Origin of the sequence: Motilimonas sp. 1_MG-2023 (assembly GCF_030547455.1) — a bacterium.
In the GTDB taxonomy this organism is placed as follows: Bacteria; Pseudomonadota; Gammaproteobacteria; order Enterobacterales; family CBDFNC01; genus Motilimonas.
Map to the genome: position 1 here is coordinate 1 of NZ_JAUOPX010000026.1, position 57,543 is coordinate 57,543.

The 57,543-nt window shown below is 43.6% G+C and carries 52 protein-coding genes and 2 pseudogenes (1 of these 54 only partly in view); 35 read left to right on the forward strand and 19 right to left on the reverse strand.

Annotated features, from left to right (window positions below):
- The first annotated feature begins 142 nt into the window (after window positions 1-142).
- From Q4519_RS13785 to Q4519_RS13795, 3 genes are all read left to right on the forward strand, one after another.
- Window positions 143-448 carry a hypothetical protein gene (locus tag Q4519_RS13785; protein WP_303513150.1) on the forward strand — a complete coding sequence of 102 codons (306 nt, stop codon included), beginning with the start codon at window positions 143-145 and terminating at the stop codon, window positions 446-448.
- Window positions 449-704: 256 nt separating this feature from the next.
- The gene (locus tag Q4519_RS13790) at window positions 705-920 is read left to right on the forward strand and encodes a hypothetical protein (RefSeq protein WP_303513152.1); all 216 of its coding nucleotides are present in this window, start codon (window positions 705-707) and stop codon (window positions 918-920) included.
- 94 nt (window positions 921-1,014) lie between these two features.
- Window positions 1,015-1,386: a hypothetical protein gene (locus Q4519_RS13795; RefSeq protein WP_303513153.1), complete on the forward strand. Its 372-nt coding sequence runs from the start codon at window positions 1,015-1,017 to the stop codon at window positions 1,384-1,386.
- Window positions 1,387-1,498: 112 nt separating this feature from the next.
- On the opposite strand, the gene Q4519_RS13800 is transcribed toward Q4519_RS13795, so the two are convergent.
- The gene (locus Q4519_RS13800) at window positions 1,499-1,801 is read right to left on the reverse strand and encodes an antitoxin of toxin-antitoxin stability system (protein ID WP_303513154.1); all 303 of its coding nucleotides are present in this window, start codon (window positions 1,799-1,801) and stop codon (window positions 1,499-1,501) included.
- Between the two features lie 356 nt (window positions 1,802-2,157).
- Between Q4519_RS13800 and Q4519_RS13805 the strand changes: the two genes are divergently transcribed.
- From Q4519_RS13805 to Q4519_RS13830, 7 genes and pseudogenes are all read left to right on the forward strand, one after another.
- Complete coding sequence (locus Q4519_RS13805) at window positions 2,158-2,577, forward strand: hypothetical protein (protein ID WP_303513156.1); 420 nt, start codon at window positions 2,158-2,160, stop codon at window positions 2,575-2,577.
- Between the two features lie 505 nt (window positions 2,578-3,082).
- Window positions 3,083-4,245, forward strand: a pseudogene (locus Q4519_RS13810) (tyrosine-type recombinase/integrase); the annotation flags it as partial.
- A gap of 104 nt (window positions 4,246-4,349) precedes the next feature.
- A pseudogene (locus tag Q4519_RS22430) lies at window positions 4,350-4,772 on the forward strand (GrpB family protein).
- 124 nt (window positions 4,773-4,896) lie between these two features.
- Window positions 4,897-5,214: a GNAT family N-acetyltransferase gene (locus Q4519_RS13815; protein ID WP_303513158.1), complete on the forward strand. Its 318-nt coding sequence runs from the start codon at window positions 4,897-4,899 to the stop codon at window positions 5,212-5,214.
- A 158-nt stretch (window positions 5,215-5,372) separates the two neighbouring features.
- Window positions 5,373-5,594 (forward strand): hypothetical protein, encoded by a 222-nt coding sequence (locus Q4519_RS13820; protein WP_303513161.1) that lies wholly within the window; start codon window positions 5,373-5,375, stop codon window positions 5,592-5,594.
- 176 nt (window positions 5,595-5,770) lie between these two features.
- Window positions 5,771-6,445 carry an SDR family NAD(P)-dependent oxidoreductase gene (locus Q4519_RS13825; protein WP_303513163.1) on the forward strand — a complete coding sequence of 225 codons (675 nt, stop codon included), beginning with the start codon at window positions 5,771-5,773 and terminating at the stop codon, window positions 6,443-6,445.
- A 276-nt stretch (window positions 6,446-6,721) separates the two neighbouring features.
- Window positions 6,722-9,070, forward strand: coding sequence for a DNA polymerase II (locus Q4519_RS13830; protein ID WP_303513165.1), 2,349 nt, complete (start codon window positions 6,722-6,724; stop codon window positions 9,068-9,070).
- 8 nt (window positions 9,071-9,078) lie between these two features.
- Here the strand turns inward: Q4519_RS13830 and Q4519_RS13835 are convergent, their stop codons facing one another.
- Complete coding sequence (locus Q4519_RS13835) at window positions 9,079-9,636, reverse strand: TMEM165/GDT1 family protein (RefSeq protein ID WP_233051089.1); 558 nt, start codon at window positions 9,634-9,636, stop codon at window positions 9,079-9,081.
- A gap of 75 nt (window positions 9,637-9,711) precedes the next feature.
- Window positions 9,712-10,035, reverse strand: coding sequence for a stress response translation initiation inhibitor YciH (gene yciH / locus Q4519_RS13840; RefSeq protein ID WP_303513168.1), 324 nt, complete (start codon window positions 10,033-10,035; stop codon window positions 9,712-9,714).
- A gap of 486 nt (window positions 10,036-10,521) precedes the next feature.
- On the opposite strand from yciH, the gene Q4519_RS13845 reads away from it, so the two are divergent.
- From Q4519_RS13845 to yfcE, 4 genes are read left to right on the forward strand one after another with little or no spacing between them, the layout of a single operon-like run.
- Window positions 10,522-10,749 (forward strand): ferrous iron transport protein A, encoded by a 228-nt coding sequence (locus tag Q4519_RS13845; RefSeq protein ID WP_303513171.1) that lies wholly within the window; start codon window positions 10,522-10,524, stop codon window positions 10,747-10,749.
- Window positions 10,749-13,052 (forward strand): Fe(2+) transporter permease subunit FeoB, encoded by a 2,304-nt coding sequence (gene feoB / locus Q4519_RS13850; protein ID WP_303513174.1) that lies wholly within the window; start codon window positions 10,749-10,751, stop codon window positions 13,050-13,052. Before Q4519_RS13845 ends, feoB begins: the two co-directional genes overlap by 1 nt.
- Window positions 13,033-13,278 (forward strand): FeoC-like transcriptional regulator, encoded by a 246-nt coding sequence (locus Q4519_RS13855; protein ID WP_303513177.1) that lies wholly within the window; start codon window positions 13,033-13,035, stop codon window positions 13,276-13,278. Before feoB ends, Q4519_RS13855 begins: the two co-directional genes overlap by 20 nt.
- A gap of 53 nt (window positions 13,279-13,331) precedes the next feature.
- Window positions 13,332-13,880, forward strand: coding sequence for a phosphodiesterase (gene yfcE / locus Q4519_RS13860; protein WP_232801010.1), 549 nt, complete (start codon window positions 13,332-13,334; stop codon window positions 13,878-13,880).
- Between the two features lie 81 nt (window positions 13,881-13,961).
- Here the strand turns inward: yfcE and Q4519_RS13865 are convergent, their stop codons facing one another.
- Window positions 13,962-14,678 (reverse strand): type 1 glutamine amidotransferase, encoded by a 717-nt coding sequence (locus Q4519_RS13865; RefSeq protein ID WP_303513181.1) that lies wholly within the window; start codon window positions 14,676-14,678, stop codon window positions 13,962-13,964.
- 99 nt (window positions 14,679-14,777) lie between these two features.
- Between Q4519_RS13865 and Q4519_RS13870 the strand changes: the two genes are divergently transcribed.
- Window positions 14,778-15,581 carry a helix-turn-helix transcriptional regulator gene (locus Q4519_RS13870; RefSeq protein ID WP_303513184.1) on the forward strand — a complete coding sequence of 268 codons (804 nt, stop codon included), beginning with the start codon at window positions 14,778-14,780 and terminating at the stop codon, window positions 15,579-15,581.
- Between the two features lie 362 nt (window positions 15,582-15,943).
- On the forward strand, window positions 15,944-19,078 hold the full coding sequence (ileS, locus tag Q4519_RS13875; protein WP_303513187.1) for an isoleucine--tRNA ligase: 3,135 nt from the start codon (window positions 15,944-15,946) through the stop codon (window positions 19,076-19,078).
- A 281-nt stretch (window positions 19,079-19,359) separates the two neighbouring features.
- On the opposite strand, the gene Q4519_RS13880 is transcribed toward ileS, so the two are convergent.
- From Q4519_RS13880 to nagB, 3 genes are read right to left on the reverse strand one after another with little or no spacing between them, the layout of a single operon-like run.
- Entirely contained in the window at window positions 19,360-20,583 is a 1,224-nt protein-coding gene (locus Q4519_RS13880; RefSeq protein WP_303513188.1) for an ROK family protein, read from the reverse strand.
- Window positions 20,584-20,586: 3 nt separating this feature from the next.
- A complete protein-coding gene (gene nagA / locus Q4519_RS13885; RefSeq protein ID WP_303513189.1) occupies window positions 20,587-21,723 on the reverse strand; it encodes an N-acetylglucosamine-6-phosphate deacetylase in 1,137 nt (378 codons plus the stop codon).
- Window positions 21,724-21,740: 17 nt separating this feature from the next.
- A complete protein-coding gene (gene nagB / locus Q4519_RS13890; RefSeq protein ID WP_232801022.1) occupies window positions 21,741-22,541 on the reverse strand; it encodes a glucosamine-6-phosphate deaminase in 801 nt (266 codons plus the stop codon).
- Window positions 22,542-23,176: 635 nt separating this feature from the next.
- On the opposite strand from nagB, the gene nagE reads away from it, so the two are divergent.
- Both nagE and glnS read left to right on the forward strand, forming a co-directional pair.
- A complete protein-coding gene (gene nagE, locus Q4519_RS13895) occupies window positions 23,177-24,673 on the forward strand; it encodes an N-acetylglucosamine-specific PTS transporter subunit IIBC (protein WP_303513191.1) in 1,497 nt (498 codons plus the stop codon).
- 161 nt (window positions 24,674-24,834) lie between these two features.
- Window positions 24,835-26,508, forward strand: coding sequence for a glutamine--tRNA ligase (gene glnS / locus Q4519_RS13900; protein ID WP_303513194.1), 1,674 nt, complete (start codon window positions 24,835-24,837; stop codon window positions 26,506-26,508).
- 103 nt (window positions 26,509-26,611) lie between these two features.
- On the opposite strand, the gene fur is transcribed toward glnS, so the two are convergent.
- The 5 genes from fur to Q4519_RS13925 form a co-directional block, all read right to left on the reverse strand.
- Window positions 26,612-27,034 (reverse strand): ferric iron uptake transcriptional regulator, encoded by a 423-nt coding sequence (fur, locus tag Q4519_RS13905; protein WP_232801026.1) that lies wholly within the window; start codon window positions 27,032-27,034, stop codon window positions 26,612-26,614.
- Window positions 27,035-27,207: 173 nt separating this feature from the next.
- Window positions 27,208-27,735, reverse strand: coding sequence for a flavodoxin FldA (fldA, locus tag Q4519_RS13910; protein WP_232801028.1), 528 nt, complete (start codon window positions 27,733-27,735; stop codon window positions 27,208-27,210).
- Window positions 27,736-27,762: 27 nt separating this feature from the next.
- Window positions 27,763-28,038, reverse strand: a complete 276-nt coding sequence (gene ybfE / locus Q4519_RS13915; RefSeq protein ID WP_232801030.1) for a LexA regulated protein — start codon at window positions 28,036-28,038, stop codon at window positions 27,763-27,765.
- 12 nt (window positions 28,039-28,050) lie between these two features.
- Window positions 28,051-28,272 (reverse strand): DUF2788 domain-containing protein, encoded by a 222-nt coding sequence (locus Q4519_RS13920; protein WP_232801032.1) that lies wholly within the window; start codon window positions 28,270-28,272, stop codon window positions 28,051-28,053.
- Window positions 28,273-28,393: 121 nt separating this feature from the next.
- Complete coding sequence (locus Q4519_RS13925) at window positions 28,394-29,161, reverse strand: alpha/beta fold hydrolase (protein WP_303513199.1); 768 nt, start codon at window positions 29,159-29,161, stop codon at window positions 28,394-28,396.
- 274 nt (window positions 29,162-29,435) lie between these two features.
- Between Q4519_RS13925 and seqA the strand changes: the two genes are divergently transcribed.
- The 4 genes from seqA (at window position 29,436) to Q4519_RS13945 (ending at window position 35,433) form a co-directional block, all read left to right on the forward strand.
- Window positions 29,436-30,008, forward strand: coding sequence for a replication initiation negative regulator SeqA (gene seqA, locus Q4519_RS13930; protein WP_232801036.1), 573 nt, complete (start codon window positions 29,436-29,438; stop codon window positions 30,006-30,008).
- A 21-nt stretch (window positions 30,009-30,029) separates the two neighbouring features.
- Window positions 30,030-31,676 (forward strand): phosphoglucomutase (alpha-D-glucose-1,6-bisphosphate-dependent), encoded by a 1,647-nt coding sequence (pgm, locus tag Q4519_RS13935; RefSeq protein WP_303513202.1) that lies wholly within the window; start codon window positions 30,030-30,032, stop codon window positions 31,674-31,676.
- Between the two features lie 215 nt (window positions 31,677-31,891).
- Entirely contained in the window at window positions 31,892-34,366 is a 2,475-nt protein-coding gene (locus Q4519_RS13940) for a glycogen/starch/alpha-glucan phosphorylase (protein WP_232801040.1), read from the forward strand.
- An 89-nt stretch (window positions 34,367-34,455) separates the two neighbouring features.
- The gene (locus Q4519_RS13945; RefSeq protein ID WP_303513205.1) at window positions 34,456-35,433 is read left to right on the forward strand and encodes a succinylglutamate desuccinylase; all 978 of its coding nucleotides are present in this window, start codon (window positions 34,456-34,458) and stop codon (window positions 35,431-35,433) included.
- A gap of 43 nt (window positions 35,434-35,476) precedes the next feature.
- On the opposite strand, the gene Q4519_RS13950 is transcribed toward Q4519_RS13945, so the two are convergent.
- Window positions 35,477-36,529: a 3-deoxy-7-phosphoheptulonate synthase gene (locus tag Q4519_RS13950; protein WP_303513207.1), complete on the reverse strand. Its 1,053-nt coding sequence runs from the start codon at window positions 36,527-36,529 to the stop codon at window positions 35,477-35,479.
- Window positions 36,530-36,753: 224 nt separating this feature from the next.
- Here Q4519_RS13950 and Q4519_RS13955 point away from each other — a divergent pair, with 224 nt between their 5' ends.
- Together Q4519_RS13955 and Q4519_RS13960 are read left to right on the forward strand one after the other, a co-directional pair.
- Window positions 36,754-37,293, forward strand: a complete 540-nt coding sequence (locus Q4519_RS13955; protein ID WP_303513209.1) for an elongation factor P hydroxylase — start codon at window positions 36,754-36,756, stop codon at window positions 37,291-37,293.
- A 5-nt stretch (window positions 37,294-37,298) separates the two neighbouring features.
- Complete coding sequence (locus tag Q4519_RS13960; protein ID WP_232801046.1) at window positions 37,299-37,562, forward strand: YfcL family protein; 264 nt, start codon at window positions 37,299-37,301, stop codon at window positions 37,560-37,562.
- A 16-nt stretch (window positions 37,563-37,578) separates the two neighbouring features.
- Here Q4519_RS13960 and Q4519_RS13965 read toward each other — a convergent pair whose 3' ends face one another.
- Both Q4519_RS13965 and Q4519_RS13970 read right to left on the reverse strand, forming a co-directional pair.
- Window positions 37,579-38,568, reverse strand: coding sequence for a diguanylate cyclase (locus tag Q4519_RS13965; protein ID WP_232801048.1), 990 nt, complete (start codon window positions 38,566-38,568; stop codon window positions 37,579-37,581).
- A 3-nt stretch (window positions 38,569-38,571) separates the two neighbouring features.
- Window positions 38,572-39,642 carry a response regulator gene (locus Q4519_RS13970; protein WP_232801050.1) on the reverse strand — a complete coding sequence of 357 codons (1,071 nt, stop codon included), beginning with the start codon at window positions 39,640-39,642 and terminating at the stop codon, window positions 38,572-38,574.
- 355 nt (window positions 39,643-39,997) lie between these two features.
- Here Q4519_RS13970 and Q4519_RS13975 point away from each other — a divergent pair, with 355 nt between their 5' ends.
- On the forward strand, window positions 39,998-40,597 hold the full coding sequence (locus Q4519_RS13975; RefSeq protein WP_232801052.1) for a DUF922 domain-containing protein: 600 nt from the start codon (window positions 39,998-40,000) through the stop codon (window positions 40,595-40,597).
- Window positions 40,598-40,634: 37 nt separating this feature from the next.
- Here the strand turns inward: Q4519_RS13975 and mnmC are convergent, their stop codons facing one another.
- The gene (gene mnmC, locus Q4519_RS13980; RefSeq protein WP_303513213.1) at window positions 40,635-42,614 is read right to left on the reverse strand and encodes a bifunctional tRNA (5-methylaminomethyl-2-thiouridine)(34)-methyltransferase MnmD/FAD-dependent 5-carboxymethylaminomethyl-2-thiouridine(34) oxidoreductase MnmC; all 1,980 of its coding nucleotides are present in this window, start codon (window positions 42,612-42,614) and stop codon (window positions 40,635-40,637) included.
- A 122-nt stretch (window positions 42,615-42,736) separates the two neighbouring features.
- Here mnmC and fabB point away from each other — a divergent pair, with 122 nt between their 5' ends.
- The 9 genes from fabB to purF all read left to right on the forward strand — a co-directional run bounded on the left by fabB (window position 42,737) and on the right by purF (window position 53,884).
- Window positions 42,737-43,948, forward strand: coding sequence for a beta-ketoacyl-ACP synthase I (gene fabB / locus Q4519_RS13985; RefSeq protein WP_232801056.1), 1,212 nt, complete (start codon window positions 42,737-42,739; stop codon window positions 43,946-43,948).
- Window positions 43,949-44,039: 91 nt separating this feature from the next.
- Window positions 44,040-45,164: a 4-phosphoerythronate dehydrogenase gene (locus Q4519_RS13990; protein ID WP_303513215.1), complete on the forward strand. Its 1,125-nt coding sequence runs from the start codon at window positions 44,040-44,042 to the stop codon at window positions 45,162-45,164.
- 52 nt (window positions 45,165-45,216) lie between these two features.
- Entirely contained in the window at window positions 45,217-46,233 is a 1,017-nt protein-coding gene (locus tag Q4519_RS13995) for an aspartate-semialdehyde dehydrogenase (protein ID WP_303513217.1), read from the forward strand.
- A 223-nt stretch (window positions 46,234-46,456) separates the two neighbouring features.
- Window positions 46,457-48,814: a FimV/HubP family polar landmark protein gene (locus Q4519_RS14000; protein WP_303513219.1), complete on the forward strand. Its 2,358-nt coding sequence runs from the start codon at window positions 46,457-46,459 to the stop codon at window positions 48,812-48,814.
- Window positions 48,815-48,931: 117 nt separating this feature from the next.
- A complete protein-coding gene (gene truA / locus Q4519_RS14005) occupies window positions 48,932-49,720 on the forward strand; it encodes a tRNA pseudouridine(38-40) synthase TruA (RefSeq protein ID WP_232801063.1) in 789 nt (262 codons plus the stop codon).
- A 9-nt stretch (window positions 49,721-49,729) separates the two neighbouring features.
- A complete protein-coding gene (folC, locus tag Q4519_RS14010) occupies window positions 49,730-50,965 on the forward strand; it encodes a bifunctional tetrahydrofolate synthase/dihydrofolate synthase (protein WP_303513223.1) in 1,236 nt (411 codons plus the stop codon).
- 3 nt (window positions 50,966-50,968) lie between these two features.
- The gene (gene dedD / locus Q4519_RS14015) at window positions 50,969-51,751 is read left to right on the forward strand and encodes a cell division protein DedD (protein WP_303513224.1); all 783 of its coding nucleotides are present in this window, start codon (window positions 50,969-50,971) and stop codon (window positions 51,749-51,751) included.
- Between the two features lie 108 nt (window positions 51,752-51,859).
- A complete protein-coding gene (locus Q4519_RS14020; RefSeq protein ID WP_232801068.1) occupies window positions 51,860-52,348 on the forward strand; it encodes a CvpA family protein in 489 nt (162 codons plus the stop codon).
- 18 nt (window positions 52,349-52,366) lie between these two features.
- Window positions 52,367-53,884, forward strand: a complete 1,518-nt coding sequence (gene purF, locus Q4519_RS14025) for an amidophosphoribosyltransferase (RefSeq protein ID WP_232801070.1) — start codon at window positions 52,367-52,369, stop codon at window positions 53,882-53,884.
- Between the two features lie 66 nt (window positions 53,885-53,950).
- On the opposite strand, the gene Q4519_RS14030 is transcribed toward purF, so the two are convergent.
- The 3 genes from Q4519_RS14030 to Q4519_RS14040 all read right to left on the reverse strand — a co-directional run bounded on the left by Q4519_RS14030 (window position 53,951) and on the right by Q4519_RS14040 (window position 55,943).
- Window positions 53,951-54,547 (reverse strand): Yip1 family protein, encoded by a 597-nt coding sequence (locus tag Q4519_RS14030; protein WP_232801072.1) that lies wholly within the window; start codon window positions 54,545-54,547, stop codon window positions 53,951-53,953.
- 144 nt (window positions 54,548-54,691) lie between these two features.
- Entirely contained in the window at window positions 54,692-55,438 is a 747-nt protein-coding gene (lpxH, locus tag Q4519_RS14035) for a UDP-2,3-diacylglucosamine diphosphatase (protein ID WP_336623449.1), read from the reverse strand.
- Window positions 55,439-55,448: 10 nt separating this feature from the next.
- A complete protein-coding gene (locus Q4519_RS14040) occupies window positions 55,449-55,943 on the reverse strand; it encodes a peptidylprolyl isomerase (protein ID WP_232801075.1) in 495 nt (164 codons plus the stop codon).
- A gap of 274 nt (window positions 55,944-56,217) precedes the next feature.
- Between Q4519_RS14040 and cysS the strand changes: the two genes are divergently transcribed.
- Window positions 56,218-57,543 carry the 5' portion of a cysteine--tRNA ligase gene (gene cysS / locus Q4519_RS14045; protein ID WP_303513231.1) on the forward strand. The gene runs 51 nt beyond the window's last position, so only the first 1,326 of its 1,377 coding nucleotides appear in the window; it begins with the start codon at window positions 56,218-56,220; the stop codon falls past the right edge of the window.

Here is a 57,543-nt window from a genome sequence, read left to right on the forward strand (position 1 = left end):
ATTGGGTGATCGACTTGGGTGTTATCAGGTGATCGGCATCAATGTTATTGGGTGATCGGCATTCATGGGAATATGCATTATATGCCGTTCTGGGGGATTTATTCAACCATTATGGGAGCTGAGAAACTGTTGAAAGTAAATTATGTTTGAGCATCGATTAGCAAAAAAATGGAAAGTGATAGAGGTTCAGCTTACTCAAGCCGCAGAATTTCTGCATGAACCTGAAAGGTTTGGGTTAGAGGAAAAAGATCTAGCCGAATACCGCGAATATTTACGCGTGAATGAGCTCGGCTTAGCTATGGAGGTTCTTGAGGACATTGCGTACGAGCATGGGGCTAAGTCGGGTTTCTGGCGTCGTTTAAAAAAGGTAGCAGAAACAATGGAATTACAAGATAAAGTAGAAGAATACGAAAAGGCATTCCATAATGCACTTGCAAAAAACGTATAACAAGGCCAGTCAATCTAACCTCCTTAAACTGTCTTCTTTTTTGCAAAAAGATGCAAAAAAGCAGCCAGTTCACTCCGGCAGTTGCTGGCGGCGTTATTTTTCTAATAGTTGGTGTTCGTAAGTGAGTTATATATACGTCATTTACTAATTAAAGTATGTCTGGTCTGGTCAAGATTGGCTTAACCGTGTCTAGCCTGAGTACTATTCTCAAGTTGAGCAAGATGGATGCAAGAGTCGATTTGCCAAAGAGGGAACAATGAAAAAGTATCTAGTAAGCTTTATTGCAGGAAGCGTTTTCTCGTCGGCGATCCTTATCCCAGTGCTTTTAGTAGAGCAGAAAAATAAGTATGAACTAGGAAAAAATCAAGGGCTCACTAATGGGTTATGGATGAGTGCTGAGAAGCTAAATAGTGAGTTTGGTGAGCTGCCTAATTACAGTAAACCTTGTACTCTGTTAAAACTACTGACGTAGTCAGCACTGAAGTTGATGGTGTTAAAACAGTTAGAGCTATCAACTGAACAGGCGCAGTTGGTTAATGTTAAGTTCCTAAAAGGATATCTCAGCCATGGGAAAACGGTATCGCAGGAGACGCAGCAATAGCATTGCTTCTGTCATTCCAGATATTGTGCATGTTGCGTCGCGATTGTCGTGGTGGGGGGCTCTTTTAACAGGAATTATTGCTTACTTCCTGATTGCCATCCTTCTTGGTGGTTACATCGAAGGGCATATTGCTAGTCAAGCCGAATCAAAATTCTACGTTATTATCGAGGCTCGCTTTGGCCGTTTGGTACACGTATGCAATTGGGTTGGTATAGCAGGTTTTCTAGTAGGGGTATTTTTCGCAATCCGTAACTACTTTGTACTCAGTCGCGCAACCAGCAATGAAAAAGGTATCGTTGCTTTTCTTTCTAAACTAGTCAGCAGAAGCGTTGATTAGCAACAAGTTCACTTGTGTATGTTGTTCGCCTTGAGTTGAGTCTCTTTGTTCATTTTTTAATGCTGTTCATTATTATTGAACACCGCTGTTTATTGAACAGTTGCCATAGTAGCTATTTCTGACGCTCCTTAAACTCTCCCAAAACACTCGCATCAAGCTCTGTTAATGCTTGAGCATTCAGGTGAGCAATGGCTTCTAAGCGAGCGCTCATCGGCCTAAATGATGAAACAGAGTCAGCATTATTGCTTTCTAAAGCTTTCATAAGGCCTTCAAAAAAAGCCGCGCTCATCATATAACCTGCTGGCTCATTGTTCGATAAAACCACGACAGGCTCCCCTGATAAGCAATCCTTAAAATGCTTTCTAGCTTCGCTTGATGACACGGCTTTTTCTGCATAGATTGTACTTGTTTTCATAACACACCTGAGTTTTGGCTGAATATCCAACATGCGGTAGAAATTTGGGATGTAAGGCACAGAGCTTATGAGCAAGAAGCTTAGAGCTTGCACGGAAAGGCCACACTTAAATGAATCCATCGTATGGCAGCGTTAGATCATCGTTAAACTCATTTTTGCACAAAACGTGCTAGCTCTTGTTGCGTAACATTATTGATCGCCGTTTTGTCGGATTTTCACTTCGGTTCGTGAGCTAGCACTGTAAGTGACTGTTTACCCGAAATAAAAATGATGTGAATATCGAGGGTTTGTTTTATTCACCCATTATGGGATCGAATGAGCTGTTATGCATCGGAGAAATCGCGTTAGGAATAATGATGGATAGAGAAGAATTTAGAAAGCGATTTTATGATTATCTTGGAGATTCAGTTAGATACAGGAAGTTTGTAGCTCAACTTAATAAATCAACCAAGAATCGTCTAGCCTACTGGCAACAGAAAAATGTGGTCACATTTTCAAATGAACATGGCCTTGAAGTACCCGAATTCTTTGAGCTCAGAGACATATTTAACGTTTGTGAGGTACATGGAGACGAATTGTTAGAAGGCTTGGTTAAGGTTTTTCGCGGTCACGTTGACTATAGCAGAGAGTATGAACAGGCCACTATAGCCTATTTTCCAAACAGCTATATGAATGAAATCAATGGGCCGACTGAGCTACATGGGAAGAGTATTGCAATTAAATATTGCCCAGCGTGTAGGGTAGCATGTGAAGAGTGGCAAAGAGAAAATGCATAAAAAGGCTATGCTCCCGACCTCCGGCAACTGTCACATTTTGTGCGGAGTACAAAAAGCGGCCTTATCCTCTGGCGGGTGATAGCGGCGTTTTAAGTGCAATCAGGATTTAGCATCATGCAAGAAGAATTAACAACAAATTGGGCTTCAATATATTCAAACCATGGACTCATATCTTTCAGTACTTCCTCTAGTTTTAGAAGTTCAAGGTATGATCTAGCGGGTGAGCACTTAAGCTAACGCCGCATAACGGTAAAATGTGTGATTAGCTTAAAAGTATCACCAAATTTTCTAAGCATGGTACAAATAATGGTTTTAGATTTCAGGTGTTATTTAAGTGGCTGAAACAAAAGGATTTAAGGTGCTAGTTGATAATAGAGTGGGAATAATCCTCCGTTTAGCAAGTACTGGCACTAACAAGCAATAAACTTAAGTCCTCGTAACTGCGGACTTTTTTTGTTTTTAACCGAGGCAAATCTAGCACGGTTTGACAGAGGAATGACCAAGCAACCTCAAATCACATGACGAACTCTATAAGGTAAATGATAGAGATGCCCTGTATGTTACCGTTATCAAAGCAGGCACCGCCTCATTTCGTTACAACTATTCCATCAGCGGCAGACAAGAAACCATCACCTTTGGTCGCTATCCTATAATAACGCTAGCAGAAGCCAGAGAGCGATTAATCGAGGCCAAGAAAATGATTGCATTAGGCAAGTCACCAGCCAAAGAAAAAGCCCGCAGTAAATCGCGGATAAAGGATACCGAGACGTTTGCAGCCTGGGCTGACAAATGGCTTAGGGGTTATCAAATGGCCGACTCAACGCGCGATATGCGCCGCTCTGTGTATGATCGAGAGCTAAAACCTAAGTTTGGTAATCAAAAGCTGACTGAAATCACCCATGAAGACCTACGGGCACTCACCGATACCATAGTAGAGCGCGGCGCACCGGCCACCGCCGTTCATGCCCGCGAAATTGTGTTACAGGTGTTTCGCTGGGCCATCGAGCGTGGCCAAAAGTTGAAAATCCCGCTGTTCGGGTGCGCCCTGCTAGTATCGCTAAATTTGATCCAAGGGATCGCCCCCTAACCCTGCAAGAAATCGGTTTAATGTATCGTTACCTTGAACGGGTAGGGACAACGCCGACTATCCGAGTAGCGGTAAAACTGTTATTGCTCACCATGGTTCGAAAGAGTGAGTTAACCAATGCCACTTGGGACGAGATTAATTTCAGTGAAGCCCTTTGGACTATTCCAAAAGAGCGGATGAAACGGCGCAACCTGCACTTGGTGTTTCTGTCTCGCCAAGTTATCGATTTTTTAATCGCCCTAAAAACCTTTTCCGGTGGCTCAGATTACATACTGCCATCACGCTATGACTCAGATGCCCCGATGAGCAGTGCAACCCTCAACAAAGTGCTGACGCTGACTTATAAAGCGGCGCAAAAAGATGGCCAAGACCTCGCTAAATTTGGCCCCCATGACTTACGCCGCACCGCCAGCACCTTATTGCACGAGGCTGGTTACAACACTGACTGGATTGAAAAATGCCTAGCCCATGAACAAAAGGGCGTCAGGGCGGCGTATAACAAGGCAGAATACCGCGAGCAACGCCCCGCCATGCTGCAAGACTGGGCAGATATGATTGATGAGTGGGTATCTAAAAGGTAGTCATGGCCTTACTAACTATCCTTTAGCTATTTTTATATGATTTTATAACTTACTTTTGGACAGAAATGAGTTACGGGAAATTGAATATTAGCAAGTTATGAATAATTTCAGGGAAGGTAAGCTATTTAAGAGCAACTTATGGAGGCGCATCAGTTGCCGGGCTCTATTCGAAAGATGTTCTGGATATTCTAGGGCTAGTGAAGAACTTTGAAACTGCAAAAACACTTATTGGCTGTTATGTTGCCCTGGGTTACGAGTATCGGGGTGAGTATGGGATCGAAAGGCGCTATTATTTTGTAAGGTAAACTCCCTATGTCAGTCACCTGCATATTCATGAGTATGGCGATATTAATGCATTAAACCATTTAAATTTTAAAGAGCAACTAAGTTCTAAACCTGAACTGCTCAGAGAGTTAAATGAACTAAAAATTGGCTTGCATGAAAAGTATCCCGACAACAAAGCAGAGTATCAAAAGGAAAAGAAAGTTTTCTATGATCGAGTTCATTCTAAGAGGTCTGAACTCTAACAATAACAGGCAATGGACGCGGAAAAGACCGTGCCCTTGCTGCGAGCGTTAGGTGCTTGATGGAAAAGGTAAGTATGGAAATTACTTATCGTGAACGAGTCTTTGACCGGTTAACCACATCAGGATGGTTCTATATCCATTATTTGTGGATGGTCAGTTTGCAGGGCAGTTAGAGTTTCGTAGCTTTTCACCCGAGCCGGAGACTGGCTATGTGCATCTCATTTACTTAAAGCCGAATTTTCGTGGATCAGGACTCGCCCCAAAAGTGCAGGATTATATTGTAAGTATTTTGAGTAAAGCGGGTTGTTTGCGTGCTGTACTTTCGGTAAGCCGAACTAACCATCGAGCTCTCACATTCTACAAGCGCCATGGTTGGGAGTTCGTGCGTAAGAATCCCAAGCACGATGAAACGGACTTTTACCAACTTTGGCTACGCACCTAATCGGGTAGCCGGAGGTCTCTAACCTCCAGCCCCCAAACCACCCACCATGCTCTCTCGATTGAGAAGATGTGAAATGGGCGGCTCATCTTCCGTAATGAATAGTAATTCAAATGTCCTTTAGTTATGCCAGACCTAGAGCAGCAAGGAAATCATTGCTAATGCCAATATTGATTCCTTTGGTTTTCGAGCTTCTAGCAAGGCCTTTTGCTGGTGATACCACAGGCAACGGCGAGACGTTCACTGACACCCTGCTTGATTGTTTGGCTGATGCCTATAAAGGGCTATTTCTGGTCACCCCAAACTCATTTTGGGGCAAAAGTGTGTTACACATTCACGTCAGCACATCTCTGGACAATAATGAGTTAACACCTGCCGCATAATAATATTAGTCGTCGTTTTCTCGGAATATCACATCGATACCACAATCACATCGGTAAGCTGCTGTTTACCTTAGATAAAAATAGTGTAAATATAGAGAATATGTTTTAGGCGCCGTTTTGGGGAGTTTGATCACCCCTTTACGGGGTCCAATAAGCTGTTAGCTGTATGAGGTTTTATGCGAGTTGTACTAGTTACCGGAACATCTAAAGGCTTAGGCTTTGAAGTAGCTAAACAGTATGTCAAATTGGGGTTTCTAGTAATCGGAATCTCACGAAATAAGCCTTTAATAATTGATGAAAATTATCACCATCTTGTTGGCGATGTAACAAACACAAATATCGGCCCTTTGTTAACAACTTTCATTGAGTCATTGGCTATCGAGAAAATTGACATTGTTGTTAATAATGCAGGAGCTGGTAGCTATGGTTGTCACCTTTCAGACTTAGAACCTGAAGAGGTACTAAGTCAGCTTAATTTACATTGTGTAGGGGCATTGAGGGTTATCAAAGCTGTAAGTAGCTATATCAAAGGTTCAAAAATTGTAAATGTAACCTCTAGGCTTGCTTCAATATCTCAAGCTGTTCGAGGAGACTTTGTGAACAGAGATTTTTCATATGGCTATAGAATTGCAAAATGTGCACAGAATATGCTTTCATTATCCTTAGCAAATGATACTGAGCTATCTAACAACGTTATTGTTTCAATTAACCCTGGCCTGTTACAAACCGATTCAGGGTCAAGTGATGCAAAGTTTTCAGCTAAAGATGGTGCACTTGCTTTTATAGAGACAATTGATAATGCAAAATTAAGCGGAATCTATCACGCATTTGGCGAAGAAGCCCTGTATTAAATACAGCCAATCGGGTAGCCGGAGGTCTCTAACCTCCAGTCCCTACAACACCCTGCATGCGGGTCCGCGCAGGGCGTTTCACTATAGTGAGTCGTTCACTGACACCCAGCTTGATTATTTGGCTGATGTCTATACAGGGCTATTTCTGCTCACCCCAAACTCATTTTGGGGCAAAAGTGTGTTAGGAGCTTGGAATACACTGCTTGGCATCTCTGTTGCTCAGGGTATGATTATTTGGCGATTGAGGTAAACTGATGGGCCAGCATAGGAGAAACAATGCAGGCTATCGAGTCAGGCTTTTTACTAACGCGCCACAGCCACAATACTCCACAAGGAGTTAAACATGAATTTTGGCTTAAGGGGCAAACGGGTGTATATCGCCTTTTTAGCTCACCTGAGCCCGTGGTGTTTTTTGTTGCCTCTGAGTACCGTACTGCCATTGCAACATTACTCGCAGATTTTCAGTACCAAACAAAGTCACTCGACTTATGCACTTTTAGCCATCAAGCCACGTTAGGTTTGTACTTCAGCTCTAGTTATCAGGCCACTCAGGCATCACGTTTATTACAAGCCGCGCAGATAGAAACCTTTGAAGCCGATATTAAGCCTTATGATCGATATTTGATGGAGCGATTTGTTCACGCTGAAATTTGTTTCACCGGTAAGTTTGTGCAAAAAATGGGCTACATTGAGGTGCATAACGCCAAGATTAAACCTGCCGCAGTAGCATGCTCCCTTAACACCGTTTCATTGGACATAGAGTGCTCTGAACAAGGCCACTTGTATTCTATTGGTCTCTATGCCGATTGGGGGCAGTGGGTTTATATGATCGGCGAGGAGCAGGCCGATGATTTAGATTATATCATTTGGTGTCGTAATGAGGCGGAGTTAATACAGCACTTTATGCAGTGGCTAACGCGTTATGATCCCGACATTATTATTGGCTGGGCGGTGATCGGTTTTGATATGCGACTGCTAGTGCAACGCGCGCAGGCCCTAGGCATTGAACCCAGATATGGTAGGGCAAAAACCTTGGCTAAGTGGCGCGATGGCCAGCAGGGCGGGGGGTTTTTAGATTTATATGGCCGTGTGGTGATTGATGGTATTGAAGCCCTAAAGGCGGCCACTTATCAGTTTGATAGCTTCTCTCTTGAGTTTGTCGCGCAAAATTTACTCGGCGAAGGTAAGAGTATTAACCAGAGCGCTGATAAAATGGCCGAGATAAATTATCAGTTTAATTATGACAAGTTGGCCCTAGCAAAATACAACTTGCAAGACTGTCGTCTCGTGTGGCAAATATTCCAACACACCCAGCTACTGTCTTTTTTACAGCAACGTAGCCGCTTAACCGGTCTTGAGCTTGGTCGCAGTGGTGGCTCGGTCGCGGCGTTTACTCATTTATATTTACCTCGGGTCCACCGCGCTGGCTATGTGGCGCCAAACCTTCCGCCTGATGGCGGCCTTGCTAGCCCAGGTGGTTATGTGATGGAAAGCCAGCCGGGGCTGTATAAACACGTTTTGGTGCTGGATTATAAAAGCCTTTATCCGTCGATTATCCGCACCTTTAAGATCGATCCTGTCGGGATGATCGAAGGGTTAAAACAGCCAGAGCAAGCCATTGAGGGGTTTTTAGGCGCTTATTTTTCTCGTCATACCCATTTTCTACCGGATATTATTAACGAGCTTTGGCAAGCGCGAGATGAAGCGAAACAGCAAAAAAATGCGGCTGCTTCACAAGCCATTAAGATCATTATGAATTCTTTTTATGGTGTGTTGGGCTCAGGGGGGTGTCGTTTTTATGATACGCGCTTAGCAAGCTCTATCACCTTGCGTGGCCATCAAATCATGAAGCAAACGCGAATCTGGATTGAAGCCAAAGGGTATCAAGTGATTTATGGCGATACCGACTCAACGTTTGTATTATTGAACGAGCCTCTTGAAAGTAGCCAAGATCCTGATGCCATTGGGCGTGACTTAGCCGAGCATATTAATCAGTGTTGGCAAGAAAAGTTACAGCAAGAAATGAATTTGTCTTGTCACTTAGAAATGGAATTTGAGACCCACTATCAGCAATTTTTTATGCCCACTATTCGAGGAACAGAAAAAGGCAGCAAAAAGCGTTACGCGGGATTAACAGGCACCGGCGCCGAGCAAAAATTGGTATTTAAAGGGCTCGAAACCGTGCGCTCCGATTGGACCGAGCTGGCGCGCATTTTTCAGACGCGGTTATACCAAATGATTTTTTCAGAGCAAGATCCCAGCGCATTTATTCGTGATTTTGTGGTGCAAACTCGCAGCGGCCAAAAGGATGATTTATTGGTATATAAAAAACGCTTAGGCCAGCCATTAAACAGCTACGTTAAAAACATACCGCCCCATGCTCGGGCGGCGATGTTAGCGGATGCTGAAAACCAGCGACGAAGTTTGCCTTTACGCTATCAAAATAAAGGCGTTATCCGTTACCTGAATACTTTAGCGGGGCCACAGCCCCTTGAATACATTAGCAGTGCGATTGACTATGACCACTATGTTGAAAAACAACTGCAGCCGATTGCCGACGCCATTTTACCGGCCATAGGGCTCAATTTTTCAGCCATTGCAGAGGATCAGCTCGGCCTGTTTTAACGCCAATTTTAAGCCCAAATCAGAGTTGAAATACCCATGATGGCAAACAGCGCACAGGTAATGCCACGGATCCAATTCAGTGGTAATTTATCCGCGCTGAATTGGCCGGCAAATACCACGGGTACGTTTGCAATTAACATACCCAGCGTGGTGCCTATGATGACCATAAACAGTTGATCATATTTAGCCGCGAGTAGCACCGTTGCCACCTGCGTTTTATCGCCTATCTCGGCAATAAAAAACAGCACTAAGCTCGCCACAAAAGGGCCATATTGATAAAGCTTGTTATCTTCATCATCGGCTTTGTCGGGCACTAATATCCAGATAGCCACGGCAATAAATGACAAGCCGACCACCCAAGTAAGCACTTGTGGTGAGATTAAACTGGCAACCCAATCGCCCATCCAAGCCGCTGCCGCATGATTGGCGATGGTGGCGATAAAAATGCCCAAAATAATAGGCAACGGTTTTTTAAATCGGGTGGCTAATAGAAAAGCTAATAATTGGGTTTTGTCGCCGATTTCAGCGATGGCTACCGCGAGAGTTGAAGTGAGTAAAGCTTCCACAAAAAATACCTATACAGCTAATCGGCTCACCTTAATATGGGGGCAAACCGAATTAGGAAATGAATAATATTGTAATTAGCCGCCGGCCAATTTTACGGTAAACCCTTTTTGTTCTAAAAATGCCTTGGCCAACTCACGTTGGTCGCCTTGCATTTCTATCACATGGTCTTTTACGGTACCGCCGCTGCCACTGCGTTTTTTTAAGGCTTTAGCTAGCTCTTTGAGCTCTTTTTCTGCTAACCCTAAGCCGCTAATGCAAGTTGCGCCTTTGCCTTTGCGGCCTTTGGTTTCTCGGCGAATTCTCACTATACCATCGGTTTCAGGAATGGTTTCGGCTTTTTTAGTTTCATCAATTCGGCCTGTTTCGGTTGAATAGACCAAACGGCTATTATCACTCATATTGCTTCCCATTATTTTTTTCGCGCTATTTTACCTGATTTTGAGCGCAAAGGTGAATGCCTACTTATACCCAATCAACCTGGAGATGCTTGATTTCAGCAAGATTTTACAAGCGTTTAGGCAAGGCATTGATTGCAGGTAATGGCTTTCCCCTTATCAAAATCAATAACGCAGCATAAACGCTTGTAAAACTTGCCCTTTGGGAGCGCCACCGGGTTTCCACTACGTTGTTACGCTAATTTAGAAGGTGCCTACATTCCTGCATTAGCGTGCCTAGTATTGGAAACACGGTGGGGCTCTGAAACATGCATCTTCAAGTTGATTGGGTATAACTGTTGTCTGCGCTTATTTTTATTGGCTTAGGCCTTTGCTGAACAAGCAACTTGTCGTGGTCTCGATAAAAATTGATCTACCGCAAACATTTTTATTCCAGTATTTCTAAAATACACCCAAATAAAAACAATTCGCATTACTAAAGGTGTTTAGATGAAGTTATCAGAATTAGTAGTTGGCCAACAAGCTAAAATTATTGGCTATGAGGGTATCAGCGTCGGGCACCGTAAAAAACTATTAGCGATGGGATTATTACCGCAAACGAGGATCCATTTTGTACGTCTGGCGCCTTTTGGCGATCCTCTGCAAATTAAAACCTCAAATATCAGCTTGGCACTGCGCAAAACCTTAGCAGAAAAAATCACGGTAGAGGTCATTTAATGAATGCAGTCAAACACCTTATCACCGTAGGCAATCCTAACTGCGGTAAAACGACCCTGTTTAATGGTCTAACGGGCGCACGCCAACAAGTGGGTAACTGGAGCGGCGTAACCGTTGATAAGAAAACAGGGCAGTTTGAAGTAGGCCAGCAGTCTTTTAGCGTGACTGATTTACCCGGCATTTATAGTTTTGATAACGCGGGAGATAGTTACTCACTTGATGAACAAATTGCATTTGATTTTATTCTTAGTCAGCAACCCGATTTGATCATTAATGTACTGGATGCTACCGCGATAGAGCGCAGTTTGTATTTAACACTGCAGCTCAAAGAGCTTGGTTTTCCGATGCTGGTGCTACTCAATAAAATGGACAGTGCTGAGCAAAAAAATCTGCGTTTTGATTTAGACTTATTTGCGCAAGTTCTAGGTTGCCCTGTGCTAGCGTTGTCTTCAAATCAAGTTGATCAAGTCAGTGCATTAAAGCAGCAGTTACCGAATTTATTTGAACAAGTTAACAATCAGCCATTAGCCTTGAGTTATGGCGATGATTTTGAAGCCACGTTAGCTCGTCTATTGCCCATCGCGGATACCTTAGGGCTTAATTGTCATAGCCGTGGCTTGGCGATGAAACTCATTGAATCGGATCCACAGTTACAAGGGCAATTATCCACTCAGGATCAACTCGACGTTACGCAATCGAGGCGCACTTTAGAACAAAGTCATGATTTGGATTTACACATTGCTGATGCGCGCTATTCGTTTATCTATCAGCTAGTGCAGCAAGGCATTAGCACGGCAGGTAAATTGTCCATTAGCGTATCAGAGAAAATCGATGCGGTGGTGTTACATCGTTGGTTTGGTGTGCCTATTTTCTTATTAGTGATGTATCTGCTCTTTATGTTCAGCATTAATATAGGTAGCAGTTTTATCGACTTCTTTGATATTAGTTTTGGCGCTGTTTTTGTTGAGGGAGCGGGGTTATTGCTCACTCAGTGGGGGGCTCCGCTTTGGTTAAATGCGATCTTGGCGGATGGTATAGGCTCAGGCATACAAACCGTGGCGACGTTTATTCCGGTGATTGCTTGCCTTTATTTGTTTTTATCTTTGCTTGAAAGCTCGGGTTACTTGGCGCGTGCCGCCTTTGTGGTTGATAAGCTAATGCAAAAACTTGGACTGCCAGGTAAATCGTTTGTGCCGATGATTGTTGGGTTTGGTTGTACGGTGCCAGCAGTCATGGCGGCGCGCACCTTAGACAAAGAGCGTGAGCGATTACTTACCAGTATTATGTCGCCTTTTATGTCATGTGGCGCGAGACTGCCGGTATACGCCTTATTTGCGGCGGCTTTTTTTCCTGAAAATGGTCAGAACTTGGTGTTTGTTTTGTACCTTACGGGAATATTAGTGGCAGTATTTACCGGCTTTGTGCTGAGCCGAACGTTATTACCGGGCAACAGTGAAAACATGTTACTTGAGCTGCCTGATTATGAAGTGCCGCGCGCACGCAATATCGCGATTAAAACCTGGCATAAGTTGAAAAGTTTTATACTCGGCGCCGGCAAAACCATCATTATAGTGGTGGCCGCGCTGAGCTTTTTTAACTCACTCGGGACCGACGGCAGCTTTGGTAACCAAGATAGCGATAAGTCAATTTTGAGTGTGGTGGCGCAGCAAGTGACCCCCATATTTGCCCCAATGGGGCTGACGCAAGATAACTGGCCTGCGACGGTAGGTGTTATCACAGGCGTTTTTGCCAAAGAGGCGCTGGTGGGCACGTTGAATAGTTTGTATGCCAGTCAACGTGAGGCCGAGGAAGAAGCATTTGATTTAGGCAATAAATTGCTGGAAGCGTTGAACACAATTCCTGATAACTTGGCCGGGCTGAGTTTTAGTGACCCGATGGGCGTGAATGTGGGTGACCTTTCTGACTCGGCGTCGGTGGCGGCAGAGCAAGAAGTTGATATCAGTGTTTTTGCTGACATGCAACAAAGGTTTGACGGTCAAGCGGGGGCATTTGCTTACTTACTGTTTATCCTGCTTTACATTCCATGTGCCGCAGCAATGGGCGCGTTGGTACGTGAAATTGGTCAAAAATGGGCGATATTTACTGCTTGTTGGACCACGGGCATTGCCTATTTAGTGGCGGTATTTGTTTATCAAGCCGCGCGTATCTCAGCGCATCCTGCAAGCTCATTGGCTTGGCTGGGGGGGATTGTGATTAGTTTAGCGAGCGTGATAGCGGTGATGAAATTTAAAGGCGACCTATTAAAGCCTAAGGTGGTGATGGGTGATACTGCAAAGGCTTAAGCAAGAGATACAACAAGCAGGGCGGATCAGTCAGCAGCAGTTATGCCGCCGTTATCGCGTTTCGCCGCAAGGTTTAGATGCCATGCTTGCGCTGCTCATCAAACGGGGCAATGTGCATAAATCCATGTCGGAAAAAGCAGCCAGTGCCTGTGGCTGCGGCAAAGAAAATGAAATTTGGTACAGCTGGCATGATGTAGCGCAAATCCCCACAATTGAAATTAGCTAACATTAACTCGCCTCTATTGCAGGGGCGTGATTAGCTTATTTTACTGGGATATTATGAAACTCTTTGTTATTGCAGACATTCACGGCTCGCTCTCGTCTTTAAATCTCGCGCTAAAAGCCTTTACTCGCCAGCAGGCTGATTATCTAGTCATTTTAGGTGATGTGCTAAATCACGGTCCACGCAACGCTTTGCCCAATGGTTATGAGCCAGCGATGGTTGCCTCTAAGCTCAATGAATTTGCTAAGCGCATTATTGCTGTACGCGGTAATTGCGACAGTGAAGTAGACCAAGGCTTGCTCGATTTTCCAATTGACGCAAGTTATAACCAATTGCTTGCGAATGACAGGCGCTTCTTTTTAACCCACGGTCATGTTTACCACCCTGATGCTTTACCCCCTTTGAGCAAAGGCGATATTTTTTGCTTTGCTCATAGCCACCAACCAGTAGCGGAAAAGCGGGGGCATTTGTTTTATTTCAACCCCGGCTCTATCGCATTGCCAAGGGGAGAAGCGCCCGCTAGTTATGGGCTGATTGATCAACAGGGCTTATCAGTAAAGCGGTTGTTTGATGACGAGCTAATGTTGTATCAAGATCTCGCTTAGGCATGATGGTGAACCTTGCTAAGGCAGCGGCAACAAATTAGCAAATCGCCAATGATGTCAATAAGTAGCGGATATGGTGAGCTAGACTGTTGCTTGACAGCGTTGCGCCAATTTATCTAAGAATTCGTGTAGTTTTAGATTCATTTCATAGTAGTCATGATTCAGTAATATGTCTGCCTCATCAACAAAGCGATACTCTGCCGCTCTACTTAAATCGTCATTTTGAATTAACAGCGAAACCAGCTCTTTTGTTAGTTCCATATGGCACTGGAAACCGAATACCTTGTCACTGTAGGCAACAATCTGTCTTGGGCAGCCTTCACTGTAAGCGATAACTTTAGAATCCAAGGTCAATCCGGGCATGTCGTTGTGCCAATGACCGACGTCTAGTGTGCTACCAAAATGAGAAAAAAGTGGGTGTGTTAATCCTTCCTTGGTTAAGTTAATGGGAAATTTGCCAACCTCACGCTCAGGGCTATGTTCATATTGAGCACCTAGCGCTTCACCAATTAGTTGTGAGCCAAGGCAAACCCCAATCACTGCCTTTCCGGCATCAATGGCTGTCAAGATGACATCTTGTTCACCTTTTGTATCAAAGTGAGGACATTGCTCTTTACTCGTTGACGGATCTTGAGGTCCGCCCATTACGATTAAAAAATCGAAATCATCAACATTTTTTGGCAAGGGATCCCCCTGATAAACTTTGGAATAACTAATCGTGAAATCACGGTTTTTTGCCCAGCTTTCATAAGCACCTGGTGCTTCAAAATGTTCATGAATAATAAAATGGATGTGCATTTTTTGGCCTTTAAACTGACGATTAAATGACAATTCTATATTAAATTAATATGGCAAATATTATACTAACTGACATAAAACATAGATAAGTCGCCAAGTATGCAAGCAAATGAACTCATCCTGACATCCTCCAATAGCCAACTAATTACCAAAGCAATCCATATGCCTGCTGGCTATATTGACGAGTTTCATTCACATCCGTGGCACCAAATAGTGTTTCCCTTAACTGGCTTATTGCAGTCAACAATTGACCAAAAATCTGCCATTGTTCCTCATAATGCAATGTTATTCATACCGGAAAGTACAGTGCATAAATCCGTTGCTGTCACGGATACCCAATTTTTGGCAATTTATCTTAATCCAAGTGCATGCGTGCAATATGGTGATTGCCCAAAATCCTGTTTAGTAACCCCATTCATTAAAGAATTAATACTGCTTTTATTCGGTGAAGGTATTAGTAAATTATCGGATGTTAATCTTACAAATTTGCTTGTGGTGTTAAGAGATCAAATTAAAATTGCAGGTAGTTATGATATTCCATTGTTAATCCCAGCGGATAAGCGATTGAAGTCGATCTTTACTCAACTGAGACAGCAACCAAACTTGAAACTCACACTTAAAGAGTGGTCAGTCAAGGTGGGGGCATCAGAGCGAACCCTATCAAGGCTGTGCGCTAAAGAATTTAATCAGTCTTTCTCTTTGTGGCGACAAAGTGTCAGGTTGGTTTTATCTTTACAGTTATTAAGCTCAACGCGAACGATTCAAGACATTGCTTTGGAATTGGGTTATGCCTCGGATTCAGCCTATATTTATGCGTTCAAAAAAATGTTTAACCAGACTCCAAGCAAATATCGCAGTGATAGTTTAGCTCACGGATTAACCATTAGTGCACTTCTAGGCTAATACTTCGGATTTACCAACCAACTTGAAGATGCATGTTTCAGAGCACCCGAGCTTTCAATACTAGGCACGTTCATGTAGGAATGTAGGCTCCTTTTAAATTAGCGTAACAGTGCTCTTGACTTTAAATTCTGAAAATAAGGCCCGCAATATTTTCAGGTTTAGACAAAATTATTAGGAGCAGTTGACATCTTTTGCCGATGATGTCATTTTTACCTCATGAATACGCAAACGCTTAGCCAACGAATTATTAGCATCATTTCTTTTGAAGTGGTGGGATAGTTTGCGTAACTAACAAATAAAAAACCCGCCTAGAAGGCGGGTTTTTTATAACTTCACCTCTAGGCAAATTTACAGAGGTAAGTATGTTTACAGAGCAAAAACAACATTCGTCATCGACAAACTTTTCTTTCGTTAACGCTGAACATGACGTGCTGACTTTTTGGCAGCAAAATCAGGTTTTTCAGCAATCTCTCGAACAATCGCAACATAAACCCACCTTTGTTTTCTATGATGGGCCTCCTTTTGCAACGGGGCTACCCCATCATGGCCATCTTGTCGCATCGACCATAAAAGACATAGTGCCGCGTTATCAAACGATGCTTGGCTATCATGTTGAACGTCGCTTTGGTTGGGATTGCCACGGTTTGCCCATCGAGCACGAGATAGACAAAGCTCTTGGTATGTCGGCTAAAGAGGCGGTCGAAAAATACGGCATCGCTGCCTACAACGATGAGTGTCGTGCCATTGTTCAGCGCTATAGCCAAGAATGGGAAAAAACCATCACTCGACTAGGTCGTTGGGTCGATTTTGAAAATGACTATCGCACTATGGACCCTAATTTCATGGAGTCGGTCTGGTGGGTATTTAAGCAGTTATGGGATAAAGGCATGGTTTATGAGGGCGAAAAAGTGGTTGCCTATTCTACTGAGCTGGAAACCGTATTGTCTAACTTTGAAGCGTCGTCTAACTATAAAGATGTGCAAGATCCTGCAGTGACGGTGCTATTTAAACTTGAGAATGACGAAGCCTATTTTGCCGCTTGGACCACAACACCTTGGACCTTACCTTCAAACTTAGCCTTATGTGTTAATCCGGAGTTCGATTATGTCAAAGTCTGGGATAAAACGGTTAATAAGGTAATCTGGCTTGCTCAAGGCCTTATGGGGACAGTAGTAAAAAATCGTCAAGTAGAAGTCCTTGCAACGGTCAAGGGCACTGAATTGGTTGGTAAGGCATATCAGCCTTTGTTCTCATATTTTGCTAGTCAGCGGCAAGAGGGGGCTTTCCAAGTCTTATCGGATGATTATGTCTCCCTTGAAAGCGGGACGGGTATCGTTCATATGGCGCCGGCATTTGGCGAAGATGATCAACGTGTTTGCCGAGCGCATAACGTGAGCGCCAGTGTTTGTCCATTAGATGGTCGAGGCCGTTTTACGCAAGAGGTCGATGATTTTTCCGGAATGTACGTTAAAGATGCGGACAAGCAAATCATCCAAACATTAAAAGACAAGGGACACCTGTATCACCATGAAACCTTGATGCACAGTTACCCCTTTTGTCCTCGCTCTGATACGCCAATCATTTACCGTACTGTGCCTTCTTGGTATGTCAAAGTGACCGCTATCCGCGATAAGTTGGTTGAGAATAATAAACAAATCAGATGGGTACCTGAGCACATACAGCAAGGTCGAATGGGAAAATGGTTAGAAAATGCCATCGATTGGGCTGTGTCCAGGAACCGTTATTGGGGCACTCCGCTACCCATCTGGGTCAATGACATCACTGGTAATCATGTTTGTGTTGGTTCAATTGCCGAGCTGACTAGGCTTACGGGTAAAGCAATATCGGATTTACATCGCGACCACGTTGATGGGCTCACATTTACTGTCGCCAATGAAGAGGGTGTGTATCGTCGTATACCTGAAGTATTTGATTGTTGGTTTGAGTCTGGCTCTATGCCTTATGCGCAGGTTCATTATCCGTTTGAAAATAAACAACAGTTTGAGGCTAACTTCCCTGCCTCTTTTATTGCTGAAGGGGTCGATCAAACGCGCGGATGGTTCTATACCCTACAGGTATTGAGTGAGAGTTTGTTTGGCAAACCGCCATTTACCAATGTCATTGTAAATGGCACTGTGATGGCTGAAGACGGTAAAAAGATGTCAAAGCGGTTAAAGAACTATACCGCGCCTGACTCGTTGATGGAACAATATGGTGCTGACGCGCTGCGCTTATACCTGATCAACTCGGGTTTAGTAAAAGCAGAAGAGCAAAAATTTGTCGACAGTGGTGTTCAAGAAATGGTGCGTAAGGTGTTGTTACCTTGGTATAACGCATTTAAATTTTTTAGTACGTATGCCGATATCGATAAATGGCAGGCATCCGGCGAGTTAGCTAAAGAAAACGTTTTAGATCAATGGATTGTATCACGGTTGGAAAGCTTGATAGAGAAAGTAAATAGCGAAATGCAGGCCTATCGTTTGTACGAGGTTGTCCCACTACTGTTTGCGTTTTTAGAAGACTTAACCAATTGGTATATTCGCCTTAATCGTGCCCGTTTTTGGCAAGCTGAAATGAATGCAGACAAAGCAAGTGCTTATGCCTCCCTTTACTATTGCTTAAATACCTTTTCGACTTTGATGGCGCCATTCGCACCATTTTTATCTGAATATCTTTATCAACAACTTAACGGTTATGCTAACGATAAAGAACGGCCTATTTCTGTTCATTTGTGCGACTATCCACAAGCAAAAGCCGAACTAAAATCGCCAGCGTTAGAGTTGAGTGTACAACGTTTGCAGCATTTAGTAGTGATGGGGCGTCAGCAACGTAATGATCTAAAAATAAAGCTAAAAACGCCACTAAGCAGTGCCACTGTTTTGCATCGAGATGCCGCTGAATTACAAGATATAAAGTGCCTGTCGAGTTACATTAAATCTGAGTTGAATATCAAAACACTTAGTTTCAGCACAGATGAGAGCCAATTTATTGATTTGTACGCTAAAGCAAATTTCCCTATGTTGGGTAAACGCCTTGGCAAGCAGATGAAGCATTACGCGAGTTTAATCGCTAATTTGACGGCACAAGATATTGATCAGCTGCAGCAACAAGGCCAGTTGGAAGTCGATGGCCAACGCTTTAATGAAGATGAGATAGTTATCTTTCGCAAGGCCAAAGCTGGTGTAAATGCCGTGTCAAATCGGTTTATTTCGATGGAGTTTGATCCTGAGTTAACTGAAGAGCTGATTGCAGAGGGCATGGTGAGAGAAGTAATCAGTGGGATCCAAAAAAAGCGAAAATCAATGGGGCTCAATGTTACCGATAGAATATGGATTGCAATAAATACTTCAGACAAAGTACGGCTGTGGCTAGAAAAGTATGAAGACTACTTAAAGACGGAAACCTTGGCCATTGAGCTGGATTTCGAGCTAGCGCAAGGATTAGGTGAGCCTTATGAGTTAGAGCTGGGTACTATCTATATTGATGTTCGAAAATAACTTAGTCAATGCGCTACTCAGCTAAATGCGGTAGCGCATTGTTAGTGAACAGCGCTGGGCTAAGAGTTTATTGCCGATTAGTGTTAATACTTTTATACCCAATCAACTGAAGATGCATGTTTCAGAGCGCCACCGTGTTTATGCTGTGTTATTGATTCTGATAAGGAGAAGCCATTACCTGCAATCAATGCCTTGCCTAAACGTGTGTAAAATCTTGCTGAAATCAAGCCTCTCCAAGTTGATTGGGTATAATTGGGAGCGGGTAGTCACACAAAGAGCCATTACTGGTGACGATTGCCTTCCATAATGGTTTGTAATAACGAGCCATCAAGTAACACGCGCTTGACTAGGGCAAAACCGCCCATGGTTGGCTGCTTTTGAAATTTTGCTGGCACAATCGGCAAGTTGTCATGAAAGCTAGGCAAAGATTGATGGTGAACACATTGTTTAATGGCTGGCAGCAATACTTGGTCTGCCGCCATTATCTCTCCGGCAATTAACACTTTTTCAGGGTTAAATAAGTTCACCATGATCGCGATAGCTTGGCCGAGATATTTACCGACATTAGTAAGCACTGAAATCGCAAGCGCGTCGCCTTTGTTGGCCGCTTGGCAAATACTGGAAATGTCGATTTGCTTGCCGCCGAGGCTGCTTTGACGGCCTTCTGCAATATACTGCTTAACCTGTTCAACTATGGCTTCATTAGACGCCACGGTTTCGAGGCAGCCATAGTTGCCACAATGGCAGCGTTTACCTAATGGATCAATTTGGATATGGCCTATTTCACCCACATTTCGGTTACTTCCAAGAAATACTTGGCCACGAGACATAATCCCTGAGCCAGTACCGTGATGGATAGTGATAAGAATAGAATCGTCACAATCGTTTGATGCGCCAAAGTAGTGCTCGGCCAGTGCCATGGCGCGGGTGTCGTTACCGACAAAGGCTGGCATTGAAAAGCGTCGTGAGATGATGTCTGCCAGTGGGCAGTTGCGCATATTGTATCGGGGCGTATAAATCACAATACCAGATTGCGGGTTAACCAAACCCGATAAGGTTACCGCAATGGCGATTAACTTTTTGGTTTTACGTGCATATTCGTCAATAAAATCGGCTAATGTTTGACAGAGAAACTCGACTAAATCATCTTGCTCTGTTACTTGAATCGGTAGCTGGATACCTACAATTTCTTTGCCGGATAAATCGTATAAAGAAAGGGTAAGAAGTCGCCGGCCAATTTTGGCGGCGACAAAATGAAATTTGGATGTCTCGGTGGTGAGTGAGATCGCGCGTCGGCCGCCGGTTGAAGCTTGTTGTGCCACTTCTTTAATTAACCCGTGTTCAATTAACTGGCGGGTAATTTTGGTGACACTTGCCGGAGCCAGTTGACTGACTTCGGCAATTTTAACGCGAGAGATTGGCCCTTGAGAATCAACTAAGCGATAAACAGCTGCGCTATTTACTTGTTTAATTAAATCTACATTGGCTATCAATCCGTTTTTCATTATTTATTGCTTCTTATAAAGACCGTTAACCACGGTACCGGTTACTTTGAAGTCACTGTTGAAAATAGCCAAGTTGGCTACTTTACCCGGCGCGATGACGCCCAGTTTATCTTCGACAGAGACGGCTTTCGCAGGATAAAGAGTGGCCATGCGAATAGCTTCATCTAATTCAATACCAACGAACTTAACCGATTGTTCGATTGACTCGATCATGGTTACTGCGCTGCCACCTAAGGTGCCGTCTGCGCCGAAACATTTACCATCTTTGTAGTATACCGTGGTACCGACAAAGTCGAATTGGTCAATATTTGCACCTGCAGGTGCCGTCGCATCAGTAACTAAAATCAGTTTGTCACCTTTGATTTTTTTAGAAATGCGCACGTTCGGATAAGCAACATGGAAACCATCTACAATGATGCCAGTGTAAACATCTTCACTGTCATAAACTGCGCCAAGTACTCCAGGCTCACGGCCTGTCATTGGGCTCATCGCATTGAATAGATGGGTAGCAAAAGTCGCACCAGCATCGATAGCTGCTTTGGCTTGCTCATAAGTTGCATTGGTATGGCCTAGTGATACCACAACACCTGCTTGAGATAATTGTTTAATTACTTCAATAGGGGTGTTTTCTGGTGCCAGTGTGACCTTGCTCACTACATCGGCGTTTTCACAAATCAAATCAATCATTTCTTGAGCTGGTTTGCGAATAAACTCAGGGCGGTGAATACCTTTTTTCTCTAGGCTTAAATAAGGCCCTTCTAGATGTAACCCTAATACTTCATTAGGCGTTGCATCCATGTACTGACGACCTACTTGCAGTGCCGCTTTCATATCTTCGTCTGAAGATGTGATCAGGGTGGGTAGGTAGCTAGTACAACCTGATTTCAGATTGGCTTCTTGCATGATTTGCAGTGTTTTAATCGACACATCATCATTAAACATCACGCCACCACAGCCATTAAGCTGTAGATCGATAAAGCCTGGGGCAAGATTGGCGCCATTTAAATCAACTTGCTCGATATTGGCTGCTATATCAGCAGCCGCAACGATCGAGTGAATTTGGTCGCCTTCAACTAATACAGCATGCTCAGTAAGCACCGCTTCAGTTGTGTAAATTGTACAGTTAGTTAACGCGTACATCTGTCACTCCTTAGGGCTTAAAGGTTACCTACATTGCCAGCTTCAAGCTCTTTGAAGTATTTTAGGGTTTTCACTTTCAGTTCTAGTGTTGCTGGCTCGTCACAAGCGATAATTGATTTAGGGTGAAGTTGCAGTGCAGATACCGTCCACAAATGGTTTACGCTACCTTCAACTGCGGCTTCAAGTGCTTGTGCCTTGTTATGACCTGTTACTAAGATCAATACTTCTTTTGCATCAAGTAGTGTGCCGACACCAATGGTTAGGGCAATTTTTGGCACTTGGTTGATGTCGTTGTCAAAGAAGCGTGAGTTAGCGATGCGGGTATCTGGCGTTAATGTTTTGATACGTGTACGAGACGCTAACGATGATGCTGGCTCGTTAAATGCGATGTGGCCGTCTGTGCCTACGCCACCCATGAATAGGTTGATTTGGCCGTAGCTTTTAATTTTGTCTTCGTAACGTTGGCATTCCGCTTCTAAATCTTCGGCATTACCGTCAAGTAGGTTGATGTTCTTTTCTTGAATATTGATGTGATTGAAGAAGTTGTTGTACATGAAGCTGCGGTAGCTTTCTGGATGATCAGGGGCGATGCCTACGTATTCATCCATGTTGAATGTGACGACATGCTCAAAACTTACTTCGCCCGCTTTGTTAAGTTCAATTAAACGCTTGTAAGTGTTTAGAGGCGTACCACCAGTAGGACAACCTAGTACAAAAGGGCGTTCAGCGGTTGGCGCAAACTTGTTAATACGATCAGCGATGTAGCGTGCAGACCAAAGGCCAACGTCTTTTGCTGTGTCAAGTGGGATAAGTCTCATGAGGTATCTCTCCAGTACAAATTAAAAGGATTAAAGTGAATGTAATTTACGTTGTGGGTGATTATCTCACCCCTAAATTTAAAGTCATTGTGGCGATTGTCGTGAAATATTGCAATAGTTAATTCGCAGCGAGAAGAAACTTTTCTTAGTATTTGTGATGGCTTTTAGCAAGTTTTTATTTTTCTGGCCAAAATTACATATTTTTAGCAAGAATCTAAGCTGAAGGTATTAAATAAGTGTATGATTTTACTTTGTAGTATTAGTACTACTTAAGGTCAAATATCGCCACCGAAGCAACGTTTCGTAATTTATCATCGTATTCAGTCAGTTTGAGCTCACCATAAGGCCCTTTCATATTGTTCTTGCTACCTTGGCATAATGGCCTCAAATTGCCATATAGAAGCTTTTAAGAGGCTCATTGGAGCTAAATATGTGGTGTTAAGCACAGTTATGAGACTAAAGGTGTAGTGCTGTTGACCGTGATCACAAAAGTTTTGAATATTAATTTGCGCAGCGAAATAAATCCCTTATGCTGCCATCTATGCTTGCTTTAGGTAGATAAAAGCTAGCTTAAAAATAAAAAATCTACGCACTCAAATACACACATAATGACCTATTGGAAAGGAGAGGTAATTGTGAATATTCTTGGTTATTTACAAAAGATTGGTAGAGCGCTAATGGTCCCCGTGGCCGTTTTGCCAGCTGCTGCCGTATTAATGGGTATTGGTTACTACATTGACCCAACGGGTTGGGGTGGTGGTAATGCTATGGCCGCATTCCTGATTAAATCAGGTGCAGCGATCATTGATAACATGTCAGTACTGTTCGCCATTGGTGTGGCATACGGCATGTCAAAAGATAAAGACGGTGCAGCGGCTTTAGCAGGTTTTGTTACCTTTATGGTAATTACGACCCTTCTTGGTCCAGGTGCAGTGGAGCAAATTGGCTTAGTTGCAATGGACAGCCCTGAAACGAAACTTGCGTTTGCTAAAATTAGCAACCAGTTTGTGGGTATCCTATCAGGTGTGGTTGCGGCTGAGATTTACAACCGTTTCTACCAAGTAGAGCTACACAAAGCACTATCATTCTTCAGCGGTAAACGCCTTGTTCCTATCTTATGTTCTTGGGCTGCTATTGTTCTTGCATTTGTGCTTATGTACGTTTGGCCTGTCATCTTTGGTGCGTTAATTCACTTTGGTGAAGCAATTACGGGTATGGGTGATGTTGGCGCGGGTCTATACGGTTTCTTCAACCGTCTGCTTATCCCTGTTGGTCTACACCACGCACTAAACACAGTATTCTGGTTTGATTTCGCAGGCATTAACGATCTAGGTAACTGGTGGGCTGCTGGCGAAGTGGTTAACGGTGTGAAACTAGACGCTGATGGCAACACAATTGCAGTTGTAGGCGAAACAGGTCGCTACATGGCTGGTTTCTTCCCTGTAATGATGTTTGGTCTACCGGGTGCAGCTTTAGCTATCTACCACACAGCTAAACCAGAAAACAAAGAGCGCGTGCTATCTATCATGATTGCAGCTGGCTTTGCATCTTTCTTCACAGGTGTAACTGAGCCGCTAGAATTCTCATTCATGTTCGTAGCGCCTGTACTGTACTTCTTACACGCTGTATTAACAGGTATCTCGCTATTCATCGCAGCTTCTATGCAATGGACAGCAGGCTTTGGTTTCTCTGCTGGTCTTGTGGATTTATTCTTATCAGCAAACAACCCGCTAGCGAACAAATGGTACATGCTAGTAGCACAAGGTTTAGTGTTCTTCGCTATCTACTACAGCGTATTCCGCTTTGTGATTGTTAAGTTCAACCTTGCAACACCAGGTCGTGAAGCAGTTGAAGCAAACACTTCTTCTAAAGCAAGTGGTAATGAAAGCAAGCGTGAACTAGCTGAAAAATACTTAGCGGCGTTAGGTGGTGCAGATAACCTAACAGTTATTGATGCTTGTATTACTCGTTTACGTCTGACTCTTAAAGACCGCAGCGTGATTGACGAAGGCACCCTTAAAGGCTTAGGCGCTATGGGTGTGGTGAAACTAGGTGATAACAACTTACAAGTTATCCTAGGTCCACAAGCAGAGCTTGTTGCTAGCGAAATGAAAGCTATCGCAGGTAAATAATCAACTGGGTCTTAACCTAGTATGAACTAAGGGAGCTTCGGCTCCCTTTTTTGTTGCTAAAATATATCATTGCGATGCGATCAGCTATTGTGCTTAAGCCGCGAATGGGGGATCATTAGCGGCTATTTTATTGGTATTATTTTAATTACTCGAGGTATGCGATGAGTCAGGCGGACATTCGTCCTAGCAATTTCATTCGTCAAATCATTGATGAAGATATTAAAAACGGTAAGCACGGTGGACGCGTACATACCCGTTTTCCACCTGAGCCAAACGGTTACTTACATATAGGTCACGCGAAATCGATTTGTTTAAACTTCGGTATTGCTCGTGATTACGATAATGCGCTATGTAACTTGCGCTTTGACGATACCAATCCAGAAAAAGAAGACATTGACTACGTTGAAGCAATTAAGCGTGACGTACAATGGTTAGGGTTTAACTGGCACGGTGATATTAATTACGCGTCCAACTACTTTGACCAATTGTACCAATTTGCGGTTGAGCTAATTGAAGCAGGCAAAGCCTATGTATGTCAGTTAAATGCTGAAGAAACACGCCAATACCGCGGCACTTTGGTTGAGCCTGGTAAAAATAGCCCTTACCGCGATCGCCCAATTGAAGAAAACTTAGATTTATTCCAGCGCATGCGTGCGGGTGAATTTAAAGAAGGCGAAATGATGTTGCGTGCCAAGATTGACATGGCATCGCCTAACATGAAAATGCGCGATCCGGTGATCTATCGTATTCGTTTCGCTCATCACCATCAAACCGGTGACAAGTGGTGCATTTATCCCATGTACGATTTTACTCATTGTATCTCGGATGCGCTCGAAGGTATTACACATAGCCTGTGTACTCTTGAGTTTGAAGACCACCGTCCGCTATATGACTGGGTATTGGATAATATCACCATCTCATGTCATCCACAGCAAATTGAATTTTCACGTTTAAACCTAGAAAGTACGTTAACGTCGAAGCGTAAGCTAAATGCTTTAGTGACAGAAAAGATTGTCAGTGGTTGGAATGACCCGCGTATGCCTACTATTGCTGGTATTCGCCGTCGTGGCTATACACCTGCTTCTATTGTTGATTTTTGTCAGCGCATTGGTGTTACCAAGCAAGAAAACACTGTTGAAATGGCGATGTTAGAAGCGTGTATTCGTGAAGATCTTGAAGTGAATGCTCCACGTGCAATGGCGGTAATTGATCCACTTAAAATTGTGATTGAAAACTACCCTGAAGATCAGGTTGAAATGATCAATGCGGCTAATCATCCAAAAGATGAAACCATGGGAACTCGTGAGTTACCTTTTAGTCGTGAAATTTATATTGATCGTGATGACTTCCGTGAAGAAGCCAATAAAAAGTACAAGCGTTTGGTGTTAGGCAAAGAAGTGCGTTTACGTAATGCTTATGTGATCAAAGCTGAACAAGTGATTAAAGATGAGCAAGGTGAAATAGTTGAGCTACGTTGTAGCTATGATACTGATACCTTGGGCAAAAACCCTGCTGATGGTCGCAAGGTAAAAGGTGTGATCCATTGGGTGAGCGCGGCGCAAAACGTGCCTGCGGAAATTCGTTTATATGACCGTTTGTTTGCTGTTGCCAACCCGGGGAGTGCTGAAGATATTCACGAGGTGTTAAACCCTGATTCTTTAGTGGTTAAACAAGGCTTTGCAGAGTTGTCATTAGCCAATGCTGAGCCTCTAAAAGCGTATCAGTTTGAACGCGAGGGTTACTTTTGCTTAGATGATGTGGATACCAGCGAAGGTAAACTTGTATTTAACCGCACTGTTACCTTACGTGATACTTGGGGCAAAGTGGAAGGCTGATCTTGAGGCAATAAACAGACCCTACTAAAAAAGCCGCTATTGCGGCTTTTTTATTAGTTGACTACCGACATCTTTGACTTAGGTGTCGTATTGTTGACGTAACTTAGTGGTTACATTTACCATCAACTGAGCGGCCATAAAGGTATAAGCTGTGGTTAGTGAGCTCAATACCATTCTCGGCTGCAATTTTTTCTTGGCGATCTTCAATCATTTGATCAGTAAACTCAATCACTTCGCCACAGTCTAAACATACAAGGTGGTCGTGGTGCTCTATAGTCGATAGTTCAAATACCGATTTGCCGCCTTCAAAATGGTGGCGCGTGACAATGCCTGCGTCATCAAACTGGTTAAGGACACGATAAACGGTCGCTAAACCAATTTCTTCACCGAGTTCGATAAGTTTTTTGTAGAGATCTTCTGCGCTGATGTGCTGGCTATCAGGCTGTCTTAAAAGCTCAAGAATCTTGAGCCGAGGCAGGGTGACTTTTAAACCTGCCTGTTTGAGTGCTTTATTGTTATCGGCCATGGTAGGGATATTGTCCTGATATTTTGCGTGAAATCGGAGTTATTCCGATACGAATATATTTAGCTTACAATGCTTTTGTTAAAGTGGGCAAGGTCCACCTTAACAAAAATAGCATTCAATTGTATTTATAATATGACACCGCGGGCACGCGAGGCTCATATTTACTCAGAGAATTAATCTTCTAACTCTGCTAAGCACATTTCGTCGTAGATTTGTTTCACCCAAGTTTCAACACGCTCTGCAGTTAGCTCTGGTTGACGGTCTTCATCGATACCTAGCCCGATGAAATGTTGATCGTCTACGAGTGCTTTAGAGGCTTCAAATTCATAACCTTCGGTAGACCAGTGGCCGACAATGGTTGCTCCTTTTGCTTCGATGATATCGCGTAGGGTACCCATCGCATCTAAGAAGTATTCAGCATAGTCTTCTTGGTCTCCACAACCGAAGATAGCGACCAATTTTTCACTAAAATCAATTTCTTCTAGCTCGGGAAAGAAGTCGTCCCAGTCACATTGCGCTTCGCCGTAGTACCAAGTTGGGATACCAAACAAAAGTAAGCTGAATTCATCGATTTCAGCTTGGCTACTTTTAGCGATGTCTTTCACTTCAACTAGCTTTTTACCAAGTTGCTTTTGGATCATTTTTGCGACGGCTTCAGTATTTCCTGTGTCGCTTCCAAAAAATATCCCTACACTTGCCATATCGAAATTACCTGTTGTTTAAGATTACTATTGTGGTGTGAGCTGTTGTTCTAAAATATAAACAATGAGTTCACTGCGGCTAATGTTTTGCTGCAATGCCAAATCGTTTAGCTGTTCAAACAACTGTTGCTCCACCTTTAATTCTACTCGTCTCAAACCTTTCGCTTTATCGCGTTTGATTTGATTGCGTTTGTTAATTTTAAGTTGTTGTTCGCGCGATAGCGGATTCGTTTTCGGCCTACCTGGCCGTTTATCCTCAGAGAAAAGGTCTATCGTCGTTCTATCAGTTAGCTCTTTTGCCATGTTTCTTACTGCTTAACCTAGCCCGTTAGACTCCCAAAAAACTTCAATAATGCCTTTGGATACAAATCCCGCACAGCCTAAAAACAATACCATCCATACAATTGTACGGCCAAATTTAGGCACATTACTGCGCTTTAATACATCATTAATTGAAAGCCCAATTAGTAGGAAAATCATGATGTAAAAGCCATAAAGGCCTAAAGTTTCTATTTCTTCAACATATTCACTTAACATAAGACACTTAATTTAAGATCAGTTAGGCTCAATTAGACCCAAGTAACGTCAAGGCCTATGCGCAGCGAGGGTTGCTTGGGTATCTAAACCGCGGGAATATACCATAACTGATGCCCATTCGCTAACTTGTTGCGTGTAAAAAATCGTTTACTAATTTATTAAAAATGGCTGGCTTTTCAGCATGCAACCAATGCCCAGTGCCCATGATCATTTTTATTTTTGCATTGGGAAAATGGCGCCGCCCGTGTGGCCAATAGTCGTCAATAATGTAGTCGGACAACTGCCCCTTTATAAACAGGGTTGGTCCATTGAATTTCTGGTCGGTATCAGGCCACGCAATGATGTCCGAGTAGCCCTCGACTAAGGCGGCTAAGTTATAGCGCCAAATCATTTTATCTTTATGGTGGTATAAAGACTTAAGCAAAAACTGTTGTACACCAACCTCTTCAACGTGTTTGGCTAAATATTGTTGCGCTTGGCCACGGGTTTGAACCTCACTTTCAGCAACGGCTTGTAAGCCGGCAAACACGCCTTGGTGACGAGGCTCGTAGTTGACGGGTGACATATCGGCTACCACTAATTTATGCACTTTTTCTGGTGCTTTCAGGGCTACCATCATGGCAATTTTACCGCCCATTGAATGGCCTACCAGTGAGAAGGTTTTAATGTCGAGTAGTTTCGCCAACTTCAGCACATCATCGGCCATTTCTTCGTAGGCCATACTTGGGTGGTGCGGCGATTCGCCATGATTGCGAACGTCTATCGAAATGACTCGGTAATGATGGCTCAGTACTTGGTGCAACAAGCCAAAGTTAGACAAGCTACCAAATAAGCCATGGATGAGAAAGACGGACTCTCCCTGACCATTTATTTTGTAATTAAGTTGCATGGGTTACTCTTTCATTAACTGTGTTGTCATTTTGATGCAATATAGTATCAATTATCTCTGCCACTGGCTTAGACATCTCAGGTGCTTAGCATAAAGAGAATCAGTCGCGATAACCAGAGCGTTTCAAACTCGCCTTTAACATTCTTGGAACTCACCTCGGCCCAGCTTGAATACATACTGAGCAAGTGTACTGATAGATCAGCGCAAAGTCTTGGAGTGTCAGCCTGAGTCTGGGTATAATCCCCCCATGTTTTGTCGGAAATACCTGTAAGAAATGAAAAAAATAGAGCTTGATGATGAGTTGTATCAATATATTGCTGCTCAAACAAAAGATATAGGTGAAAGCGCTTCACAAATTTTACGTCGTTTACTATCGTTACCCCCGCTAACGGATCAAGGGACGACAGAAGCAGTAAAATGCAGTGAACCCCTTGCAACAAAACAAACGGTTAAAAAAGTACTTGTTAAGGCTGAACCGTCGGTAACACAACAAGAGACGCCTGACTCCGCTAGCTTGCAGTCTTTTTTAGACAGCGCCATGTTAGCCAATGTTGAACATTCAGTAGAGCGCTTTTTGCTGATGTTGTCGCAAATGTATAAACATAACCAAGCATTATTTGCCAGTGCTAGCGAGACCACCCGTGGTCGCAAGCGCTTGTATTTAGCTACCTCGCAAGAGGCCCTTGAAGAAGGGGGGAAAACCTGTAAGCCAAGAGCGATCCCTGATACACCATTTTGGGTGATCACCAATGCTAATACAGGTAGAAAACGTATTATTATCGCGCAGTTGATGGCAAGTATGGGGTATGCCCATCATGTGATAGAAAAAGCATGTGAAAAAATCTGATATCAAACTTTAAGGATAATTATGTCACTTCACCCACGTGCAGGTTTACCTGCCGAGCAACAAGATTTAACGGATATTCCTACTTTAGTTTCGGCTTATTATATTAATAAGCCAAACGTAGAGGTACGTGAACAGCAAGTCGCTTTTGGCACTTCTGGTCACCGTGGTTGTTCATTTGACAGTGCATTCAATGAAGATCATATTTTGGCTATTAGTCAAGCGATTGCAGAATATCGTCAGCAGCAAGGCTATCAAGGTCCGTTATTTTTAGGTAAGGACACCCACGCTTTATCAGAGCCAGCGTTTGCTAGTGCGATAGAAGTGTTAGTTGCCAATGGGGTTAATGTTGTGGTGCAAGCGGGTTTAGGTTATACCCCAACACCGGTTATTTCTCACGCCATTTTGAGCTTTAACCGTAGTGGTGATAATCCCTTTGCTGATGGTATCGTGATTACGCCATCACATAATCCACCGCGTGATGGCGGGTTTAAATATAATCCGCCAAATGGTGGCCCTGCCGATGGCGATGTCACGAAAATTATTCAAGACCGAGCTAATGAAATTTTAGCGCAAGGTTTAACCGCCGTTAAACGTATGGATTATCAAACCGCACTGGCCAAAGCTGAGCACTATGATTATGTCGCTCCTTATGTGGCGGATCTTGAAAATGTGCTGGATATGAAGGCCATTGCTGCAGCGGGCGTAAAAATTGGCGTCGATACGTTAGGCGGCTCTGGCGTGGCATTTTGGCCCGCTATCGCGAAACATTATGGTTTAGATATTACCGTGGTTAACGATAAAGTTGATCCTACTTTCTCGTTTATGACCTTAGACAAAGATGGCAAGATCCGCATGGATTGTTCATCACCTTACGCCATGGCGAGTCTGATCAAACTAAAAGACCAGTTTGATATTGCGGTTGCCAATGACCCAGATTATGACCGTCACGGTATTGTTGCCCCTTCTGTTGGCCTGATGAACCCAAATCATTATCTTGCTGTTGCGATCCAATACTTATTTGGCCATCGTCCTCAATGGCCTGCCAGTGCGAAAATCGGTAAAACGCTAGTGTCTAGCTCTATGATAGATCGCGTAGCAGAAAAACTGGATAAACCATTGTGTGAAGTGCCAGTGGGCTTTAAATGGTTTGTTGAAGGTTTATTTAATAGCGAATTTGGTTTTGGTGGTGAAGAAAGTGCTGGTGCGTCGTTTTTACGCAAAGACGGCGGTGTTTGGAGCACTGACAAAGACGGCATTATTTTAGCGCTATTAGCGGCAGAGATTATTGCGGTCACCAAAAAAGACCCTGGCGTGCATTATCAAGCGCTTGCCGCTGAATTTGGTGCGCCTTTGTATCAACGCTTAGATGCACCAGCCTCACCAGAACAAAAAGCGGTTCTTAGTAAACTTAGCCCTGAGATGGTTGAAGCCAGCACACTAGCAGGTGAGCCTATTCTCGCTAAGCTAACCAATGCGCCAGGCAATAATGCAGCGATTGGCGGCTTAAAGGTGGTTACTGAAAATGGTTGGTTTGCCGCGCGGCCATCCGGCACCGAAAATATTTATAAGATTTACGCGGAATCTTTTTTAAATGAAGAGCACCTAAAGAGTATCCAACATGAGGCTCAACAAATTGTCTCGGCGGCATTTACAAAAGCCGGGCTGTAAACTTCATTAGGTATGATTAATAAAGGGAGCTTCGGCTCCCTTTTTGATAATTAAATTTCTATATATCATTGAAGTGAAACAAATGTTTGTCATGCTGTCGTCTTATTTACTGGTAAATCAACAATGAATGGTTTACTTTTAATTACCAAACTTATTCACGTTTAACCGTCTTATAGCTGTGATGTTTAAACCTCTCTTTTGTAAAGGAATCCATAATGGCGGCGACAAAAAAGCAGACCAAACCCTTTGATCTCAGTGCAGATAACCTACAACAACGCATCGTTCACCATCTTCGCTCTACTTTAGGTACTCATGAAGATAAAGCTAATGACAAGGCTTGGTGGAATGCGACCTGTGCCGCAATTAATGAACTCGTTTTTGAAAAGTTAACCGATACCCAAGCGTCACACTCTAAGCAAGATACTCGTGCGGTTAACTATTTATCTCTTGAATTCTTAATGGGCCGTCTACTGTCAAATAATTTACATAATCTCGAATTATTTGGTGAAGCAGAGCAAGCCCTCAAAGCCTTAGGTAAAGATATCTACCAAGTATGTGAAGAAGAGCCAGATATGGCATTAGGCAACGGGGGGTTAGGGCGCCTTGCAGCCTGTTACATCGATTCGTTAGCAACCTTAGGTTACCCTGCTATCGGTTACGGTATTCACTATGAACATGGCTTGTTCCGTCAAGAATTCAAAGATGGTCACCAAATTGAGCGCCCTGATAGCTGGCGTGAATACGGTAACCCGTGGGAAATTTGCCGCCCTGAGTCAGTGCAAGAAGTGCCTTTATACGGTTATGTCGAAAGTGTATTTGAAGACGATGGTAGCATGCGTAAAGTGTGGCATGCTGGTCGCAAATTAAAAGGGGTGCCTTGGGATATTCCCATTGTTGGCTACGGTGCGAAATTAGTTAACGTGCTACGTCTATGGGAAAGTAAACCCGGTGAAGCCTTTGATTGGGATGTTTTCAACGCGGGAGGTTATGTCGATTCGCAATCAGAAAAAGCGCAAGCGGAAACCGTGTCTAAGGTGCTTTATCCGAATGACTCAACCGAGCAGGGTAAAGAGTTGCGCTTAATTCAGCAGTATTTCTTCTGCGCTTGTTCAGTTAAAGATATTCTTCGCCGCTTTAAACGTACCAATGACAATAATTGGGATGTGTTTGCCGACAAAGTAGCAATCCAGCTTAATGATACTCACCCTGCTATTTCTGTGCCTGAGTTGATGCGCATTTTAATTGATGAAGAAGGTGTCACTTGGGCTAAAGCTTGGGATGTGTGCCGTCATACGTTTGCCTACACTAATCACACATTACTACCTGAAGCCCTAGAAAATTGGTCTGTGAGCCTATTTGAACGAGTACTGCCGCGCCATCTTGAAATTATCTACGAAATTAACCGCCGTTTCTTAGAAACAGAAGTAGAAGCGAAATGGCCAGGAAATGATGAGATGAAGCGCAAGTTGTCGATCATTAAAGAAGATGGCGGCCGCATGGTGCGCATGGCTTACTTAAGCGTGGTTTCATCATATAAAGTAAACGGTGTTGCAGCGATACATACTCGTTTAGTGAAAAAAGACTTATTCCCTGAGTTCAATGAACTATACCCAGAGAAAATTGTTAATGTAACTAATGGTGTAACACCACGTCGTTGGTTAAAAGCCGCCAACCCTGAGCTATCGGCATTGTATGACGAAACCGTAGGCACAGGCTGGCCAACCCAGTTAAATTTGTTAAAAGATGCATTGCCAAAAGCTAAGGATAAAAAATTCCAACAAGCGTTCATGGCCATTAAGCATGACAATAAACAGAAACTGGTTACAGAAATTAAAACGTTGACTGGTATTGATGTCAGCGCTGATGCGATCTTTGATATCCAAATTAAACGTCTACACGAGTATAAAAGACAGCAACTTAATCTGCTGCATATTTTAACCTTGTACCGCCGTTTACTGGCTAATCCTGAATTAGACATGGTGCCTCGTGTATTTATCTTTGGTGCTAAGGCTGCGCCGGGCTATCACATGGCTAAGCAAATCATTTATGCCATTAATAAAGTTGCAGATAAAATAAATAATGACCCGCGGATCCAAGACAAGCTAAAAGTGGTCTTTATGCCAAATTACCGTGTGTCATTGGCCGAGAAGCTTATCCCTGCGGCAGATGTATCTGAGCAAATTTCAACTGCGGGTCTAGAGGCATCGGGCACCGGTAATATGAAACTTGCTCTTAACGGCGCATTAACAATTGGTACCCTTGATGGTGCCAATATTGAAATAGCCGAAGAAGTAGGTGACGACAATATCTTTATTTTTGGTTTGAATGTAGATCAAGTCGAAGCGCTTAAAAAACAAGGTTATAACCCTTACGATTACTACTATGGTAATGCAGAGCTAAAAGCTGTGCTGGACTGGTTAGACAGTGATTACTTTACGCCAGGCCATCCAGGTGCGCTATCTGATATTAAGCGCAGTCTGTTAGAGTGGGGCGATCAGTACCTTTGTTTGGCTGATTATCAAGGTTATTGCGATGCCCATGGTCGTATTGATCTCGCATATCGTGATACAGCAAAGTGGGCAGAAATGGCGATCATTAACTCCGCATGCATGGGCAAGTTTAACTCTGACCGATCTATTCAAGATTATGTTGATAACATTTGGCACTTGAAAGCTTGCCCACTAAGTTAGTTTTTTGGCTAGAAGAAGTTATAGAGGGAAGCCTATTGGCTTCCCTTTTTTGTCTATACTTCAGTTAAGTAAGCTTAGCTGGAGTGATGATGGACTTCATTGATTACACCTTAGGTCGATGTGAGGCAGCAGAATTTTTAGCGTCTAATACCAGTGGTATTAGAGTCGAATGTTGGGCGCCGGGAGTATTGTATCTTGATGGCAATGGTCCCCGCAGTCTGATTCTTTCTGCTGGCATTCATGGCGATGAAACGGCGCCTATCATTATCATAAATCAACTGATTAAACAGGTATTCTTGGGTGAATTAGAGGTTGTTAATCCATGTTTGTTTATTTTGGGGAATCCGGATGCGATTGAGCTTGGGGTGCGCTACCTTGATACTAATCTAAACCGTTTATTTTGCGGCGCACATCGTAGTATTGAACCCTGTAAAGAGGCGGCCAGAGCTGATTTATTAGAGCGTTGTGTGGAACGGTTTTATACCATTCATCAAGACACTGACAAGCTGCATTGGGATTGCCACTGTGCTATTCGGGGTTCGGTTTATAATACCTTTGCTATTGTGCCTATCGTCACCCACGAATTGAGTTTATTGAGTCACATAGATGAGCTCCAGCATGCCGGGATCCAGGCCGCGGTATTGAGTCAGCTAGCAACCAATACCTTCAGTTATGCGTCATTTCAACAATTTAAAGCTCAAGCCGCTACATTAGAGTTAGGTAAAGCGTTGCCATGGCATGAAAATAAGATGAGCGATCACCAGAAGATCGTGTGTTATTTAATTCGGCTTTTAGCTCATGTTGAGGACGAAGATGAAACGATAGCGAAAGATGCGTTGATTATTTACCAAATAGCGCAACAAATAGTCAAAACTCAAGCAGACTTTCGTTTTAATTTTTCAGCAGAGGTAGACAACTTTACCCCCTATCAGCAAGGTACCTTATTAGCGCAAGAGGCGGGGGCTGAGTATCATGTGCAAGCAGAGCGAGAATTAATTTTGTTTCCCAACGCGAATGTTGAATTAGGAGCAAGGGCATTATTAACGCTGACACCTTGCTCCTTGTAAACCAATACAACTTATTTTAGTTGCATTGGTTAACAGGTGGTGATTATTTGCGGCTATCGCGGCTTGCTTTAGCCAGTTCGTGTAGCATTTTTTCTGTGTCTGACCAATTGATACAAGCATCGGTAATACTTTTACCAAACACGAGCTCTTTACCATCTTCAACCGCTTGATTACCTTCTTCTAAGAAGCTCTCAATCATGACGCCAGCAATGGCTTTGCTGCCACTGCGCATTTGCGTCATGATGTCTTCAGCTACATCCCATTGCTTTTTATATTGCTTTAAGCTGTTGCCGTGGCTGAAGTCAACAATGATGCGCGGAGTAAGACCAACATCGCTCAGCTGTTCTGCTGATGCTGTCACATGTTCTTGACTGTAGTTCGGTGTTTTGCCGCCGCGTAGAATGATGTGGCCATATGGGTTACCTGCGGTTTTATAAATAGTCATGCGACCATTTTTGTCCGGCGAGTAAAAAATGTGGCGCGCTTTAGCGGCGCGAACGGCATCCATTGCGATTTGCAAATTACCATCGGTGCCGTTTTTAAAGCCAACAGGGCAAGAAAGAGCAGATGCCATCTCACGGTGAATTTGGCTTTCCGTGGTACGTGCACCTATTGCGCCCCAAGTGATTAAATCGGCTAGATATTGCCCTGTTACCATGTCTAAAAACTCAGTGGCAGTGGCAAGGCCCAGTTCGTTAATATCAAGCAACAGGTTACGTGCAAGGGCTATCCCTTTATTCACGTTGTAGCTACCGTCCAGATCCGGATCATTTATTAAGCCTTTCCAGCCAACAATGGTGCGAGGTTTTTCAAAGTAGGTGCGCATCACAATGCATAAATCATCACTCAACTCGTCTTTTAGTTTGACGAGGCGTTTAGCGTATTCAATGCCTGCTGCTGGGTCGTGAATGGAGCAAGGGCCAACCACGACAAGTAAACGCTTGTCTTCACCGGATATGATGGCTTCTACTTCTCGTCTTGCTCTGGTGACGACACCAGCCGCCGCGTCACTGACGGGTCTGATTTCGGTTAACTCGGCAGGGGTAATTAAAAAGTCTTGTTTTTCTGTACGTAACTCGTCAGTTTTCAATGGCATCTGGCCTATTTCCTAATCGTTTGAAACTGCTTTTTTGAGCAAATGTTTAATTATGAATGATAGCTGTCATCACCTTAGCTAAAAACGCCAAGTGTTTAAAGAAAAAGGCTAATGCAGGGCTAAAAAAGCTTATCTGGTGGCAAAAATTCACAGATGTTTGTTCCTTGGTAGGGGAATAGGTAGAATGCGCGTCTAAGTCAGTTAGATAGCGTTTCGAGGTTTGGTTGCACCATTATCAAGATTTAATTGCCATATTTGAACAGTGCTTTCTCGTACATGAGAATACTCAGTTAGTGGCGGGCGAGGGAGAGCCTATCTATTTGCCGGCAGATGAAAAGCATGCGCATCACCGCATTATTTTTGCACATGGTTTTTTTGCTAGTGCGTTGCATGAGATTTCCCATTGGTGCATCGCGGGTAAAAAACGCCGTTTGTTGGTTGATTTTGGTTATTGGTATGAGCCAGATGGACGAAACGAGCAGCAACAAGCTGCCTTTGAGCAGGTAGAAATTAAGCCCCAAGCGGTTGAATGGGCTCTGGCGGTTAGCTGCGGGTTTGATTTTTCGGTCAGTTGTGACAACCTGTCTGGCATTGAAATTGACCGGTTAGGTTTTCAGCATAGAGTGTACGACCAAGTATTAATCTATCTCGAACAAGGGTTTCCGGCAAGAGCTCAGCTTTTAATTAACGCCTTAGGTGAATTTTATGGCGTTGCTCCATTACAGCGAGGGTCATTTGACTATCGCGGCATGTATTTAAGGTAAATTTAATGTACTCCCTATATGAACAAATAGAACAAAAAGCGGCAGCTATTTTAGATGCGGGCACCAGTGATGAGCTGTTTGCGTCTGGCTATCTATCGGGGCACTTGAGCTTAGCGTTAGCTCAGTGTGAACAGAAAAATACACTGTCAGAACAAGATTTTAAGAAACAAGTTGAATCAGGTTTAGCGCAAGCTTTTACGGCTAAAGAGCTGACCCCACCCGATCAAGTTTTGGTGCAAGAAATGTGGGCGTTTTTATCACAGCCATAGACAGTACTATTGCTGTTTACGTTTCTTTATCGTCATTCGTTTTTTTCGGCAAGGCGGCAGTGCAGGTTTTGTTACGGCCTGATTCTTTTGCCTTGTACAGCGCTGCGTCAGACTCTTTAAGCCAAACACTCTCATCGGCCATATCCTCGTGAGTTTGCGCCACACCTAAACTGATGGTGAAGCAAATATCATGTTCTTCATGATAAACGTGAAGAGCTTCAATGCTTTTACGTAAACGCTCCGCAAAAAATAGGGCTTTTTCGGCTGGGGTATCAATTAATAACACGGCAAATTCTTCGCCGCCATACCGACCCGCTATGTCAGTTTCTCTTAAATTTTGCTTGAGGGCGGCACTAACAGCTTGGATTACTTTATCACCAGCTTGATGACCATAAGTGTCGTTGACACGTTTGAAATGGTCTATGTCAAACATAATTAAACAAGCGTTGGCTTGGGTACGCTTATAACGTAGAAACTCATGTTTGAATTGCTCTTCCCAATAACCACGATTAAAAAGCTGGGTTAGGGCATCAATGCGACTTAGTTCTTTCAGTTGGTTATTCAGATCTTTTAGTTGTAGTTTGTTAACTGCGCTGTCGGTGACGTCGTAAATAATCAAGCTCACATGAGTCACTTCACCGGTTAAGCTCATCAATGGAATGATGGTCATATTTTGGTACATGAACTCAGCGGTGCCGGTTATGGGACGATAATTTTTAAAACGAAAAATATATGGGCGCTGCTCCCAGGTGGTAAACGCGCGGTTTTTTAATAAAAAGACTGATTCAATTTTTTGAGTGAGCCATTCTTTGGGAATTTCATCAAACAAATCAAACATCACTTGGTTTTGTACTTGGCTACCACCTTTGCCACTGTGGTTTTCCATAAAACCATTCCAAGCTTGTACTTTATGCTCACGATCAAGGACCACAAGGCCAACATCGATGGTTTGTACCATCTCGACCATCCAATGAAATTCTTTTAAATCAAAAGCGCTATTTTGCATAATTTAATTCAACAAGTAAGTGAGTTTATTATTTAGGGTTGTGATGGAATCTTCGGTAAATAGCATCAATAAGTCACAATGAATGTTATGATTTTCAATCACATAGTTTATCTCAATAGCTAAGGTTTGCTTCCATCGGGCTTGGTTTTCATTCACTAACTCTGAAATCTGACAATGTTGACCGAGTACTACGGGGTGTCCTTGGCTAAATGACATATCTAATTGTTCTGCAAATCCTTTTAAGAAAGCACCGATCAAAATATTGGCGATATCCATCATCACTTCTACTTCGGCTTGCTCGTTAAGCTCGCCTTTAAAGTTCATTAAGCCTGCCATGTCTTTAAAACTGGAGTCATGAAATAAAATCAGTGCCTCACCGGCAATACCTGCACCAATATAGCCTTGGCAAACGGCAGAGATAGTATCGGTCGACTCAGCCGCCTCCAGAGCCATGGTTAATTCACTAACTTCGAGTAGATTTACCGTAGGGATAGGTAATAGTACAAATACGTTAAGTAGTCTTGCGAGTAAATCGGCCGCTTGGCCCATCGCGACGTTTGCGACTTCTTGGTAGGCGTCACGAGCATCATTAGAAAGTTCAATCTTTGGCCCCGCGTAAGCGGTTATGTCATCTTCAGCTAATTCAGCTTCCACAACACTTGGCTCCGGTGCGGCGGGAGGGGCAAGATCAGGGAGTAAGTCCGCTTCATTGATAACGCCATATTGTTTTAAAATATCAGCTATTTTTTCTTTGCTTACCGGCTTCTTAATAAAATCTAACGCACCAAAGCCCATCACTTTTTCACGGGCTTCAGGCTGAATATCACCAGAAACAACAATTACCATGGCATTTAAGTCTTGTTTGCAAACAGCCTCTAATACTTCGTAGCCATCCATAACAGGCATGTTTAAATCTAAAAATACAACGCTGCCTAGGCCCTTTTTAATTGCTTCTAAGCCTTCACCACCGTGGGTGGCAAAGGTAATCTCAACATTCCAATTATCAGGAAGGCTGCGAGCCATCTGCTTACGGGCCAGTGCCGAATCATCACAAATAAGAACGGGTAATGACATGTGAAATTCCTAAAATTGCTTTATTTCATCTTATGGCAATAAATGGGTTATTGCCACGTAAGCGGACCATATATATTGTTTTTTGTGGCATTTTTCGTTGATGTTTGTGGCATAAAGGGGGGCTGATGATTCTTTCTATCAGTTGATAGGATTAGATAAGTTGTAGTTAGATTGCATTATTCTTATTAAGAAAAATGTAAAAGAGTCTACTTTTTGTGAGAAACATCAGTAAAAAAGCAAAAACAATCATCATCAAACTTGCTCAATTAGAATGCAAGTGATAGCTTGGAGCAGATTTTTATTGGGCTGCTCAATTTCATTTGTGACTCGATCACAGGGAATATTATAACTAAAAATGAAATACTTATCTTTACTCTCTCTGTTTTGCTGTGCAATTAGCTTAGGTTTAAACAGTGCTCATGCTGCCACACAATGGCAAGCTTCTAGTAAACTCGACATGCTGACGCCAAATGTGAACGTCAACTTTAAGTTCTATGATCTTGAAGCTAAGAGCATGTATGAACTATTCCAAAAAATTCGTATTGTTGGTCCTGCTGGACAAGCTGGCAACAAGGCGGCAGGTAAAGCCAGTTATAGTATGAACTGGCAACTCAACTTTGAAAAAAATGGGGCGCAATGTCGTGTTGGCGATGGTGCAGTGGATATCGAAATTGATATTGTGGTGCCTCGTTGGTTGAATGTTGATTCTCAATCAGAGCAATCGCAGGCTCACTGGCAAACCTATTTAGGTGGCTTGTTAGACCATGAGAGTGGTCACAAAGATATCGTACTGAAGGCTGCTGACAAGCTTATTGATTACATCAAGTCATCTCCGGTTAACAAGGGATGCGCTCAATTGCAGCAACAAATAGACAAAGCTGGCTATCAATTTTTGGCCCAAGCAAAAGCAGAAAGTGATACTTATGATCAAAGAATGAAGCTGTCTTTCAAATAACGGCTCATTCTGATAAGCATATTGTTACGCAGGCCGCTTATAGCGGCCTGCCTTTTTTCAGGCTTCTAAGCCAATACCGATTCGGATGTAATAACGCTAGAATAGCTTGGCTCACTGGCAATGGCTCACCACTTAGCTCACTGGCCAGTATTTCAGCCATTAACGGAGCGGTACACAAGCCTCTTGAGCCTAATGCGCCCAGCATATAAAGGTTAGGGTAGCAGGCATTGCTTGATGACTCGGGGTTAAACTGCGAAAACGCTTCAAAGATAGGTACGCCGCCAACAAAAGGTAAGTTATCACGGGTGCCACAGCGCACTCCGACACGCGCATCATGATCAGAAAAGTCTAATGACTCAGGCCAGTTTACCTTATCAAGAGACGAGATTATCTTGGTGTGATTTTCTTCGTGTTCCTCCAAGCTAAAGGCGCGAGAGTTATCATTTCGTCCGTAGCTAGCACCAATGCAATGCATACCTTCATGTGCTGGGGTCAGGTAACCTTGGTAGCATAAAACCGTGTTCAGATTGCTAGTTTGCTCTGTGCTTGGTACATGACTGACTTGCCCGCGTACAGGATAGATAGGCAGTTGTTTTAGTGGGGCAAAGTTTAGCTGATTTGCACCGCTGGCAATGATGAGCAAATCCGCCTGATGGATTTGAGCGTTACAGGAAAATTGCCAGCTTAAATGGTTTTGCTCAATCTCCTTAACCTTTGCGTTGAGGTGAAGGGTTAGTTGACCGCGATCTTGTGCTTCTTTGACCAACGCGTTGGTTAAGTCACTTGGACTAAGCCAAGCGCCATTGGGGTAAAACAGTCCTCTGGCACCAATGTCTAAGCCAACTGTTTTGCCAATTTCTTCTGCACTCAGCGCTTTTACTAAAGTTGTAGGGTATTGTGTATCGATAATTCGCTGAATTTTTTTTCCGGATTTTTCATTGTAATCCACCTCAACAACACCGCAAAAATCATGACGAATAGGGTGGCGAGCGAGTTGTCTAAGGGTTTGACAGCTAAATTCAAAGGCATGTGCAAATAGTTCGCTGTTGTTAGGGTTGTTAGGACTCAGCAGTGGGTAGAGGGCTCCTTGTCGGTTGCCCGAGGCATCCTGTGCGAGTGTTGCATCTTTACAAAATAGCTCAACTTGCCAGCCTTTATTGACCAACGCGAGAGCCGTCGCTGCTGATGCGATCCCCCCTCCGATTATTGTTGCTTTGTTGCTTGTGCATTGGGGGGCTTCTCTGCTCTGAAAAGGATGAGAAGGCTCTTCGGCGCGGTGACATTCAATTTCCCCAGCTAGCATTTCTCGTTTTCTGCCAAACCCTTTTACTTTTGACATGGTAAAGCCTGCTTCTATTAAACCGCGGCGGACAAATCCTGCTGCCGTGAAAGTCGCAACAGTGGCACCGGGTTTTACTAGTTTGGCCATGGCGTTAAATAACTCTTGCGACCACATATCGGGGTTTTTACTGGGTGCAAAGCCATCTAAGAACCAACAATCTATTAAGCCGCCAATAGGACAATAAATTTTTGGTAAGGAATCGTGTATGTCGCCAAACCATAAATCCAATACTATTTCACCATGTTGTAAATTCAGTCGATGGCAGCCAGGGGTGGCGCTAGGGTAGTGCTCGAGCAATTGTTTCGCTAATTCGGCCAGTTCGGGCCATTGACTTAAAGCTTGAGCTAAGTCGGCATAAGTTAAAGGATATTTTTCAAAACTGGTAAAATACAGTCTGCTGGGGCCTGAATCGGGGTTACAGGCTTTAAACTCGTTGAAGCACTGCCAAGCGGTTAAAAAGTTTAGGCCGGTACCGAAGCCTGTTTCCGCGATGACAAAGTGATCTTGAGCAAAATTATGCCATCTATTTGGCAGTTTGTTAGCACTGAGAAAAACATGTTTAGTTTCATCTAATTCATTGATATTTGAGAAATAAATATCATCAAATTGTTCCGATGTTGGGGTGCCATTGTCGTTCCAGTTGAGATTTGCGTGCTCGAGTTTTTGATTTAACAAGGAAAATTTCACTATTTTATGGCATGATGTTGCCGATTTTACCTTAAATTGTCGAAAGCCGACCAGTTGTCATAAACAAAATGATATAATAGTCGGCAACGTGAGAACCACAGGGTCTATAAATGAGAAGAGCAGTCATCACAGGTATCGGTGTTATTTCCAGTATTGGTAACAATAAAGAGGAAGTACTAACGTCACTACAACAGGGCAAGTCCGGTATCCGTTTTTCTGAGCAATTTGCAGAATACAAGTTACGTAGCCAAGTTTGGGGTGCATTGAATGTGCAACCAAAAGATCACATCGACCGCAAAGTTATGCGTTTTATGGGTGATGCAGCCGGTTTTGCTTACTTAGCAATGGAGCAAGCAATTGCTGATGCACAGCTGTCCGATGAAGACGTATCAAATGAGCGTACGGGCTTAGTGGTTGGTTCAGGTGGCGGCTCGTCTGAAAACCAAGTGGCAGCAGCAGATATATTACGTGAAAAAGGCGTAAAACGCGTTGGTCCTTATATGGTACCAAGAACGATGGCTAGTACTACATCGGCTTGTTTGGCAACGCCTTTTAAAATTAAAGGCATTAACTATTCAATTAGTTCGGCCTGTGCAACCAGTGCACACTGTATTGGCAACGCGCTAGAGCAGATCCAACTTGGCAAACAAGACATCGTTTTTGCTGGTGGTGCTGAAGAGCTACACTGGACATTGGCGATGGAATTTGATGCCATGGGTGCATTGTCAACAAAGTACAATGAAACACCTGAAAAAGCGTCTCGTACTTATGACGCTAATCGTGATGGTTTTGTTATCTCTGGCGGCGGCGGTATGGTTGTGGTCGAAGAATACGAGCACGCAGTTGCACGTGGCGCAAAAATTTACGCTGAAATTGTCGGTTATGGCGCAACATCTGATGGCTACGACATGGTGGCTCCTTCAGGTGAAGGTGCGGTACGTTGTATGAAGCAAGCCATGGCGACGGTTAAAGGTGACATTGATTACCTTAATACGCACGGCACTTCTACACCCGTTGGCGACGTTCGTGAGCTTGAAGCTATTAAAGAAGTGTTTGGCGATAAGGCACCAAAAATCAGTGCAACCAAGTCAATGACGGGTCATGCTCTTGGTGCCGCAGGTGTGCATGAAGCCATTTACAGCCTGCTAATGGTTGAAAACAATTTTATTGCGCCAAGCATTAACATCGACCAAGCAGATGAAAAAGCGGAAGGCTTGCCAATTGTTAAAAATGTTGCTGAATCAGCAGAGCTGAAAACAGTGATGTCAAATAGCTTTGGATTTGGTGGCACTAACGCAACGTTAGTATTCCAAAAAATCTAATTTAGTTGGATTGAATGGATAGAGCAGGGAGCATTCTCTGCTCTTTTTTGTTTCTGACGCTTATAAAACTTAGGCTAACGTTATTACTAAGATGAAAATTTTTCTCGATTCCAATATCCCGTTTGCTCAAGAAATGTTCAGTGATTTAGGTGAGCTGCACTCTTTCGAAGGGCGAAATGTGACCGCTGAGCAATTAAAGGATGCTGACGCCCTTTTGGTGCGTTCAATTACGCAAGTCAATGAAGCCTTATTATGTAAGAACGAACGGCTTCAGTTTGTGGGTACCGCCACCATTGGTATGGATCATATTGATAAAACCTATCTATCTGCGCGCAATATTCCATTCCATAGTGCCCCAGGTTGTAATAAAGAGTCAGTGGCACAATATGTCGTGAGTGCGATCTTAGTACATGCTGAAAAACACCTGATTAATTTACAAGGTAAAACCGTTGGTATTGTGGGGGCCGGGAATACGGGGAGCGCCGTTTGGCAAAAATTAACGGCATTGGGCATGAAGTGCCACCTATGTGATCCGTTGCTGGAGCAGGCCGGAGACAAACGTCAGTTTGTTGACATGAAAACCATCATGGAATGTGATTTCATTAGTTTGCATGTACCGCTCACGGTGGATGGGGATTATGCAACCAAGCATCTATTCGATCAGCAGCGTTTACGTCAGTTGAATCAGCATCAAGTGCTAATTAATACCTCACGTGGTGATGTTATTAACAATCAAGCTTTATTAGAGCGTGTTGAATCAGGTTCGTTACCAACCTTGATTTTAGATGTATGGGAAAATGAACCAAATATCGAAATGGCTTTGTTACCTTATACTGACATCGCGACACCGCATATCGCGGGCTACAGCTTAGAAGGAAAAGCCAATGGTACAGAAATACTGTACCGGGCTTTGTGTCAACAATTAGGTGAAACGCCAAGTAAAAAAGTAAGCCAGTTTTTACCACCTGCGGTCGTCGACAGTATTCAAATTAATGCAGAGTTGAACCAAAACTTGGTGAAGTCACTCGTTCATCTTGTTTACGATGTAAGGCGTGATGACAACATTTTTCGTGCCGAGATAGGCCTACCTAATGGTTTTGATTTAATGCGGAAAAATTATCGTGAACGGCGTGAGTTCTCGACACTGAATGTGTCTCTTGGCGCAAATCAAGAAGCTCACTTACTGGCTGCGTTAGGTTTTACCATCGCAAACTAATTTAATAACAATATTATTCTATGCATCTCAATATGATGCTTGGAGAGGGATTATGGAACGTTTAATCAATATCGCAGTACTTGGCGCTACAGGCACAGTAGGCAATGCTGTGGTCGAGCAGCTAGAAGAGCGTGAATACCCCGTTAATCAATTATTTCTACTGTCTAGTGATAATGGCGCGGGTGAAACCCTGATGTATAAAGGCAAGCGTCAACGGGTGCAAAATGTCGCTGATTTTGATTGGAGCCAAGTTGAAATTGCCATTTTTGTCGCCGGCGAGCAAGGTGCTAAAGAGTGGGCAACAGTGGCGACAGATGCTGGCTGTTTAGTAATAGACAGCTCGGCTGCGTTTACTGATGATCCCGATATCCCACAGGTTATTCCGGAAATCAATGCAGGCGCTTTGGCACAAATTCATCAATCGAAAATTGTCGTTAGTCCAAGTTGCGCCGTTATTGCTAGCGCTTTAGTGCTGAAGCCAATCCATGATGAAGTGGGTATTACTCAGGTCAATATTTCAACCTATCAGTCAGTGTCTAGCGCGGGTAAAAAGGGCATTAGCACCTTAGCCAATCAAACCGCAAAATTACTGAACGCTAAACCTATTGAGCCTGACTATTTTGCTGCGCAAATTGCTTTTAATTGTATTCCTCAATCAGGAAATCGGTTAGCTAACGGTTACAGCCAAGATGAGATGTTACTCGTGTCGCAAACACAGCGCATTCTCTCAGATCCTGAGTTGAAAATAAGTCCAACCTGTGTCGTGGTACCGGTGTTTCATGGTTTAGGTGCATCTTTACACATTGAAACACGCTTTCCACTGGAGATAAACGAAATTACGGGCATGATCCGTGATGCGCAAGGTGTTGAGCTTGTTGAAGAAGCCGACGAGATCGCTACCCAAGTTAGCCATGCCGTTGGTCAAGATACTGTTTACGTTGATCGTGTCCGTAAAGACCTATGCAATGATAATGGAATCCAACTCTGGTTGACCCTAGATAACTTGAAAAAAGGCAGTGCAACCAATTTAGTACAAATTGCTGAACATATAGGCCAGTACTATTTATAATTTTATGTTGCTAACGCACTCGTTTTAATAGAAATATATCATCAATAGCTCCAAAATAGGGGGCTGGATCTCAATTCTAGCCCCTATCCCCCCTGCACTTTCTTTTGTAACTAGATTAGCCCTTCATGCTGGTTTATAGTGATGGGTCATTGAATAAGTATATGCGCTCTCTCAGCGTTATATTTGCTGGTTTTTTGAGCAAATCAAAAATAAAGGATAAAACATGGGACGTTATTTTTCCCGCGCGGCTGTAGCTTTACCTCTATTACTCGCTGCGAGTAACATTAGTGCCGAAGAAGATGTATTCAAAGATGCCCCGGGTTTTTATGTTGAGCTAACTGGGCCCAAAGGTGAAACCGCCAAAGAAGTAAGAACGGTGAAAGCCACGCCTACCGCAGCATCTGCTAGCAGCAGCGCATCAGCTGGAACCTATGGGCCGTTAAAATCTTCTGATACTATGTGGTCTATTGCCAGCAAGGTAAGACCTAATCGAAATGTATCCGTCCATCAAATGATGGCGGCTATCTTTAATAAAAACCCACATGCATTTCTAAATAATGATATTAATCGGCTAGTCAATGGTGCGGTATTAACCATCCCTAGCTATGAAGAAATCAGTGGTGTTGACAAGCAAGTCGCTCGTGAAAGTTTTATTGCAAAAACGCAAGCCGCTAAGCCTGCCACTAAACCTGTGGCCAAAGCTGCTGAACCAGCTAAAGCAGAAAAAGTAGCCGAGCAAGTCGTAACTGAAAAGGTGAAGCCAACGCCTGCGCCAGCAGCTTCTCCTGAGCCGGTACAAAAAGTTGCTGAAACCAAAGTCGAACAAACCATGCCTGATATGGCGGCTAATAATGCCGCGGTTAGTGGGGAGCTTGAGCAGTTAAAAACGCAACTTGATGACTCAAATGAGCAGTTGATGCAAGTTGCTGAGTCTAATCAACGCATGAAAGTCAAGTTGGAAGCATTGTCCAATGATTTGTCGACGCTGAAAACACAGCTTCAAGAAGACTCTAAGGTTCAGTTAGAAATCAAAGAGCTGTTATCCCAGCAATTAGCCAAGCCAGCACCTGAAACGACAGCGCAAGAGGAAAGTGATGATCTACTAAAAATTATCACCTCAAGCTGGTTATATCTAGGCGCGTTAATAGCGATGCCTATTTTAATTCTGTTAGTTATCTTAAGTTTCTGGTTACGAGCTAAAACGAAAAGAGAAGCAGAAGAGCAAGAGCAAGAGATCGCCACATCAACCAGCACTTTGATGGAAGAGAAAAGTGAATATGATGAATTACTTGCCGCCGATGAAGAAGCTCAAGAAGCAAGTGCTTCTGAGCAAGAATTCACTGTTGAAGATAACTTAGCTGCTGATGAGCTAACCAATGCGAATCTAGCGTCTGATGACATTGACTTAATGAGTGAAATTGACCTTGATTCTGATGACAGCCTTAACGCAGATTTAGATTTTGGCAATGATGAACTTGAGAGTATCAATGATGAGTTTGACTCATTAAAAGAGATGAGTGAGCCCGAGTCTAAAGCAGAGCCTGAAGACAGCTTTGATTTTGACTTGTCCGATGGGCTGAATCTGGAAGACGAGTTAATTGAGCCAGAAGTTGAGCAAACTAATAGCATTGAAGAGTTAGCTACTGAAGCGCCAGTGATCGAAGACGAAGTTGTTTTTGAACAACCAATCGAAGAGCCGGTAACGGCTGATACTGTAGCAGAAGCAGAAGAAATAGCATTTAACCCTGATGAGTTACTGTCTGTGGATGATCTTGAAAATATCGAGTTCGAAGAAGCTGAAGATGAATTATTTGAATTAGCTGAGAGCAATGAGTTAGTTCAAGAAGAAGACATGATTGTTGAGCTGGGTGAAGACGATGACATCTTATTAGAAGAGTTGTCGCCAAGTGCCATGGACGATGATCTGGTTTCTGATTTAGCGCCTAAGGCTGAAGCCGCTACTGAGGTTGAAGCACCTAAATCAGCAACAGACCTAGACGAATTTGACTTCAATATGGCAGAGGATACGCCATCAGAGGCGATAGAAGAGTCAGTTGCTGAGCCGTTAGAAATTGAAACTGCTGAAAAAAGCAGTGGCGATGATAACGAATTAGATTGGGACTTTGCTGAGATTGATACGGTAGATGAGCCTGTTACTGCACCTGAAATAACAGAAGTCGATGATATTGACGACACTGATCTATTAGCCAGTCAACTTGGAGAGATCGCATTTAACGAGCCATCCTCTCCGGCGGATGTTCCCAATGTAGCTGATGTATCAGACGATTACATTGATATCGAACGTTTACTCGAAGAAAGCGGTGACGAAAGTACTGATGAGCCATACCAAGGTGCTAACTTTGATTTAGGCTTAGACGACTTCCCAGAAGTGTTACCGGAGGCCGGTGGTGTTGATGTTGACATCGATGAAGGCGGAATTGGTCAAAAGCTAGATCTAGCGCGTGCTTATCTTGAGATAGATGACAAAGATGGCGCCAAAAGTATTCTAGAAGAAATCCAAGGCCAAGGAAGTGAAGAGCAAATAGCGGAAGTGACGAAATTACTAAACCGTTTAGGTTAAGTGTTCAGCAAAACTTCACCATAAGGGATGCCAAAGGCATCCCTTTTTTGTTGCACTCGTTCCATCTTGACAAGGTTTGGGTATAATTGCCTCTTTTTTTAATAGGCACATTTTCTCATGCAAATAGCACTCGGTATCGAATACGATGGTTCAGCGTATTATGGCTGGCAAAAACAAATAGAAGTCGATACGGTGCAAGACCGCTTAGAAGCAGCCCTGAGCTTAGTAGCCAATGAAAAAATTGATACATTTTGCGCCGGTCGCACCGATGCGGGCGTTCATGCGACTGGTCAAGTGGTGCATTTTACCACTAACGCTATTCGCAATGAGCGTGCTTGGACGCTTGGTGTAAATGCTAATTTACCTGACGACATAGCAGTCGTTTGGGTTAAAGAAGTACCGGATACCTTTCATGCAAGGTTTTCAGCTACTGCAAGGCGCTATCGTTATATTATCGATAATTCAAACCTACGTAGCGCAATTTTAAGTAAAGGTCTTAGTCATTATCATGAACGCCTTGACGAAAAGCGGATGCATCAAGCGGCGCAATACTTAGTTGGCCGTCATGACTTTACTTCATTTAGAGCAAAGCATTGCCAAGCTAAGTCACCTTGTCGTGACATTGAACATATTCAAATCACCCGTCAGGGGCCGTATATTATCATTGATATAAAAGCGAATGCTTTCTTGCATCATATGGTGCGAAATATCACCGGCAGCTTGATTGAGGTGGGTAAAGCAAAACAGCCGATTGATTGGTTGGCACGGCTTTTAGAAGCAAAAGATCGCAGTGTGGCTGCCGCTACCGCTAAAGCAGGAGGGCTATATTTAGTTGACGTGGACTATCCCGCTGAGTTTGAATTGCCAGCCCACCATATCGGCCCATTATTTATTGATAACCAATAAGAAGCATTGATGAAACCAACAAATTTATCTGACTGGCTAAGCCATCTAGAGCAGCTTCACCCAAGTGAAATCGAATTGGGTTTAACCCGTGTCCGACAAGTCGCAGAACAGTTAGCACTGATCAACTTTGATGCAAAAGTGGTCCTTGTTGGCGGCACTAACGGTAAAGGTACAACCTGTGCCTTATTGGAATCAATGCTGATGACAGCTGGTTACAAGGTTGGCGTATATTGCTCTCCGCACTTAATTCGTTATACCGAGCGTGTGCGCATAAATGGGCAAGAATTATCAGAGCAAAGTCACTGTGATGCTTTTAGCACGATTGAACAAGGGCGCGGAGATACTGCATTAACCTATTTTGAATTTGGCACCCTAGGGGCACTATATTTACTTAAGCAGGCGCAATGTGATGTTATTTTACTTGAGGTCGGACTGGGTGGGCGTTTAGATGCAACCAATATCGTTGAGCCTGATGTGTCAGTGGTGACCACCATTGATATTGACCATGTAGAATGGCTAGGTGATAACCGCGAAGATGTTAGTTTTGAAAAAGCGGGCATTTTCCGCAGTGGTAAGCCAGCCATTTGCGGCGATTTTGACACTCCTGCGCGTTTGATCGAGCACGCCAATACTATTGATGCCCACCTCATGCTTGCCAATCAAGCCTTTGCTATGGAAATAGGAGAGGGCGTTTGGCATTGGCAAGGTGGTGAGAAAGCACTGCGAGATTTACCTATTATCCCGCTGCCATTGCAAAATGCGTCAACGGCGTTGGCGACGTTAGCGGTACTGGGTCTTGACATCACACCCGAGCAAATCAAACAAGGATTATCCCAAGCGCGATTAGCGGGCAGAATGCAATGTATTCAAACGGAGCCAATGGTTATTTTGGATGTGGCCCATAATCCGCATTCTGCAGGGTATTTAGCAGAGCAATTAAAGCTAATGCCGAAACAGCCCATTCGCGCAGTGGTTGGTATGCTAAAAGATAAAGACATTAAGGCGACATTAGCGCAATTTGATGGCTTAATCAGTCATTGGTATTTAGCTGACTTGCAAGGGCCAAGAGCGGCCACTGCCGAAGTATTAGCACAATATACGCCCGCTGATGCCAGCCAACTGTTTAAAAATGTTGAGCTTGCTTATCAGCAAGCAGTTGCTGACAGTGAGGCAGAGTCGGTGGTAATTGTGTTCGGCTCGTTTTACACTGTAGCGGAAATTATCGATAGACAACAAAAAGGTTAGCGCGTGGCAACTCAGTTTCAAAATCGGTTAGTCGGTACCATTATATTAGTTGCGTTGGCAGTTTTATTTTTGCCAAATTTATTAGATGGCCAGAAAGAATCATATCGGGAAGAATTTGTGGCTATTCCAATCCAACCTGAGATGGCAGAGCCGAGCCAGCAGCAAGCTTATCAGCCGCCCGCTGATTTGAGTGAAGAAGATACTGAGTTTGAGATTGAAACCTTGCCCGATGCGGTTGTTATTAAAGCGCAAGATGATGTCGAGCCAGTCAATAAGCCTGCTGACAATGCGCAAACCGCTCAGACTGATACGGCGGAAAAAGTACAAACAACTAACCCGACACCAGAGCCGATAAAAATAGTCACAGCTAAACCAGTAGAAAAAGCCGTTATTAAGGCTACGCCAGAGTCGGTGAAAGTGACGAAGGTGAAGCCTACCCCTGCACCAGAAGTGGCAAAGGTTGAGTCAACGGCAACGCCAGAGCCACTGAAAGCGGGCGTAGTTAAGCCCGTCGCTCCGGTAGCTAAGGCCGAATTTAAAGATGCGGCATGGGTCGTTCAACTTGGCGCTTTTCGAAATGCTGCTAACGTTAAAGCCTTAGTGAAAAAGTTACAGAAAGCGGGCTATACAGTACACACTATTCCGGCAGTGGTGACGGATCAAAGTATTAACAAGGTATTTGTTGGTCCTGATGTATCGGCACAAAAATTAGAACAAAAATTGCCTGCATTAAAGGAACTGACTGGGTTACAAGGGCGTGTTATTGCCTACAACCCTCTTGGCTAAGTGTGATCTAATGCCATTTTTTGCAAGCAATTTGTTAACAAGGGTGATAGAATCGCGGCGTTTTTTAGCTAGGTTGTCCAACAGGATTAACCACGTTCGGGTAAATAAATGGTCTGGATAGATTACGCCATCCTCGGGATTATCAGTTTGTCAGCGATAATCAGTTTAGTGAGGGGATTTGTCAAAGAAGCCTTTTCACTGGCCAGCTGGTTTGCTGCCTTTTTTGTTGCCAGTCAATTTTACTCCGATCTTGCTACCTTATTCACAAATATCAATGACCCCATGATCCGCAATGCCGCTGCTATCGCTGCTTTGTTTGTTATCACCTTATTGCTTGGGGCGCTCGTCAACTACATTATTAGCCAACTCGTCACTAAAACCGGCCTATCAGGCACAGACCGAGTACTAGGTATCTGTTTTGGCGCCATTCGCGGCGCGCTAATCGTTAGTGCATTACTGTTTTTTATGGATTCGTTTACCGCCTTCCCAACTACACCTTGGTGGCAAGCGTCAACCTTAATACCTGAATTTGGCATAGTCATCGAGTGGTTTTTTGAGTATGTGAAAACCTCCTCCAGTTTTTTAACCAGCCCCTAAAATACAAGGACAAGAGACATGTGTGGTATTGTCGGCATCGTTGGATCTACCCCTGTTAATCAAAGCATCTATGATGCATTAACTGTGCTGCAGCACAGAGGTCAAGATGCAGCAGGCATCGTGACTATTTCAGAAGGTAACTTTAAGCAGCGTAAAGCCAATGGTTTGGTCAAAGATGTGTTTGAGTCAAAACACATGCAGCGCTTAAAAGGAAATATCGGTATTGGCCATGTGCGCTACCCAACAGCGGGTAGTTCAAGTGCCGCCGAGGCGCAGCCATTTTATGTGAACTTTCCTTACGGCATGGCTTTAGCCCATAACGGTAATCTAACCAATGCTCCTGATTTGGCGAAAGTTGCTATTAAATCTCGTCGTCACATCAACACCACGTCAGATTCTGAAACACTGTTAAACGTGCTAGCACATGAATTAGCCCGTGTTGATAAAGACCAGCTTGATGCTGCTGATATTTTTGCTGCTATCAGCAAAGTACACGAGCAAGCCCTTGGCGCTTACGCCGTGGCGACCATTTTAAATGGACATGGTTTGATTGCATTTCGTGACCCTAATGGCATTCGTCCTTTAGTGTTGGGTAAACGTGTTGCAGAAGACGGCCAAACTGAGTACATGGTGGCTTCTGAAAGTGTTGCGATTGACGCCATTGGTTTTGAGTTTATTCGCGATGTGGTGCCTGGCGAAGCGGTATATATTACCGAAAAAGGTGAGCTACATACGCAACAGTGTGCTGCTAATCCAGACTACTGTCCGTGTATCTTTGAATATGTATATTTTGCTCGCCCTGACTCCACTATCGATAATATTTCGGTATACGGCGCTCGCCTAGAAATGGGTAAAACCTTAGGTGATAAAATTAAGCGTGAGTGGGACGATCTTGATATTGATGTGGTTATTCCTATCCCGGAAACCTCTTGTGATGTGGCGCTGCAAATTGCACTCCAGCTTGAGCTACCATATCGTCAAGGTTTCGTGAAAAACCGCTACATTGGCCGTACCTTTATCATGCCGGGCCAAACTCAGCGTCGTAAATCAGTGCGCCGTAAGCTTAACGCTATTGATGCCGAGTTTGCTGGTAAAAATGTATTGTTAGTTGATGATTCGATTGTTCGTGGTACTACCAGTGAGCAAATCGTTGAAATGGCGCGTGACGCAGGTGCTAAAAAAGTGTACTTCGCTTCAGCGGCACCAGAAATTCGTTTCCCTAACGTATACGGGATTGATATGCCAACGGCAAACGAGCTGATTGCCCACGGCCGCGATGTTGACCAAATTTGTCAAAACATTGGTGCTGATGGCTTGATCTTTCAAGATCTAAAAGACCTCGTTAAAGCGGTTTCAGTCCAAAACCCAGAAATTACTAAGTTTGAAACTTCAGTGTTTAACGGTGAATACGTAACTAAAGACATTGACCAAGACTACCTTGATTATCTCAATAACTTACGCAACGACGATGCCAAAGAACTCCGTGAGCAAAAAGAAGAAATTGCTAACCTTGAGATGCATAACGAAGGAGCATAACCTTTAATTGCTTCAGAGGTTAATAAAAAGGCTACCTAGAGTAGCCTTTTTTATTGCTGAAATATATTAAATGAACGCAGGCCCAAACCCGACTGACCATAAAATGACGGTACTCGCTAAAATCGCCACTAATAATACTAGCCCGACCGTGACCACTGAGCTTGCGAAAATAAAGCCCTGATCTTCTGGAATATGCATCAAGATAGGTACACCTGTGTAGAGCAGGTAAATTGACCAAGCTAAACCAGCAAAGCCCACCAGCATGATAAACCAAGGGTGTGGGTAGAGGGCAGCAAAGCCGACCATAAACAAGGGGGTTGCCGTATAAGCGGCAAGCTCTAGAGCATGAACAAAATTAGGTTTTGCCCCAAAGGTTTGGCTCATCCAATTGGTAAGGTAGGCGAGGGCAAAGACACCAGTGACTAACGCAAAGTAGGTTGCGATTGACATCATCGCGGCGCTATTGACTGATAAGAATATGGGGTCACCAACGCCGATACTCCAACCAATAAAAGCAGTGGAATAAAACATACACACACTAGGCACTAAGGCAATTATCAAAATATGGCTTAAGCTGGCACTGATGCTTTCATGGTTACGATCTATAGTATGCCACTCAGTTTTTGGGTGGGCATATAATCCCCAAATATGGTTAAGTATCATAATCTGTCCCTCGTCCAATGATTTAGATGTATACGTTACACATCCAATAAGTAGATCAAGTGTTAAATTTTACAACTAAGTAACATTTTTCCACTGCTCTAACTTTAGTCGAGGTTTGAAGCGACAGGCAAATTTGGCTAAAAATTAACCTTTATCGTTAAGAAAGGGTTGTGAGATAAGTTGCTTGCCAGCCGAGTTAACTAATAACATGCTACCTTGCTCATACCAGTCCCCTAATACAATACGAGTTGCGGGGTTCTGATTAATCTCAAACTCGTGTATTGCTGGCCGATGAGTGTGACCATGGATCATCAGGTTTACGCCAAACTTAAGGCAATCTTCTTGTACTGCGGGTGGGTACACATCCATGATCTCTTTGCGTTGTTGCTGTTTTTCCTTGCTTTGGTTTTTACTGCTGGTGCGGATTTTCTCGCCAATTTTAGCGCGGACAAACTTTGGCAACGCTAAGAACAGCATCCGTAACCAAGGTTTATAAACCCATTTACGATAATTTTGGTATGCCTCATCTTCGGTACAAAGGGTATCTCCATGCAGCAATAATGCGGTTTCGCCATAGAGTTGTACTAAGGATTTTTCAGCCAAGATAGTCATATCACAAAGGCGTGCGTAGCGCTCTCCGAGCATAAAATCACGGTTGCCGTGAATATAGTAACAAGGAACCCCTGATTGGCTTAAATCAGATAGGGCTTTTGCAACCTGTTCAGTTAGGGGCGTTTGAATATCGTCCCCCAACCAAATCTCAAATAAGTCACCTAAGATATATAAGGCATCGGCTTGACGCGCCTCAGTAGCCAAAAACTGCAGGAACAACGCCGTGATATCAGGGCGAGATTCAGTTAGATGTAAATCGGCAATAAAATAGGTGCTCATTATCAACTACTTATTCAGCAACAGTCGCACTAACAATAACCACTTCTTCTAGTGGTACGTCTTGGTGCATGCCGTAGTTACCTGTTGCAACTGCTTTAATTGCTTCAACAACTTCCATGCCAGCAACTACTTTACCAAATACACAGTAGCCCCAGCCTTGAGTTGTTTCAGATTTAAAATCAAGAAATGTATTGTCGTTTACATTGATAAAAAACTGAGCAGAGGCTGAGTGTGGGTCCATCGTACGAGCCATCGCTAACGTGCCCGTTTTGTTAGATAGGCCATTGTTCGCTTCATTTTTGATCGGCGCGCGCGTTTGCTTTTCATCCATGCCTGAAGCAAAACCACCACCTTGAACCATAAAACCGTCTATTACACGATGAAAAATAGTGCCATCGTAATGGCCTTCCTTAACGTATTGTGCAAAGTTTTCAGCGGTTACCGGCGCGTTCTCGTAATCGAGTTCAATTTGGATGTCGCCGTGGTTAGTTGTTAACGTGATCATTTTGTTACCTTACCTATTAATAAGGCCCGTATTCTAACCTAAGCAAAGCAGCGGGAAAACCACCGCTTCGGATAAACCGCATCAAAACCCTAGCATTTAGCTGAATTTAAATAGGCGATGAGGCAGGTTGGACAATGCATACATATTTTTTGTTGGTGAGGTGCTTGGGTATATGAGCAGGCTGTTAACAAGCAATTGCCCGTAACAGGTGAATTTAAGCGTCGCTCACGGTAGAATGCGATTTTTGTCCCCACTATTTAGTATCGAGGAACAGATGCTCAAGATATACAACACATTGACACGTCAAAAAGAGGAATTTAAACCTTTAACCGCCGGCAAAGTTGGCATGTATGTGTGTGGGGTAACCATTTACGATTACTGTCATATCGGTCATGGCCGTACGTTTGTTGCGTTTGACTTGGTTGCACGTTACCTACGCTATGCTGGATACGATTTAACCTTTGTGCGCAATATTACCGACGTTGACGACAAAATTATTAAACGTGCTAATGAAAATGGTGAAAGCTGCGACGCGCTAACCGCTCGTTTCACCCAAGCCATGCACGATGATTTTGATGCTTTAAATATTAGCCGGCCTGATTTTGAGCCACGCGTGACCAATCACATGGATGATGTGATTGAGATGATTGAAAAACTGATAGCTAAAAACAATGCTTATGTATCGAGCACAGGTGACGTCTTGTTTTCGGTTAGCTCATTTGCCGATTACGGCAAGCTCAGCCAACAGAATTTAGAGATGTTACAAGCGGGTGCGCGCGTTGAAGTAGAGCAAAGTAAAAACGACCCTCTGGATTTTGTATTGTGGAAAATGTCTAAGCCGGGTGAGCCCAGTTGGGAGTCTCCATGGGGCGCTGGTCGTCCAGGTTGGCACATTGAATGTAGCGCAATGAATAACAAAATTTTAGGTGAAGTATTTGATATTCATGGCGGCGGTTCAGATTTAGCCTTTCCGCATCATGAGAATGAAATTGCGCAGTCGTGCTGTGCCCATAACGGCGAGTACGTTAACACTTGGATGCACTCTGGCATGGTGCAGGTTGATAAAGTGAAAATGTCCAAGTCACTGAATAACTTTTTCACTATTCGTGATGTGTTAGCTGAATACGATGCTGAGTCGGTGCGTTACTTTTTATTGTCAGGCCATTATCGCAGTCAGCTCAACTACAGCGAAGACAACTTAAAGCAGGCGCGTTCAGCCCTCGAACGTTTATATACCGCTCTGCGCGGTATTACGCCGAGCACCGCAGCAACCGATTCGCCTTATGCTACGCAGTTTAAGCTGGCAATGGATGACGACTTTAATACGCCTGAAGCGCTGCCAGTATTGTTTGAACTAGCAAAAGAAATTAACAAAGTTAAAGACAGCGACGGTGATAAGGCCCAAGCGCTGGCTGCTGAGTTATTAACTTACGCTGAGGTGTTAGGCTTACTGTACCAAGATCCTGAGCAATTTTTGCAAGGCGGTGAGTCAGATGATGAGGTGGCTGTGATTGAGGCGTTGATTAAACAACGTAACGATGCTCGCGCCGCTAAAGATTGGGCCAGTGCTGATGATGCCAGAGATAAGCTTAACGCAATG

What these genes read in the sequence shown, in the direction of transcription:
- truA (WP_232801063.1), top strand. Translation starts at nt 48,932, where the DNA reads ATGCAAATAGCACTCGGTATCGAATACGATGGTTCAGCGTATTATGGC.
- fabB (WP_232801056.1), top strand. Translation starts at nt 42,737, where the DNA reads ATGAGAAGAGCAGTCATCACAGGTATCGGTGTTATTTCCAGTATTGGT.
- yfcE (WP_232801010.1), top strand. Translation starts at nt 13,332, where the DNA reads ATGAAACTCTTTGTTATTGCAGACATTCACGGCTCGCTCTCGTCTTTA.
- ileS (WP_303513187.1), top strand. Translation starts at nt 15,944, where the DNA reads ATGTTTACAGAGCAAAAACAACATTCGTCATCGACAAACTTTTCTTTC.
- Q4519_RS13815 (WP_303513158.1), top strand. Translation starts at nt 4,897, where the DNA reads ATGGTTCTATATCCATTATTTGTGGATGGTCAGTTTGCAGGGCAGTTA.
- Q4519_RS13790 (WP_303513152.1), top strand. Translation starts at nt 705, where the DNA reads ATGAAAAAGTATCTAGTAAGCTTTATTGCAGGAAGCGTTTTCTCGTCG.
- Q4519_RS13795 (WP_303513153.1), top strand. Translation starts at nt 1,015, where the DNA reads ATGGGAAAACGGTATCGCAGGAGACGCAGCAATAGCATTGCTTCTGTC.
- Q4519_RS13830 (WP_303513165.1), top strand. Translation starts at nt 6,722, where the DNA reads ATGCAGGCTATCGAGTCAGGCTTTTTACTAACGCGCCACAGCCACAAT.
- nagA (WP_303513189.1), bottom strand. Translation starts at nt 21,723, where the DNA reads ATGTACGCGTTAACTAACTGTACAATTTACACAACTGAAGCGGTGCTT.
- Q4519_RS13845 (WP_303513171.1), top strand. Translation starts at nt 10,522, where the DNA reads ATGAAGTTATCAGAATTAGTAGTTGGCCAACAAGCTAAAATTATTGGC.
- folC (WP_303513223.1), top strand. Translation starts at nt 49,730, where the DNA reads ATGAAACCAACAAATTTATCTGACTGGCTAAGCCATCTAGAGCAGCTT.
- glnS (WP_303513194.1), top strand. Translation starts at nt 24,835, where the DNA reads ATGAGTCAGGCGGACATTCGTCCTAGCAATTTCATTCGTCAAATCATT.
- nagB (WP_232801022.1), bottom strand. Translation starts at nt 22,541, where the DNA reads ATGAGACTTATCCCACTTGACACAGCAAAAGACGTTGGCCTTTGGTCT.
- Q4519_RS13945 (WP_303513205.1), top strand. Translation starts at nt 34,456, where the DNA reads ATGGACTTCATTGATTACACCTTAGGTCGATGTGAGGCAGCAGAATTT.
- seqA (WP_232801036.1), top strand. Translation starts at nt 29,436, where the DNA reads ATGAAAAAAATAGAGCTTGATGATGAGTTGTATCAATATATTGCTGCT.
- Q4519_RS13960 (WP_232801046.1), top strand. Translation starts at nt 37,299, where the DNA reads ATGTACTCCCTATATGAACAAATAGAACAAAAAGCGGCAGCTATTTTA.
- fur (WP_232801026.1), bottom strand. Translation starts at nt 27,034, where the DNA reads ATGGCCGATAACAATAAAGCACTCAAACAGGCAGGTTTAAAAGTCACC.
- Q4519_RS13965 (WP_232801048.1), bottom strand. Translation starts at nt 38,568, where the DNA reads ATGCAAAATAGCGCTTTTGATTTAAAAGAATTTCATTGGATGGTCGAG.
- Q4519_RS13920 (WP_232801032.1), bottom strand. Translation starts at nt 28,272, where the DNA reads ATGTTAAGTGAATATGTTGAAGAAATAGAAACTTTAGGCCTTTATGGC.
- Q4519_RS13825 (WP_303513163.1), top strand. Translation starts at nt 5,771, where the DNA reads ATGCGAGTTGTACTAGTTACCGGAACATCTAAAGGCTTAGGCTTTGAA.
- Q4519_RS14040 (WP_232801075.1), bottom strand. Translation starts at nt 55,943, where the DNA reads ATGATCACGTTAACAACTAACCACGGCGACATCCAAATTGAACTCGAT.
- feoB (WP_303513174.1), top strand. Translation starts at nt 10,749, where the DNA reads ATGAATGCAGTCAAACACCTTATCACCGTAGGCAATCCTAACTGCGGT.
- Q4519_RS13785 (WP_303513150.1), top strand. Translation starts at nt 143, where the DNA reads ATGTTTGAGCATCGATTAGCAAAAAAATGGAAAGTGATAGAGGTTCAG.
- Q4519_RS14020 (WP_232801068.1), top strand. Translation starts at nt 51,860, where the DNA reads ATGGTCTGGATAGATTACGCCATCCTCGGGATTATCAGTTTGTCAGCG.
- Q4519_RS13805 (WP_303513156.1), top strand. Translation starts at nt 2,158, where the DNA reads ATGGATAGAGAAGAATTTAGAAAGCGATTTTATGATTATCTTGGAGAT.
- Q4519_RS13870 (WP_303513184.1), top strand. Translation starts at nt 14,778, where the DNA reads ATGCAAGCAAATGAACTCATCCTGACATCCTCCAATAGCCAACTAATT.
- Q4519_RS13975 (WP_232801052.1), top strand. Translation starts at nt 39,998, where the DNA reads ATGAAATACTTATCTTTACTCTCTCTGTTTTGCTGTGCAATTAGCTTA.
- Q4519_RS13880 (WP_303513188.1), bottom strand. Translation starts at nt 20,583, where the DNA reads ATGAAAAACGGATTGATAGCCAATGTAGATTTAATTAAACAAGTAAAT.
- Q4519_RS14000 (WP_303513219.1), top strand. Translation starts at nt 46,457, where the DNA reads ATGGGACGTTATTTTTCCCGCGCGGCTGTAGCTTTACCTCTATTACTC.
- fldA (WP_232801028.1), bottom strand. Translation starts at nt 27,735, where the DNA reads ATGGCAAGTGTAGGGATATTTTTTGGAAGCGACACAGGAAATACTGAA.
- ybfE (WP_232801030.1), bottom strand. Translation starts at nt 28,038, where the DNA reads ATGGCAAAAGAGCTAACTGATAGAACGACGATAGACCTTTTCTCTGAG.
- pgm (WP_303513202.1), top strand. Translation starts at nt 30,030, where the DNA reads ATGTCACTTCACCCACGTGCAGGTTTACCTGCCGAGCAACAAGATTTA.
- Q4519_RS13940 (WP_232801040.1), top strand. Translation starts at nt 31,892, where the DNA reads ATGGCGGCGACAAAAAAGCAGACCAAACCCTTTGATCTCAGTGCAGAT.
- Q4519_RS14030 (WP_232801072.1), bottom strand. Translation starts at nt 54,547, where the DNA reads ATGATACTTAACCATATTTGGGGATTATATGCCCACCCAAAAACTGAG.
- Q4519_RS13800 (WP_303513154.1), bottom strand. Translation starts at nt 1,801, where the DNA reads ATGAAAACAAGTACAATCTATGCAGAAAAAGCCGTGTCATCAAGCGAA.
- Q4519_RS13995 (WP_303513217.1), top strand. Translation starts at nt 45,217, where the DNA reads ATGGAACGTTTAATCAATATCGCAGTACTTGGCGCTACAGGCACAGTA.
- purF (WP_232801070.1), top strand. Translation starts at nt 52,367, where the DNA reads ATGTGTGGTATTGTCGGCATCGTTGGATCTACCCCTGTTAATCAAAGC.
- Q4519_RS13820 (WP_303513161.1), top strand. Translation starts at nt 5,373, where the DNA reads ATGCCAATATTGATTCCTTTGGTTTTCGAGCTTCTAGCAAGGCCTTTT.
- Q4519_RS13865 (WP_303513181.1), bottom strand. Translation starts at nt 14,678, where the DNA reads ATGCACATCCATTTTATTATTCATGAACATTTTGAAGCACCAGGTGCT.
- Q4519_RS13950 (WP_303513207.1), bottom strand. Translation starts at nt 36,529, where the DNA reads ATGCCATTGAAAACTGACGAGTTACGTACAGAAAAACAAGACTTTTTA.
- Q4519_RS13990 (WP_303513215.1), top strand. Translation starts at nt 44,040, where the DNA reads ATGAAAATTTTTCTCGATTCCAATATCCCGTTTGCTCAAGAAATGTTC.
- yciH (WP_303513168.1), bottom strand. Translation starts at nt 10,035, where the DNA reads ATGAGTGATAATAGCCGTTTGGTCTATTCAACCGAAACAGGCCGAATT.
- Q4519_RS13925 (WP_303513199.1), bottom strand. Translation starts at nt 29,161, where the DNA reads ATGCAACTTAATTACAAAATAAATGGTCAGGGAGAGTCCGTCTTTCTC.
- lpxH (WP_336623449.1), bottom strand. Translation starts at nt 55,438, where the DNA reads ATGAGCACCTATTTTATTGCCGATTTACATCTAACTGAATCTCGCCCT.
- Q4519_RS13970 (WP_232801050.1), bottom strand. Translation starts at nt 39,642, where the DNA reads ATGTCATTACCCGTTCTTATTTGTGATGATTCGGCACTGGCCCGTAAG.